The following is a 57,671-nucleotide window of genomic DNA, read 5'->3' as shown; positions in this document are numbered from 1 at the left end:
TCAACCAAACGCGTTAAAAACTGATCGTAAAGACTGCTATGAATAAACAAGCGAGAACCTGCGATACACGCTTGGCCTGCCGAGCTAAAAATACCGTAAGCCACACCTTTAGCAGCCAGTTCGACATCTGCATCCGGTAAAACGATGGTGGGTGACTTACCACCCAACTCAAGTGAAGTGGTAATGAGTTTGTCAGCGGCAATGTGTGCCAAATGACGACCTGTAGTTGTGCCACCTGTAAAAGAAATTTTACGAACCAATGGGTGCTGAGCAATTGCATCACCAATTACAGAACCACGCCCCACTAACACACTGAGTAAACCTTTTGGCAAGCCAGCTTCTTCAAAAATTTTGGCAAGCTCTAAAGCAATCAGTGAAGTTGCTTCTGCTGGTTTTAACACCACGGCATTTCCTGCTGCCAAAGCTGGAGCAAGCTTTTGAACTTCACTCGCAATTGGAGAGTTCCAAGGGGTAATGGCTGCCACAACGCCCACGGGTTCATGCACACTCATGGTCATGAAGTCTGGGGCACGCTGAGTGGTGAGCTCATCATTCATCGTTTCACATGCCGCCGCAACATAGCGTGCAGTTGCCGCCGCGCTCATCACCAAGCCACGGGTTTCAGTTAAAGGCTTACCGTTATCGCGGGTTTGTAATTTTGCTAATTCGTCTACACGCGCTTCAATAATTTCTGCAACTTTGTAGAGAATACGTGCACGTTCATGCGGCAAGCTGTTTCTCCAGCTCGGTTGACGCCAAGCCTGATCTGCTTTTTCAATTGCCTCATTTACATCATCAAGCGTTGCTGTTGAAAGCTCAGCGTTTACCGACTGATCTGCCGGAAACAGGCTTTGAATGACTGCACCACGGCCTAAACGCCATTCACCTGCAATATAAATTTCCTTTGCCATGATCAAATCCTTCTTAAATCTGTATTGCTTCTACACTATTGCGACAAGCACGAATCACGCTAAGCGCAGCCAAAGTTGATGTTTTCGGGTTACTTGGCAATGGCACACCCACCAGTTCAATAGTCATTTGTCCAAAGCCACCTTCTGCCACAATGGTGTGTTTGTTTTTGTTGATGGTTGGATCAACAGTTAACTCAACCATGGTTTCATCCATTCCAAGCCCTGCAAGCGCAATGGTTGCTGCAACGTTGGCATTGGCCGGAAATTTCATGGCAGCTTCACGGGCAGTTCCTGTAAAAAAGACCGTAGGTTCTGAAACATGGTCTAAATCGACCAATTGCTCTGCATAACTGCCCTTCCAGCTTTTTGGACTTTTACAGCCTTTGTAAGTGACCTTTTGCAAACCACCTTCTTTGGCCGCAGAAATACCGTCAATGCCTGCGATAGCCCCTGCCAGTAAATGCAGATGGGCATCATTTTTTTCGGCAGTTTGTTTAAGCTGAACCAAAAACTCGCTATCAGCCAATGTACCCACCGAAATCAGACCAATGGTCCAGCCTTTCGCTAAAACTTTTTGAGCATGCTCTTTCACTGCTGCTTGACCTGCCACTTCAATGACATAGTCTGGCGTACCATCGCATTGCTCAATATCTGAAATCACCTGAATCTCGGAGGAGACTTGTGACTGCACTTTTTCAATACTGCGAGATGGCACGACAATCCATTTGAGTTGCAGATCTTGAGGCAAGTGGGCATACACTTCTGCTGCCATTGCGCCAAAACCAATCATCATCAACTTTTTCATGACAGCACCTGATATTTATAAATGTTTGTTAAAACCACCTGAGACATCTATTGCCGAACCTGTGGTGTAAGATGCCAATGGTGATGCCAAGAAAACTAAAGCACGTGCAGGCTCTTCTGGACGGCCTAAGCGCTGCATAGGAATGCCACGATTTTTTGCGATATTGCCTGTCCACTCTTCCCATGACAGATTTAAATCTGAACGGGTTTCATAACGGCGTTTCCACTGCGCAGATTCGACCATTCCAAGTAAAATCGAGTTCACACGAACGCCATATTGAGTAAACTCATGCGCCAACGAATGGGTTAAATTCAACAGTGCAGCGCGTGCAGATGAAGTCGCAATCATGTGCGGTTCTGGTTGCAATGCCAGTAACGAGTTCACATTGGTAATTGAGGCATTTGCCGACTGTTTTAAGTCTTCAAGAAAAGCCCGTACCGGATGTAAGACACTAAAATATTTCAGCTCGATTTCTTTCATCCAGTCTTCATCTTGCGTATTTTCAAAATTTGAAACACGGCCTTGTCCAGCATTGTTAATGAGCATGTCCACATTGCCCAAATTGAGTTTGACCTCTTTGGCAAATTGCTGAACTTCTTCTTTTTTCAAAACATTACATGCTTTGGTAAAAATATTGGCATGTGGAAATTTTTCTAAAATATAGTGCTTAGACGCATTTAAACGTTCTTCATCGCGACCACACCAAGCAACTTTTGCACCCTCTGCAACCAGTATTTCAACAGCAGCCAGCCCAATCCCAGATGAGCCACCGGTAACAACTGCAACTTTTCCTTCAACTTGGAAGCTCATAATCCTTAATCTCTCTTACGATTGTTCCTGAATCGTCAACATAATTTGGTTAAATGCTTGCGGTTGGTCGACATAACTTAAATGTCCGGCATCTTCTATGACGAAGCGCTGTTCCAACTGCAATTCCTGAGCAAGCTCTTGTATACCTAACGCAGGAGTGATTTGATCTTGTTGCCCTGCAATCACTGTGCATGGGACTTTTAAATCGGTTAAGTAATTACGTATTTCGTCATATGCCAGTAAGTACGATGCATGTGTGAAACCTTGTAAGGTCAACTGCTGCATTACTTCTGAAACTAAAGCTAAGGCTTGTGGCTCTTGTTTATAAATCAAATGAGGTCCACGGCTTTCGGCCATTCCTTTAGCACCGAGTTCTTTCAACATTTTTGGTCTTTTTTCAAAAACCTGAATTTGTGTTTGCTCATCGTGGCGTTGGTAGCCTTGAGCTAAGTTAGCAACAACCAAGTGTTCCACTCGCTCTGGGTAAAGTGCAGCAAATGCACTCGCCTGTAAGGCACCTAATGAGTGTCCGACCACAATTGCTTTTTCAATTTTTAAAACATCGAACAATGCTGCCAAACGCTTTGCGTAGTCGGTAGCATTGGGCTGATCAGTTAAAAGTTCATCTGATTTGCCATAGCCCGGTGCGTCCCAGGCAATGACATGAAAATGATGAGACAGCACTTCAAGTTGGTTTACCCATGAAGCAGAACCTGAACTAATGCCGTGCAACAGCACAAGGTACTCGCCCTGACCGGCTTCCCGATAGGCTTGCTGCTGGCCTTGAACAGTAACGGTTTTCACCGGAAATTCTGCTAACTTTTCAATGAGTGTCATCATTTTCAATTCTTTCCTTTCATTCACTTCATCAAACAATTAACGTTTGATTTGAGACAATGGATGCTCTGGTGGATAGTTCGGAATGGTTGGTTTACCTGTTCCCAACATCACACACATCAAGGCATCTTCTTGTCCTGGGTTAAACAAACCACGGTAAATACCCGGTGGAATTGAAATCAGGTCACGCTCTTTTAAACGGGTCTCAAATTTTTCGCCGTTGTGCTCAATGAACAAATCAATTTCGCCGCGGAGCATAAAGAACACCTCTTCAACATCGTGGTGAATATGCAAAGGACCTTCACACTGTGGTGGCAGAACCATGGTTGAAAACGTGAAGTTTTCTGCTGGTACAGTGTTACCGTCATTTGCAACACCTGTTGCACCCGTACCCATATAACGCATTTGTGCACGGCGATATTTCGGGTCGTAATCTGCTTGGAACTTCAAAGCATCGAAGTCATATTTACGTGTCTCAAAGCGAGCAATACGTGTGTTTAACCAATCTTCTAAAGAAGCACCCTCTGGTTGTGCCCACGATTCGAATTGTTGTGTAGTCATTTTTTAAACTCCTATACAGTGAATTAATAACGTTTTAAAAGAGGAACCAAGAACAACGACCCAATGACAGCGACAGCAGCCAAGAAGGTAATTCCTAAATTAAAACTGTGTGTTTGCATCACGATGTAACCGATAAGAACAGGCGCAATTGCACTTGCAAAATTACCTAAACCGTTAAATATTCCACCCGCAGTCGCCCCTACATTTGAGGTCGTTACTCTTGCAAGCAGAGCAAATACAGCTGCGACCCCAAAACCCCATGCCATAGCACTTAAAGACATGGCAGCAATAATCAATAGAGGCTCAGTCATAATGACCATCACATACATGAAGATGCCCGCGAGTAATAAACCGCTAAATACTTGAATTGCGCGGCGGCCTAACTTGTCAGATAAAAACGCACCGATAATTTCGCCAATTAACATGGCAATGAACGGAAAGCTTGAATACATCCCAAACTCTTTGAGATTGAATCCTTTGTCTTGCATTAAGTAAGAAGGAACCCAGCTGTTTAAGCCCCACAAATAAGTCATCAACGCAATGTTAAAGAGACAAACCAACCAGAATGCGCTGTTGCTGAGCAGCAATTTAGTATTAGTAATGTGACCTTTGAAATTAGTGCGTTTACTCTCGCCCTCAATTTCGACAGTTTTCTTGAGCTGTAAGTTACGCAGACCAAAAACAATGCTAAAAATCGCAATCAGGGTTAGCGCAGCCATCACAAAAAAAGTGGTGTGCCAGTCGTGGTGAGCTAAAACATTTGCCGTGATTGGGAACCCAAGGAATGCACCTATCGGTGTTCCAAGTAAGAACATAGTAGAAGCACGTGCCTGCTGACGGTCCGTATAAGTCTGCTTAACAATGGTATATGCCAAGGCAAATAACGGGCCTTCTGCTAAACCAAGCAGTACACGTAAAATCAACATGCCTGAATAACTGGTGGTGAACCCCATACAGAACATGAGTACGCCCCACGACGTTACGCTCCAGAACAGCATTTTCTTTGGGTTAAAGATGTCACCCAAAAAGCTGAGAAAGACTGATGAAAAACCATAAGCAAGTAAAAAACTTGTCATGAGCCATCCGAGCTTGGCCTTATCTTCAGCAATTCCCATTGCACTTTGAAAATGAGGATCTGAAAATAAAACCGCAATACTAATCTTGTCGAAAAACGCCAGTACCACACATACCATAAGGACAAAAGCAGGTACCCAATGCTTCAATCCACTTTTTTCTTCATTACTCATGTGTCATTCCTTCGATTTGGTAATGAGAACCAGATTTAATGTTTACGGTTTTAACTTCATGACATTAAATTCAGCATCTGCTAATAGTTTTGGATCTAAAACGGTGTTGGCTTGCATCCAACGTTTTGCCAGTTTGACCAGTTTAGAATCATTAATGGCAATCATGTTGAGCAAACGATTTTCATGGTCCAGATATAAATAGCTCACCTGATCTTCACCGCCTTGGCGAATGACTACTTCCTTCGTTTTTTCAGGTTGATACGTACCTAAAATCTGGATATTAAAGTGATATTGATCTGACCAAAGCCATGGAATATCGCTATATTCAGTTTCAATGCCGAGCATCGACTTTGCTGCTGCAATTGCCTGATTTTGTGCATTTGCCCAAGACTGAATGCAATAACCCAAACCAGGATGAATCGCGACATCACCTGCGGCATAAATGTTTTGATCTGAAGTTTGCCCAAAACAATTCACTACAATGCCATCTTTCACATCGAGACCAGCATGTACACCTAACTCTTTGGCAATCTCGGCGCCTGCACCTACCACGACACAGTCAAATAACTGACTATTTTGAGGATGGTTCACCACTTCAACTTTCTGATTAGGTGCTTCAACCAAATGAAGGCTCTTGCTGTCTAAATGAATTTTTGTGCCTTGGGTTTCATGCATATTTTTTAAAAATGCAGACACTTCCGGACTCACACTTCTTGCACATAAGCGGTCGCCATATTCAAATATATGAACATCTTTACCTTGCTTACGCGCAGTTGCAGCAATTTCTAAACCAATCCAGCCACCGCCAATCACAGCGACATTTTTTGCATTCTTTAAAATTTCAGCCAAACGTTCACAATCATGCACATTGCGTAAAGTCACAACATTTGGAATGAACTGCCATGTATTAACGGGTACACGGGCACGGCTTCCTGTTGCTATCAGCAATTTGTCATACGGCAAGATCTGGCCGCTTTCTAAATGAACCTGTTTTTGCTCACGATCGACTTTTGTTGCAATTTCCGGTTTATGCCATTGAACGTTAAACTCTTGAACCTGCTCAGGAGAGAACAGATTCAAACTTTCATACGTTGCTTCTTTTGAAAGTACTTGCTTAGACAGTGGCGGACGCTCATAAAACACTTGATCTTCATTTGAAACCACGTGAATTTCGCCCACATACCCATTTTGACGCAAGGTACTTACTGCCCAACCCGCTGCCTGTCCGGCACCTACAATTACGATCTTTTCCATAGCCATCTTCCTTGTAAAGCAATATCTGTTAAACAGGCTTCACCTGACGGCGGGTTGTGTCATCAAGACCACCCTCAATCGCCCATTCAGTGAAAAGCTCTAGACGATGTTCTTCTACACGTGGTTGCCATTCTTCTGTCAAATAATCATCGTTGGTGTAATATTCAAATGCACCACCTAATGGTGAGTTGACGTACCAGAAATAAGCAGAAGAAATTGGATGACGTCCTGGTCCAATAAAGGTTGACCACTCCGAACGATTCATATTTAAACCGCCCCCAATCACTTCATGGATATCACGAACGACAAATGCAACGTGATTTAAGCCAGCAGGTTTATTTGGAACACTGAGCAAGAATAAATCATGGTGATAACCTTCACCGCGGCAACGTAAGAATGCACCGCGATTTTTGTAAGCATCAGATAAATGGAAACCTACTTTCTCGATATAGAAGTTTTCAGTTGTTGCCAAATCCGGTGTGAAGAACACCACATGTCCAATCGCAACAGGTTGACCTTTTTCATAGACAGGACTTGCTGCATTCACACGTTGAATGTTGCCGTATTGGTTAATACCTTCCGTTTTAAGTTCAGGTACTTCTTTAACAAAACTTTGTTCAAAACGAATGGTCATGCCATTTGGGTCAATACACTCAATTGTATTTTCAGTACGTTTAAAACCTTCTACATCGGCCAAACGAGCTGCCAAGTCTTCAAGGTCTTGAGCACTATCAACGCCCCAAGTCACTTCACGTAAAGTTGAACCTTGTTCAATAGCAGTCGGCAAACGCTCATCATCACAATTAAATAGATAAATCTTGCTACCATTTTGAGTTTGGTAAAGATCAGTGCCTTCAATATCCGAAGTACTTTGGCTTAAACCAAAATCTGCCAAAAACTTGTTTGAAGCGGCTCTATCTTCAACTCCAAACTTTAAAATCTCGATCCCTGTAATCATTTGACTACTCCTTAGTTAAAGACAAAACCGCCATTGACCGGAATATTTTGACCTGTCACAAAAGAGGACAAATCCGACAGTAGATACAATGCTGTTCCATTTAAATCTTGTGGAAGTTGCTGACGTTGAATCGCTCTTCCGTTGACATATAAATCGTGACGTTCTTGAGGCACATACTCGGTTGCTTCAACCAGAGTAAGGCCCGGTGACAATGTATTGACACAGATATTAGATTGTCCCAACTCTCTTGCCATTGAACGCGTCATGGCAACAATTGCACCTTTACTTGCAACATAAGCCATCAGGTTTGGTGCACCCCAAAGTGCTGTATCGGAAGCAACATTAATGATCTTGCCGGCAGCCGATTGCTTTAAATGGGGAACGCATGCCTTACTGATGAGCCATGTGCCTTTCACATTAATATTCATGACCCGATCCCAAAGTTCAGGATCGTAATCAATCATATTTTTTCCACCGACATTGGTCGCCAGTGCCGCGCAATTCACAAGGCCATCTAGTCCCTGTAATACTTCAACGCTTTTTGCAACCGCATTTTCAATAGAGTCTGCATTGGCAAGGTCAACGGTGACAGCATGAACGTTTAACCCTTGTTGCTGTAACGCTTGGGCTTCTTGTTGCACCAAGTCAGATAAAATATCTGCCATCACAACTTCAGCGCCAGCTTCGGCAATCGCTTGAGCGAAATCTCGGCCTAAACCACGCGCAGCACCAGTCACTAAAACTTTTTTGCCTTGCAACAACGCTACATTAGCCATGAGCTTCTTCCTGCATCTCGATACGGTTTGATGCATTTAGCGCAGCAATTTTCTTTAATTGCTTTTCAGCCTCTTTTTTCATTAAACGGCGTAAACGTGCAAGACCCACATCGTGTTGATAGAGGAACTCTTTTTCACGCGCATTTGGCGCAAGGTTTTCTAAAATAATGCGGTCTTGTTCCAATACATCCCAATGCAACTGTTCTAAATGATTGCGATATAAGAAGCGCCATACATTACGTTGCCAACCACTTACCTTACGGCAGCGCCAGAAAAATACACGAGTATTATTGGCATCAATCGGCGTTGCATAACCTACAATCCAAAATTCACCACCTGGGCCAAATTGTTTACGGTAAGGAATTGAAAGACGTAACCAGCTTGCACCAGTTGAACCATATTCAACCCAGTCGAAGTTCACACCTGTTTGACCTTCTTTTTCAAAAACAAAGCCATTATCGGTAGTACGGTGCTTCATCTCTGCAGTACGTTCACCATCTGCCATCGAGTGCGATGTCGCATGTAAATAGGTCCCGTGCATTGGGTCCATCACATTATCAATCGCGTATTGATGGTTTACTTTCCAGTCTGCTTGGCAAAGGAACGCACTCCACTCTTCACTTGCAAGTTGCTCTGGGAACTCAAGCGGTGCTGGTTGTTCATTTGCATCGATGCCAAACCAGATAAAGATTGCACCATGCTGCTCAATTACAGGATAGTTCTTTAAACATTTAGTGCCGGTCATTGGACATTCATGAACCGCTGGCACATCAGCAACTACACCATCAGCACGAACTTCAACACCGTGATACCAGCAAGCAACTCGGTCACCTAAGTTCCAACCAAGGGAAAGACGAGCACCGCGGTGTGGACAGCGATCCTCAAGTGCATGAACCTGACCTTCGGCATCACGCCAAACCACAATATTTTCGCCTAAACGGGTAATTCCAACTGGATTAGCAGCGACTTCCCAACTTGCTAAAACCGGATGCCATTGGTCACGTAAACCAAGTTCTAAATATTCTTCAGCGCTTTGTGAAGTTGATACGATTGCGTTCATTTTATTCTTCCTTGAATCAATAACCTAAACGTTGCATTTCTTCTGTAAAGCTTGCAGAAGTCCATTCATCACCAGATTCACAACGGAAGCCCTGTTGATTAAGTGCAGAAACAACGTCATCTAACTCTGTTGCGCCCGCAGAAAATGCCTGAATCAAGTTTTTTACAAAATCCTGTTCATAGAGAGTTGGTTCTTTATAACGTGTCTGCCAAACCAACAATTCAGATTGACCAGGAATTTGAATATTGTTGATACCTGCTTCGGTTGCCGGCGTTGCATGAATCCAGCTTGCCAACTTTTCATTAAATGTCTTCATTGTTCTGCTTCCTTGTACATGTGAGGACTAGAGTTGAATTTGAATATCCTGTCCTTCAACACGAACTGGGTACGTACACAGGTTTCTACACCCTGGCCCACTTTTTAGCTCACCTGTCTGAATGTCAAAAATTGCTTCGTGCAATGGACATTCAACAGTCTGATCTTCGATAAATCCTTCGGTTAATAAGGCATACGCATGAGGGCAAACATTTTCGATAGCAAAGTAATTTTCATCGACAAAAAATACGCCTATTTTTTTCCCTTCAATTTCGATGGCTTTCGGCTCATCTTCGCTAACGTCACCCTGCTGACAAACTGAGATCCAACTCATACCTTGCGTCCTCATTTTGTTTTATATACAAAACATAATTTGATTTTCAAAACACAAGCTAAGCATAATCCCCTTGATCATTTTTTGTCAAAGTAAAAATAAATATAAAATTCATTGGTTTATTAATTTCTAAATATTTTGTTACGTTTAAGAAAGAAACAAAGTTTTAAATATAAAAATTGTTTTATGCATTTTTAACAATTACAATAGTTATAAAATAAAGCAGCATGCCCCAAATTGAATCATGTTTTATTTATAGGAAAATGACACGAATGAGCATAGCAATTGATGAAGATTCGCAAGAATCGGAAACAACAAAAAATGATGATCGATATTTAGTACCCGGACTTGTACGGGGTTTAGCTATCTTGCAAGCATTTAACCAACAAGCGCAAGAAATGACCATTACAGAAATTGCTGAAATTTTAGAAGTGAACCGTTCTAGTGCATTTCGTCTGATCTATACACTCGAATCTTGTGGCTATTTAAGAAAAGCATCTCAAAAAACTTACGCTCTCGATTCAAAAGTTATGGAACTTGGTTTTAACAGTTTATCTAAACTTTCATTACTTGATTTATCGACACCTTTAATGAAAGAACTACGTGACCAGACCAAACTCGCAGTACATCTTTCAATTTTAGAAGGCACTCATATTGTCTTTGTAAATAATATCCAGTCGATGGGAACCTTCACGAGCAACATTAGTTTAGGAACTCGCTGGCCTGCCCATGCAACCGTCATTGGTCAAATGCTTTTATCTGATTTACCTGAAACGGAAGTACGTCAGCGTTACCGCAATTTTAGCGATTGGGACAGTTTCTCTGAACTGACGCCCACTAATTTAAAAGCTTTATTGCAAAGACTCTCTTACGTAAAAACTCAAAAAACCATGGTGAGCTGGGGTCATTACAACCATGATATGGCAGCCTGTGCGGCGCCTATTTTTAAACAGTCAAATGGTAAAATGGTGGCTGTTATCTCTGTAAGTTGTCCAATTACGACTTATGATGAAAGAACATTTAAAGAAGATATCGCAAGCCTAGTCGTTGAAACAGCAAACAAAATTTCCAAATTTATTTATTAAAAAAAGCGACGTTAAGTCGCTTTTTTTAGATTTTATTTCATAAATTAAAAATTACTTTTTAAAACGTTCTCATTCATATCTTTAAAGATAATTGTCGAATCATTTTCTTTAATATCAAATTTTAAATACTGCTGTTTAAACTGGATTACCGCATAAAACTCTTCTGCACCATCATCTAAACCTGTCGCAGAAATCTGGCTGCCTTGCGGAAATTTCTTAAGCCATGCAGCGTTATAAAAATCTGATACAGAATTAAATTCACAATACTGTTTTGGCTCTGCCATTATTTTTGCAGCAATTTGATCAAATTGTTGTTGTTTATAGACCTCTAAGCTCAACAGCATGATCACACTCCAAATTAAAGCTGGTTTGAGGCTAAAAGCTGTTTCTTTTTAACCTTTTCCCATTGATACCAACCATAAGCTGCCATCAAAACAAATGCTGCATACAAAGCGGCTGTTAAAAATAAATCTTTATAGATGAACATACCGACATAAATAATATCGACAAATACCCAAAGTATCCAAGTCGCAATATGTTTTCGGCTGGTCCAATACGTTGCAAGCAAACTAAATGCGGCAAGTTGTGAGTCGAGCATAGGAACTGCTGCATCAGTAAAGTTTTTAAGAATTAAGCCAAAAAGCAAGCCACCTACCGCGGCAATGATCATTTGAAAAATTGCAACTTTAGGAGCTATTGGCTCTATACGAATGTCATGATCTTGCTGCTTTCCTTTGAGCCAGTAGTAAAAGCCATAAAAATTTACGACCATAAAAAAGAACTGCAAAATCGTTTCGCCATATAGCTTAAATTCGTAAAACAAATAGGCATATAAAACAAAGGCAAAGAAATTAAACAGCCAACACCACATATTACGGATTACCGTTAATCCGACTCCAATCAGGCTAATCAAGACCGCAAAGATTTCTAGAGGTGACATAAAAACAGCTGCTTATTGAGATCAATTTGACGAAGTATTATGAGAAAAATATAAAGCGAAGCAAACTGCTAATTTAAATAAATGATGCAAATTGGCATTGTCTGAGGTTTTATTCTTTTCTAATGTCATCGATTTATTTCAATGCACAGATAAAAGAAATACCGATCGAGTCGCGAACAAATTATATTTGCTAGTTTTTAAACGATTGTTTAAAACATGATTAAAGACAAATAAAGAGCGTGACAATATGTCAAATCAAGAAGGAAAAGTCAGCCGTGAAACTCGTAGACATATTTTTTTAATTGGTCTAGATCGGGCAGCAAAACGTAATGCTTTTGATAGTCACATGATCAAAGACTTATCACTAGCGCTCACCGAATATGAAAATAATGATGCGCTTCGCTGTGCGGTTATCTTTGCTCATGGGGATCATTTTACAGCTGGTTTAGACCTAGTTGAGTTACAACCTAAACTCGCTACAGGTGTTTTTGATTTTAGTGAAAATGAAATTAACCCTTGGGGCACAATCGGCCAAAAGCTCAGTAAACCTTTGATAGTAGCGGTACAAGGTTATTGTTACACCGCTGGTATAGAACTATTTCTTAACGCAGATATTACGATTGCGAGTGAAAATACACAATTTGCTCAAATGGAAGTTCAACGTGGCATCTTACCTTTTGGCGGAGCTACTGCACGTTTTACTCAAGCCGCAGGCTGGGCCAAAGCCATGCGTTATTTACTCACTGGTGACTCTTTCGATGCAAAAGCAGCATTTGACATGAACCTGATTACCGAAATATGCCCAGAAGGCTCTCAGCTCAACCGTGCAATAGAACTTGCTGAACATGTTTCGCAAGCTGCTCCTCTTGCTGTAAAAGCGACTCTCGCCTCTGCTCGCGAAGCTATTAACGAAGGTTATGAGGTTGCCTTTAAGCAATTGCAAAACCATCTTCAACCTTTGCTCACCACAGAAGATGTTCAAGAAGGTGTATTTGCCATGTTGCAAAAAAGACCGCCTGTTTTCAAAGGTAAATAATACCCGCACAAGCACTGCACTCTACAGTTTAAAACTTATGGATATACTGAAATTAGCGTAAAAAAAAGCCCACATGATGCGGGCTTTTTTTCATTAATATGCTTTATTCAACTCTAACGATTTTACCTAATTCATCATGATGAACGACTGTAATTTTCTGACTACGTCCCTGCTCAATTTCATGTTCAGGTAAATCAAAATAGCGCGCATAATCATCTGTCTGTTTTGCTTTAAGCGCATTACCGCCAACACGATGCTCAGGCAGCACATGACTCCACAACAATAAGCAAATTGCACAAGCAATTAACGCAGTAATGCCATGTTCAATACCTAAACCAAAGGCACTAAACAAACGGTGAACTAAATGTGTTTTTTGGAGTTCAGCCAATACCCAGATCAGTACAAATGGACGCCACAGCAACAACCAAACCGCCCACATCATGGCTGTGCTTGTTGTAGAAGCATAGCGTTTATGCCATGGTAATTGACGGCGTAAATCAATAATCAACGAATTTGTCTTCATTTCTCTCTTTACCTAACGAAGTGCTGTGGTTTTCCCCAGACATCAATACAGCACGATCTTTAAAATCTCATGACTCTTGCATTTCATCCACGAATGCCCCGATCCGGGCTCACCCAACGCGCACGTTTCTCATCTCCACGTTTTAAAACTTTTGGAAATGCCACAATAGTTGCCGAGATGGTGATTAGCCAAAAGACCAATGGATACCAGATCATCCAGAAATAGTTTTTTCCTAGATGTGGTTCATAACGACTATCCATCCATTTGCTTAAAGCAAACTGAATGAGACAAGTTGCCCCCAATAAAATACCGCTACCATACGGTAAAAATGGAGAGCTCACAACGGCTAAAGCAGGGACAGGTAAAATAAAATGTACCAACCATAATAAAGCCATCGCGAGCATTAAATATGACCAAACTAAGGTTAAGCAAAGCTCAAACATTAATGGCCATAAAAAATTTAGTTTTGGCTTAGTGAACACATCAATATTTTTAATTAATACCTGTGCCCCACCCATAGCCCAACGTAAACGTTGTTTCCACAAACCGTTTAAAGTTTCAGGCATTAAAATCCAGACCAAGGCATTCGGTTCAAAACGAATGTCCCAACCTGCGCGCTGCAATTTCCAAGTAATATCGATATCTTCAGTCAACATATTGGGTGACCAATAATCGACCTGGTGAACAGCGCTCTTACGAAAAGCGGTAATTACACCCGATACGGTAAATAAGCGTCCAAAGGTACGTTGTGCACGTTTAATCATGCCGACAATCGAAGAAAACTCACCGACCTGAATACGCCCTAGCAAAGTTGAGCGAGTACGGATACGCGGGTTACCCGTCACAGCTGCAACTGTTGGATTTTCCTGAAAATGACGAATCATCCACTTTGCTGCATGTGGATCAAGTAAAGCATCGCCATCAATACCAATTAAAAACTCGGCATCGGTCATTAAGCTTCCGGCTTGCAACCCCATCGCTTTACCTTGGTTTTGAGCCAAATGAACAACACGGAGTTTTTCATGTTGTGCTGCTAAACGGTCGAGTACCTCGCCTGTATTGTCCGAGCTACCATCATTAATCGCAATCACTTCAAAATGAGGATAGTCCAGTTTTAACGCATGGCTAATGGTTTCTTCTGCATTATCCCCTTCATTAAAACAAGGAATTAACACAGCGACTTTTGGATAACTCTCTAACGGAGCAGGTTGATCGTAAGACGGAGCCTGACGTTCTTTCCAATAGAAAATGATCGCGCCAATCATCCATAAATACGACATGAATAATGGATAATAGAAAACGAATTTTAAGGCATGCGACCATATTGCAGCAAAGATTGTCATGTTTTAGCCTCAACTACGGCACAAGACGAGATGATTTTTCAGCAAATGCTTTATGCATAGTGTCCACATCCGGATGATCTTTAATTGGATCATCTGGGTAATATCCGACATGCATTACACCTTGCTGATAAAGAGAATGAATTGTTGCGGCCATTTCAGTTGAAGGTACCTTTTCGTTTTTACGCCAGTCGGTTGCCTGTAACTCAAAAACAGTTTTCTTAATACCATTTGGATATTGTTTCACGCGATCAACCATATCTTTATAGAACTGATCAGCATTATCGACCTGTTCCATATAAGGCATTGCCATAATAGCCGTAAAGTCATAGCGTTTTAACGACTCTTCAAGCGATTGTGAATACCAGTTTTCTGCATATGGTTTTAAAGCAACTTGCGCATATAAGTTACGTGCGGTGAGCAAGAACGGTTCATATTGTCGCACGTCATCAACGAGTTGCATTGCAAAATCATCTAGATATTTTGTCTTATATGCCGTCCATTTTTGCAAATCTTGATCGTTATCGCGAATTTTTGCCAAATCTGTAGGTAAACCTTGTTTCGCATAAGCTTTTAAGGCATCTGGGCTTGCATCTTCATAGTCAGATAAGGTGACGTCGTCATGGAATAAAATTCCGTTAAATGAAGATGACTTAGCCAAATCTTGATAAATCTCACGAATAGTTTGGCGTGCCTCTGCTGAGAATGGACTTAAACGGATATACCCCATATTAAGGTGCTCACCTGTTTTTGCCTGTTCTGTCACAACCAAATCCTTAGAAACAGGATCAGTTTTTGGTAATTCCCATGCCAATAAAGGCATCCACGCATAAATACGACTAACAGGCGTACGCGTTTGAATTTGCCATGCAACACGGTTAAACAAGTCAGCACGCATTGGAATATGTCGGTTCGGGAAATACACCATATCAGCAGAGCCATTCGCATCTGGATCTGAAAATGCTTGTAAATAGACAGTATTTACACCCATCGCATTAATTCGGTCTAACAAGTGACCTAAATTACGTTCTTGCTGTTTCGGGTCTGGATCATAAATATAGTCCAGATCGACATGCATAATTTTTTGCGGGCGGTTGTTATCCGTTAAATTCAATTCACGATTTTTAATTTCTTGAGCCAAATCATCAGTCGTCATATCGCCTTCTACCAAAATACGGCTCATATTTTGGAGAGATTGTTTTGCGTGGTCTGCCCCATCATCAAGTGTAATGGTAATTGGCATACCCAGCTTTTTAGCAATTTGAACAGTTTGCATATTATAGCGACCATAAGGCCATACCATAATACGTGGTGAACGTAAGCCGTGTGCTTTAAGTAGTTCGTTATTTTTCTTTAAGTCGTTATAAATACGTGCCTGATATTGTGCATCGTTCTCGTAAGTTTGAGTTTTTACATCATAAAAACGAGTAGTTGCAGCAGGTTCAGAGTTGCCTTGTGGGTTGCCTGTAATACCACGGTGCAAATGATAGCTATGGTTTGCAATTTCTACAAAGCCACTATCCTGCATTTCTTTCAGCTCAGGCCAGCTTAAGATTTTATCGCGTGGAATTTCTTCCCCTGAAAAGTCGACTTTCTTCCCTGCTTTTGGCTCTAACCATGAACCTACTACTGCAAGTACTACAGGGATTTTTTTAGCTTTAATAACAGGATAAGCATTTTGATAAAAAGATTGATAACCATCGTCTACAGTTAATAGAACAGGTTTTGTAGGTAATTGAAATTTACCTTGATGAGCACGGATCAACTGATCAACCGTAATAAAATGGAATCCATTTTTTTGCAGCCATTCAACATGCTGTGTAAATTGTTGAGTCGTCACTGCATATTGAGGAATTAACGCATTTTTAGTATCGGTAATTTCATGATAACCAATCACCGTAAGTGTTGACGCGTCCAGTTTAGGTGGTTTGGCTAATGCCATGCCTGACAAGCCTGCCAAAGCTAAGCCAAGTGATATGTTCAACAAAGGAGATGCAAAGCGGATAATCATGAAATAGCGTCTCAATAACAATATAGATTATTTATGCGAAGTTTGATTTTTAAGACGCAAACTTTTTGGAATTTGGTCTCAATGTCAGCCTGCCCATAAATGAACAGTTTCTCAGTCAGCATTTATAATCAAATAATCTGAAAATAATCTTAAATATTAAAAAAGCTAAAATATAAATTAATAATGTATTTATATTTAAAGCTCATATAAACAAGAAAGCCCCCTAAAGGGCTTTAAATTTTCACTAGTCACGAGTTTTGACATCGAATAATTCAATTTCAAAAATTAAATTAGAATTAGCAGGAATAATCTTACCCATTTTACGCTCACCATAAGCTAAATGAGCAGGTACGATTAATTTACGCTTACCGCCAACTTTCATTCCCATAATGCCTTGGTCCCAACCTTTAATTACACGGCCTGTTCCAATCACACATTCAAAATAATTACCGCGATCAATTGAAGAATCAAATTTTGTGCCGTCTTCTAACCAACCTGTATAGTGAGTTGTAATCAAAGCACCTTTAACCGCTTCTTTGCCTTCACCTACTTTTAAATCGATAATTTCTAATTCATTTGACATGGTTTACCCCTTAATCTGAATCTTTAAAATCGCAATTGGTACTTAGTGTACCAACTGAATCTGTAGAATTTGTTGCGCTTTTCTATGTTACTGTAACTGTGTCCACACAACACTTGCCTGGCCCTTTTCACCTAAAAGCGTCCACTCGTTGTCCATGACATTTAATTGAAGCTGCATCGTACGTTCACAAAGTTGTTCAAGCTCTGCTGTACTTTGAGGAGCAATTTGCCACACCTGAACGTTACTTAACGTTTTAATTTTACTGTTTCGTTTCCACCAGTCTTCGACTTGTGTGCCATACACAACAAGCGCAACTGTTTTACAGCGCGCACTGGCTTTTTTGACTTTATCTTCAGACGGTAAGCCAACTTCAATCCATGTTTCTAACTGACCCGTTAAATCTTTTTGCCATAATGCTGGCTCGTCAGTTTCAAAAAGGTCTTTAGTAAACTCAAGCTCATCACTTGCGAAACGGGCAAAAGCCATCAAACGAACCATTAAGCGTTCTAAAGTTTCCGAAGGATGCAAGGCAAGCGTCAGTTGATAATCACCATAAATATGGTCATCCATATTGGCAATATTCAAGTCTGCCTTATAAATTGTTGCTTTAAGCGCCATGATTAATATGTCCAAAAATTTGGCGCTAAGGATACTCGATTTTGGGTAAAAAATTATAAAAAAACTGAACAATGCAAAGCCTCGTCACGTGAAATTTGCATATTCTTCCAAAACGCTCAGCTTATTTTATAGTTGGCCGACTTTTTGCTTGAAAGAGAAATATTCTCCTCTTGCTAAAATTGATGACTTATGTGGCTAAAGCTCAAGCGTAGTTTATTTTTACAGGTTCTTTGTGCTCTGTTTCTTGGGGTTGCAGTTGGAATCGGCTTTCATGATTTCTCCCTATCTTTAAAGCCATTAGGTGATGGTTTTATTTCTTTAATTAAGATGCTTATTGCACCAATTGTGTTTTGTGTGGTTGTACTGGGAATCTATGGTGCAAACGACATTAAAAAAATGGGCAAAGTCGGTGCAAAAACTATTCTCTATTTTGAAGTGGTCACCAGTATTGCCTTAATTTTAGGCATTATTGTGGCCTATGTATTTAAACCGGGCGTCGGTATGAATATCGATATTAGCCATTTAGATGCAAAAGATTTAAGTACCTATACCGAACGTGCCCACGAGATGCATACAGGTTCGGAATTTCTACTCAATATTATTCCGAAAACCTTCACTGCTGCTTTTGCAAACGGCGATATTTTACAGGTTTTATTGATCGCTATTTTATTTGGTGTTTCCCTACTTTTAATTCCAAAACATTTAGCAGAGGTGGTACGTCAAGCGCTTGAAGCTTTTTCAGAAGTCTTCTTTAAAATTATGGGCCTTATTATTCGTTTAGCTCCAATTGGTGTATTCGGTTCAGTGGCCTATACCACTGCTAAATTTGGTTTAGATTCACTCTTACAATTGGGTTATTTGGTTTTACTGTTTTATGCAACCTGCATTTTATTTGTCGTTATTGTTTTAGGTTCGATTTTAAAACTTGCCGGTCTCAACATTTTCAAATTTGTGGGCTATTTTAAAGATGAACTCGCTATTGTTTTAGGTACCGCTTCTTCTGACTCTGTTCTTCCTCAAATTATGAAAAAACTCAAAAATTTGGGAATTAAGGATTCAACTGTCGGTTTGGTTATTCCAACTGGTTATTCATTTAATTTAGATGGCTTTTCAATTTACTTAACTTTAGGCGTGATCTTTATTGCACAGGCCTGCAATATTGATTTATCTATGCATGACTTACTGGCTATTTTGCTGGTTTCGCTCATTACATCTAAAGGTGCACACGGTATTCCCGGCTCGGCTTTAGTTATTCTTGCAGCCACGCTTTCAGTGATACCAAGTCTCCCTGCAATTGGCTTAGTGCTTCTACTTTCAGTGGACTGGTTTATTGGAATTATTCGTGCCTGTACCAACTTAATTGGTAACTGTGTCGCGACCGTAGTGATTGCTCATTGGGAAAAAGATATTGACCATGCGCAAGCTAAAGCTGTGTTAGATAGCAAACCTTAATCCCACTCTTCAGAGAACATTGAATTACTTTTGGTTTAATGTTCTCTATTCTTCAAGCTGACAGGCAAGTAATGCTGTTTCAAAAGCCAACCAATCATGGTGATGTTCGCTAATGATTTCAATACGATTATCAATGCCCTCTTCACCTGACTTATAATTAAACTGATCAGGATTAAAGTTAAAAACCTTCCATCCTTGATCTGTATTAAAAATTCCCTTAATTCGAAGCCAGTCTTGCTGTGCACATAATAAATCTAGCAAAGCATAAAACTCGAATTTCCAGCGTTTAGGCAACTTCCAACCAGCCACAATATAACCTTGTGCCGACTCGACATAATGATAAGGTAATTGCTGAATTTCCTTTGTGACTTCGGTTTCAGTCATTTGCTTTTGAAATTTAAGTAAAGGTTGTATAGATCGCTCGGTTAAACGAGCAGCCACATCAATTTTATTTAAGGCTAACTGACCATGTTCAGTTTTAATCCACTCTTGGTGATAAGGCTGGTATTCGTCTTTTAATAACTCAAGCGCCTGATCATCTTCAAAAGTCATCACATCGGTATGTGACACCACCACAATTTGGGCAGCTTTTAACTGATCTTCATAAAGGTTTTGTTTAACCCAGTTTGTATCATGCAAACGACTACCATCTACCACCGTAATCAACGCTCGCATGGCTAAACTACTTTGCCAATGAGGCTCAGTCAGTTGGTCAAATAATTGAGAAGGATGCCCAAGTCCAGTCGGCTCAATAAAGAGTCGATCTGGCTTTTGTTCACTTAACAGTCGAGCTAAAGCAATATGCATAGGCAATTGACTGCTACAACATAAACAACCGCCTAATAGTTCTTTGACTGCATATCCTTCATCTTGGGGTAAGAGTTGTTGGTCTACTCCAATTTGCCCAAATTCATTCATTAATACAGCCCAAACCTCATCTTTAGGCTTTTGACTTAATAAATGCTGTAATAATGTGGTTTTTCCTGCCCCTAAAAAACCGGAAATAATATGGGTGGGAACAGTTTTTAGGGCTATCAGTTTCACAAGCGGCTCAAATCAACAAGGTTCAAAAAACTAAGAAAGATATATCACTGTTTAAGTAGCATGAAAATGATTTTTCACTTTGAAGATATACTTTTCAATTATCAGGCCAAAATAATTAATATGTGACATACATCTCATTTAAAATCTATATTAACTCTGGATAATTATAATTCAAACGGAATATTCTATTTAGGCGCATTCACAATTCATGCCAGAGTGTTAGGTTTACGTAACACAGTTGATCTTTTTTCATTCGATAAGAAATATTTTTTCACATTTTAAGGTGTATTTAAGCCCTTTTATTTTACAGATTGCTCACATAAATGACCCGTATATTTCATATTGTTAAGATAGCCGTAATAGATTGTTAAGTTAATTGATGTAATACCAAGCTCGGCTTAGCATGTGTCCTAGCTTAGTCATTCAGCCATACAGGTTTCAGGTAGGTATGAATGATTAGGTTTAATTTATTTTTAAATGAAATTTAAGGATGCCATAAAATGAAATTAGCTAAAACTTTACTCGCTACTACACTTGCTTTAACTGCTGCTTCAACTTTCGCTGCTTCTAAGCACGACCAAGCACATAACACTGCTGGTGAAGAAAAAGTTGTTGTTTCAACTCAAGAACAAGCAAACACTGCAAATGCTGCATCTGATGCTGTAGGTTCTGCTTCTGAAGCTGCTCCTGCAACTCGTTAATTCTCTCAGCATTCTCCTCCAAGCTCAGAGATAATTTTACTGAAATGAAAAATGGACGCTGAATTTTGGTAAAGAAGAAAAAGGATCGAACCATGCTGCGGTTCGATCCTTTTTTAATTCGATCTATTTTTTAAGAAGTTTTCTTATACATGCTACAAGATGGATTGTGGTTTTCTTGAAGACGTAAAACCTTACGATGCTCAGCAGCTTCAAAGCGGCAACGCTTCCATTCTGTATTGAGATTTAATTGAGGTACTTCACATGGCTTGCCCTGTTCATCAACAGCAACCATCGTGAAATAACAGCTATTGGTATGGCGCACTGTCCGCTTCTGGATATTTTGCGCTTCAACACGGATTCCGACTTCCATTGAAGTACGACCTACATGGTTCACACTTGCCAAGAAGGTCACCAGCTCACCTACATAAATAGGTTCTTTAAAATTTACTTTATCTACAGATAAAGTCACCACGTAGCCACCCGAATAACGACTTGCGCAAGCATAAGCGACTTGGTCTAGTAGTTTTAGAATCGTACCACCATGAACATTACCTGAAAAATTTGCCATATCAGGCGTCATCAAAACTGACATCGTCAATTCAGACTGATCATCAGTTGCTGTGGTCATTTCATCTAATGTAGGCATAGCTCAACTCTGTCTTAAAACAAGCTCAGTCAACATTATGGTTGATAATTCACAAAAAAAACATGCTTAAATCCACAACATAGCATCGTATTTTTTAATATCTTTGATTGTTTTTTAAAATTTAATTTTTTAAGACACTATTTTTAAAGTTATTTTTTTAAAGCTGTTTTATTTATCTTAGAATTTTTTAGAAGATGCTATGCCATTTTATTCCATGTTCAATGGCATAGCCGGTTCTTATGAGTGACTTGCTAAACTTTATTAATGACGCCTGTCACACCATTAATGATCATATCAATGGCGATCGTACCAATTAATAAAGCAGATAAACGCCCGACAATATCAAAATAGCGGTCAATATGTTTGGCATGTTTATAGCGTAAATGATCATGTGAAAATTTCATCAAAATCAAAATACTGCAAGTTAAAAACAAGGTGAAAGCAATCACTAGGGCTGCTTCACCGATTGACATTTCAATCCCTGTGACTACCGCAGCGCTAATAGTCCCTGGGCCGATCATAAACGGCATGGCAATGGTGCCAGCCAGATGTTCTGGAGCACCACGCATTTCTCCAATGGTGTCGGCACCCTGAAACACATAGCGGTAGCCAATCACCAAAAAGATTAGGCCTCCAAAAATCTGAAAGGCTTCAAAACGTACATTCAGATATTTACTAAAAATTGTTTCGCCGCCCCATGCAAATAGCATGAACACGACAAAAGCAATCAAACTTCCCTGAATCAGTGCTTTGTTAAACACCTTAGCTTCTGAATGGCGGATCAGGCCAATCATATAAATGCTCATTAAAAATGGATTGAGCAATGAGAAAAATAAAGCAAAAGAATGTAGATAAGGAGAAGCCATGCATTTTCCTCTTAAGCTTGTGGATCTGGGAACAATGGACGATTCCCGGGGCTAATACGATTAATATGTAAGAACGTCATATGTCTTTCATATTTATCTAAAATATCGTTAATGACCTGTTCTTTACTGTAACCGACCAGATCGTTATCTTGCGAGCCATCATAAAGATAGGTTTCAAGTCTGAAATAGAACTGTTTGCCACGTTTTACACGCTGACTGAAGTTCGGCGCGCTATAGCGTACAGGCCAGATCTGATAAACAAAGTTTTGCTCTTCTTCCAAATGAATAGTGAGATCTAGATGGAAAAGCGTATCTTCATCTTCAAGCGGGGTTTGCTGCACGTCCACATTCATACCCTGCTTAATCAACTCATCAGCAACAGCCTGAACAGCTGGCAAACACACCGTATCTAGCATGCGCTGTGTTTCAGTGGTTCCCGGATGATGCATGACTCGAGTTAAACGCTGTTTCCAGTTCAGAATATCAACGTTCCCTACCACTGGCGCTGCATTCATACTGAGACTAGCATGCCTGTAATCTTCAAGTCTGAGCGACTTATAAAGCCCTGCCATCACAAGGAACATCACAAAACTAAACGGCAAACCCATAATAATAGTTGCATTTTGCAAGGCAGTAATGCCGTTGGTCATGAGCATGGCTAGCGTGAGTAAACCAATCGCCACTGCCCAAAACACGCTTAACCAACGTGGAGCATCATTATCAATATTAGTGAGTTTAGTCGTGAAGTTACCTAAAACTAGCGCTCCCGAATCGGCAGAAGTCACGTAGAATAAAAGCCCTGTTACAGTGGCAATTGAAGCAATAAAGGTAAAACCTGGATATTGCGCTAACAGGTCATAAAAACCATGAGCCGGATTTGCTAACACAGTCGCTGCTAAAGTTTGATTGCCTTCAAAAATAACGCTGTGCAGTGCACTATTACCAAAAATAGATAACCAAGTGAGTGTAAATAGAAGTGGAATAATTAAGGTACCGCATACAAACTCACGAATGGTACGTCCTCTTGAGATACGTGCCAAAAAGAGTCCTACAAATGGAGACCAAGCAATCCACCACGCCCAGAAGAAGAAAGTCCAACTACTCATCCATTCTTTAGGCTGTTCAAAAGCAAAACTTTGTAATGCTAAAGCAGGGAAACGAGTTAAATAGTCACCAATATTTTGGACAAGGGCATTGAGTAAAAACTCGGTATTTCCCAAGAATAAAATAAACAGCAATAACCCGACCGAAACATAAATATTGATTTCAGATAAAATCCGCAGGCCTTTATTGACCCCGGATGTCACTGAAATAATACTAATACCCACTGCAACAGCAATCAGGATAAATTGCATCCAGATATTTTCTGGTAACCCCAATAACACATGTAAGCCATAATTTAGCTGTACTACTCCAATCCCGCAGGTCGTCGCAATACCAAAAATTGTCCCGATCACGGCAGCTGTATCAACACTATGCCCAATTGCCCCATTAATTCTTTGTCCAAAGATTGGATAAAGTGCAGAACGAATGGTAAGCGGCAAATTATAACGATAGCTAAAATATCCCAATGACATACCAATCAAGGCATACATACACCAGCCAGTTAAACCATAGTGAAACAATGTCCAAACCATACTTTGGCGTGCTGCTTCATAGGTTTGCCCTGCTCCGACCGGAGGTTGCATGTAATGAGATAGTGGTTCAGCGACCGAGAAGAACATGAGGTCGATACCAATACCCGCCGAGAACAGCATGGCAGACCAACTGAGTAAACTAAACTCAGGCTTTGAATGCTTAGGTCCTAATTTGATACTGCCATATCTTGAGCAGGCAATAAAAATCACAAAGGCCATATATAGTGTTGCGGCAAGCAGATAATACCAACCAAAGGTTGAAGTCACCCACTGAAGCACGGCATTCATGACTCGATTTGCAAAATCGTTGAACAAAAACGTGACGAGAGAAAAAATTAAAATAAGTACAGCTGAAAAATAAAAAACCACACGGTTGAGCGGGTCTTTTTTAGATTTAGATAATGTTAAATCATCAACTGCTCTTGGATTATCTGTTGCCATACAATCCTCAAGGAATAAAATAAAAACAAAATATTTAATTTCGTCTTTTCACTCTTATTTAAAACAATGAAAAGACGACTTTAAACGCAAAAAATAATATATAGATGTGATCGATTGAGGTTATAAAACCTCGGTCACTTTATTCTGTCCACAGTTCGATGGGACTGAAATGTCTTTTGAAACAGCTAACTGTTTTTTCACTAATTGAGGGTCAAAATCATCTTGCTTTAACGCTTTGGCTAAACCAAACATATAGAGCAAAATAATGACTGAAAATGGTAAACCACATAACACCACAGCACTTTGCATGGAGTTAAAACTACCGGCTAAAAGCAAGCCAATACTTACAATGGTAATTACCACAGACCAAAAGACGCGTAACCAGATCGGTGAATCACTATCATTGGTGCCCCCTTTTGAGGACAAATTAGCGATCATTAGTGTACCAGAGCCAACTGGTGTCAAAAATAAAACGAAACAAATTACAACAACAATACCGGCAACGTAAGGATTAAACGGCAGATATTCGAGTAATTTAAATAAAGATAATGCTGGATCAGTTAAGACCATATCACCTAATACTTTCTGTTTTTGCTGCAAGATTAAATAAATTGCAGTGTTTCCAAAAACCGAAATCCAAGCCAGTGTAAAGCCGAGTGGAATCAGGCATACACCTAATACTACTTCACGAATGGTACGTCCTTTTGAAATGCGGGCAATAAACATACCGACAAAAGGCGCCCAAGCAATCCACCAAGCCCAATAAAATACAGTCCACGAACCCAACCAGCCACTGGCTTTTTGATTGTATAAATACATATCAAAACTTTTACCAATAAAATTATTGAGGTAATCGCCTGTATTTTGCACAAGACCATTTAATAAATGGTTGGTCGGACCTGTTAAAAATACAAATAAAAGTAAGGCATACAGCAGACGTAAATTAATACGCGACAACCATGCCAAGCCTTTTTCAATACCCACCACTGTCGTAATCGTCGCAACGAACATCATGATGAGCACGGCAGTAATTAAGGTCGCAGAGTTATCTGGAATTTGCGGCAGTAAATAACAAATGCCCGATACGAGTACTAATGCTCCAATTCCCAAGTTGGTGACTAAGGAAATAACTGTCGCTAAAATTCCAAAGCCATCGACAAAATCACCCACCAAGCCATGCACTCGCTCTCCAAAAATTGGGTAAAGCGCTGAACGCAGTGCTAATGGCAAGTTTTGTCTGAAAGCAAAATAACCTAAAGTAACTCCGAGCAATGCATAGAGCACCCAGCCATGAATCCCCCAATGCAAAAAGCTATAAGTCATCGCATTACGGGCTGCCTGAATCGTTCCTGCCTCACCTTCTGGCGGTCTTAAAAAATGGTCAACAGGTTCGGCCACACCATAATAAAGTAGCGCAATACCAATCCCTGCCGAAAACAGCATTGAAGTCCAAGCTAAATAACTAAACTCTGGTTTGTCGTCATCTTTTCCTAAAGGAATCTGCCCTACTTTTGAAAAAGCGAGCCAACCAACAAAACCCAGACACAGCACAATAACCAGCATGTAATACCACCCAAAAAAGTGATTTACTTGCTCTTGTACATAGGTCAGCCAAAACTGACTTTTTTCTGGAAACAGCACAAAAAGTAGGCCAAAAATACCGATACTGATTGCTGAACTCCAAAATACGAAACGATTTAACCGAATATGGTCTGAAGAATATCCATCACTTTTCAACACCATCTTATTGCTCCTTGCAATCGGTGTATTTTTCTCAAAATAACGTGATAAGTAATGTACTTATGCGCATCATCCTATCCTTAAGAACCTTTGATTTCACCTCTTTATTTTTAGAAGCTTGTTCAAAAATTCATTGATTTTTACATATCATACTTGTTATTGATTGAACGTTCAATCAATAACAAGTATGATAAAAAAGTGCTATGATGCTCTGCAAGTTAACATGTTGAATTTTAAGCACCACTAAAAGTGCTGATGTGGACAACCATGACAAAACGCAGAGTAAAACCAGAACATGTGCGACGTGAAGAAATCATGAACGCTGCACTCGACGTAATTTATGAAGTGGGGTTATCTAATACCACCATTGCACAAATTGCAAAAAAAGCCGAGCTGTCGACCGGCATTGTTAGCCATTATTTTGGCGACAAACAAGGGTTGATAAATACCTGCATGCAAGAAATGTTAAATGTTCTGCGTCGTAAAACCGAACAGTACAGAGCAGAAGCAGATTCGCATCCAGAGAGCCAGATTAAGGCCATTATCGACTCTAACTTTGACATTAGTCAGGTCAATGAAAAAGCAATGCGGGTCTGGTTGGACTTTTGGTCAGCAAGTATGCATGTACCAGACTTAAGCCGCTTACAAAAGATTAATGATCAACGCCTGTACTCCAACTTGAAATTTTATTTTCTTAAGTTAATGGATGAACAACAGGCCAGTGTTGCCGCTAGAGGTTTGGCAGCATTGATTGATGGATTATGGTTACGAGGCAGTTTAAGCCGTCATAACGAATTTGACAGCAATCTTGCTCGTTCCATTGCTTACGATTATGTACAAACGCAATTGCAATTTGCGAACAAGCCTTTGCAGGAGAGACAAAATGAGTGATGTACAAGTTCATCAATTGTATATCCATGGACGCTACGTTAAAGCAACCAGTGGTAAAACATTTAATAGTATTAACCCTGCCAACGGCGAGACAATCGCGACTCTTCAGCAAGCTTCTGAACAAGATATTGAAGCTGCTGTACAAAGTGCCCAACAAGGACAAAAAATCTGGGCTGCCATGACTGCCATGGAACGTTCACGTATTTTACGTCGTGCTGTCGACATTCTTCGTGAACGTAATGATGAGCTTGCCCGTCTTGAAACACTCGACACAGGTAAAGCTTTTAGCGAAACATCTACAGTCGATATTGTGACTGGCGCAGATGTACTCGAATACTACGCAGGACTTGCAACAGCTATTCAAGGCGAACAAGTTCCTCTTCGCGAATCAAGTTTCTTTTATACACGCCGTGAACCTTTAGGTGTAGTTGCTGGTATTGGTGCTTGGAACTATCCAATTCAAATTGCTTTATGGAAATCTGCCCCTGCCCTTGCTGCCGGCAATGCCATGATTTTCAAACCAAGTGAAACCACTCCACTCACTGCATTTAAACTTGCAGAAATCTATACAGAAGCAGGCGTTCCAGACGGCGTATTTAACGTGGTGCAAGGTGCTGGTCGTGAAATTGGTCAATGGCTCACTGAACATCCCGTGATTGAAAAAATCTCATTCACTGGTGGTGTGGAAACTGGCAAAAAAGTCATGGCAAGTGCTGCTGGTTCTACGCTTAAAGAAGTGACCATGGAACTTGGTGGTAAATCTCCACTCATTATTTGTGAAGATGCCGACCTCAACCGTGCCGCAGATATTGCCGTTATGGCAAACTTCTTTAGCTCAGGTCAGGTATGTACCAACGGTACACGCGTATTTGTTCCAAAATCACTTTTAGCCGAATTTGAAAAAGCCGTTGTAGAGCGTGTAAAACGTATTCGCATTGGCGACCCAATGGCTGAAGACACCAACTTCGGTCCGCTCACTAGCTTCCCTCATATGGAAAAAGTGTTGTCTTTCATTGAATCAGGCAAACAACAAGGCGCTAAAGTGTTAATTGGTGGTGGTCGTGCTACAGAAGGCGAACTTGCCAAAGGCGCTTATGTACTACCGACTGTATTTAGCGACTGTACTGACCAGATGGCTATTGTTCAAGAAGAAATTTTTGGACCTGTCATGAGCATTTTAAGCTATGAAACCGAAGAAGAAGTCATCCGTCGTGCCAACGATACCACCTTTGGTTTAGCTGCCGGCGTGGTTACTCAAGACATCAGCCGTGCTCATCGCATTATTCACCAAATTGAAGCAGGTATTTGCTGGATTAACACGTGGGGTGAATCGCCTGCCGAGATGCCAGTCGGTGGCTATAAACAATCTGGTGTAGGCCGCGAAAATGGCTTAACTACGCTTGGGCACTATACTCGTATCAAATCTATTCAAGTTGAACTTGGCGATTATCAAAGCATTTTTTAATGCCTCAATTGCTCTAAACACTTCAACCTAAATCACATATGCCGAGCAGTCTTTATAGATTGCTCAGGCAAACTGTTAGTAAAAAAAGGATAGTTATGAATATTAAAGAATATGATTACATTATTATTGGCGCAGGATCTGCCGGAAATGTACTCGCTGCGCGTCTTACTGAAGACAAAGATACCACCGTTTTATTATTAGAAGCGGGTGGACCAGATTATCGCTTGGATTTCCGTACACAAATGCCGGCAGCTTTGGCCTACCCTCTTCAAGGCCGCCGCTATAACTGGGCCTACTTAACCGATCCTGAGCCACACATGAATAACCGCCGTATGGAATGTGGTCGTGGTAAAGGTTTAGGTGGCTCATCTTTAATTAATGGCATGTGCTATATCCGCGGTAACGCAATGGATTTAGAGCAATGGTCAACTCATAAAGGCCTTGAAAACTGGTCTTATGCCGACTGTTTGCCATACTACAAAAAAGCCGAAACCCGTGACATTGGTGAAAATGACTACCATGGCGGCAATGGCCCTGTATCAGTGGCTACACCAAAAAATGGCAACAATGTGTTGTTCCATGTCATGGTTGAAGCTGGTGTACAAGCCGGTTACCCGCGTACTGATGACTTAAATGGTTACCAGCAAGAAGGCTTTGGTCCGATGGACCGCACGGTTACGCCTAAAGGTCGGCGTTCAAGTACCGCACGTGGTTATTTGGATATGGCAAAAGGTCGTCCAAATCTCACCATTTTAACTCACGCCACAACCAATAAAATCTTGTTTAATCAAAAGCAGGCGATTGGTGTTGAATACATTATTGGTGCTGACCAAAACAACTTGCAACGTGCATTGGTTAAACGCGAAGTCTTACTATGCGCAGGCGCAATTGCGTCACCACAAATTTTACAGCGCTCAGGTGTGGGTCAAAGTACCCTCTTAAAATCAATGGACATTGATGTGGTTCATGATTTGCCGGGTGTAGGTGAAAACCTGCAAGACCACTTGGAAATGTACTTACAGTATAAATGTAAGCAACCCGTTTCTTTATACCCTGCTTTAAAATGGTATAACCAACCTGCGATTGGTGCCGAGTGGCTATTTAATGGTACAGGCATTGGTGCAAGCAACCAGTTTGAAGCAGGCGGATTTATCCGTAGTTCGGATGAGTTCACATGGCCAAACATTCAGTATCATTTCTTGCCGGTTGCTATTAATTACAACGGTAGTAATGCAGTGAAAGAACATGGCTTCCAAGCTCATGTCGGTTCAATGCGTTCGCCTTCACGCGGTCGTATCAAACTTAAATCGAAAGATCCATTTGAGCATCCAAGTATCTTGTTTAACTACATGTCGACTGAGCAAGACTGGCGCGAGTTTCGCGATGCAATTCGTATTACTCGTGAAATCATGCAGCAACCTGCGCTTGATCCATATCGTGGTGAAGAAATTAGTCCGGGCAAACATTTGCAAACCGATGCAGAGCTTGATGACTTTGTTCGTAACCATGCAGAAACAGCTTACCATCCATCTTGTAGCTGCAAGATGGGTGAAGATGAAATGGCTGTTGTAGATGGTCAAGGCCGTGTACACGGTATGCGTGGTTTACGTGTAGTTGATGCCTCAATCATGCCGCTCATTATTACTGGTAACTTAAATGCAACTACCATTATGATTGCCGAGAAAATTGCAGACCAAATTCGTGGACGTGAAGCGTTACCACGTTCAACTGCACCATTCTATGTAGCATCATAAAATCTGAAAGGGTATATTTCTTATGCAGAGATATGCCCTTAATTTGATCTTTATAGAACCAATATTAATAAGAACGATGTATGACAGAAAATAAGCACTTACGAACAGCTTATTTACATAAATAGGATAAGAAATAAAAATTAATCAATTTTTATAGGAAAATATTCTTCAAATGATTTAACTTTAATCAAAATAAAATTATTAATTTAATTTCAAATATTTAAATAAAAATAATTAGCTTAAATTATCTTTTCAAAGCTCAATTTGATTAAATATAAATCATATTTATGATTTTGATGAACCCCATTTATTATAAAAATTGTCTTGTCAATGCAAAATTAGTCTAAAATATAGAGTGTTTGCGATAATCCCAAGTAATTTTTATTTTTTTCGAAGTTCTCTAATTTTGAGAATTTACTTTCGCATTTATATCCGTTTTGTCTGGATACGCTGTCTAGGTTTCCTCACACCTTAAGTGACTCAAATAACTTATTTTAAGGTCCCCCTTACATGAAAAAGTTTTTGAAATACCTTCTGGTATTAATCATTCTTATTCTAATTGCAGGTATTGCATTCTTGTTTAGACCAACAACGTCAAAACAAGTTGAAACTGCAAAAGATGAGCCAGTTGTTGATGCTGTTCTTGTTGGCGGCGGCATCATGAGTGCCACTCTCGGTACTTATTTCACTGAGCTTGAACCAAACTGGCAAATTCGTATGTTTGAGCGTCTTGACCAAGTTGCTCAAGAAAGTTCAAACGGCTTTAACAATGCCGGAACAGGCCACTCTGGCTTTATGGAAATGAACTATACCGAAGAGAAAAACGGTAAGATGGAAATTGCCAAAGCTGAAAAAGTTGCTTCTCAATTTGAAGTTGCTAAACAGTTCTGGTCATATCAGGTAAAACAAGGCGTTTTAGCTGAACCAAAATCATTCATTAATCCAGTTCCACATATTGCTTTCGTTTGGGGCGATAACGTTCAATTCTTAGAAAAACGTTATGCTGCCATGATCCAAAGCCCGTTGTTCAAAGGTATGAAATTTACTGAAGACCCAGCTGTGATTAAACAATGGGCACCTTTAGTGATGAATGACCGAGACCCTAGTCAAAAAGTTGCAGCAACCCGTATGGATGTTGGCTCTGACGTGAACTATGGTTCAATCACTAAACAATTAGTGGGTCATTTAAATCAAAATCCTAATTTCAAATTACAGACATCAACTGAAGTGACTGGCATCAGCCAAAATGATGACAAAACTTGGACTGTGTCTTTCAAAAATTTGAAAACTGGTAAAGTAGATCACGTTAAAACACGTTTTGTATTTATCGGTGCAGGTGGTGCAGCAGTTAAATTATTGCAACTTACTGGTTTACCTGAAGCTAAACAATATGCTGGCTTCCCTGTTGGTGGTGAGTTCTTAATTACTGACAACCCAAAAATTACTGCTGAACACACAGCAAAAGTGTATGGCCGTGCTGAACTTGGTGCGCCTCCAATGTCTGTACCGCATATTGATACACGTTATATCGACGGTAAAAAATATGTATTGTTTGGCCCATTTGCAACGTATTCAAACAAGTTCCTGAAAAATGGTTCTCAGCTTGATTTACTTGCATCAACCAACAAAAACAACGTTTTACCAATGACTACTGTTGGCTTGGAAAACCTTGATCTTGTTAAATACTTGGTTAGCCAAGTCATGATGTCAGATGAAGACCGTCTCAATGAACTTCGTAAGTACTACCCAGATGCGAAAGCTGAAGACTGGCGTTTAAGCCAAGGTGGTCAACGTGTTCAGATCATCAAGAAAGAACCGGGTAAACCTGCAACACTTCAATTCGGTACAGAAATCTTTGCGTCTAAAGATGGTGCTGTAACTGCATTGTTAGGTGCGTCGCCTGGTGCTTCGACTTCTCCATACATCATGCTTAACTTGCTTGAAAAAGCTTTCCCTGAGCAAACTGAAGGTAAGTGGAACCAGAAGCTTCATGAAATTGTAGTGTCTTATAAACAAGACTTAAGCAAAGATCCTGTGTTACTCGACAAAGTTCGTCAATACACAAGTTCTACGCTTGGCTTGAACTACACATCTCCGTTCAAAGCTGCAAACGATGAAACTGCTGCTGCCCCAATTGCAAAAGCAAACTAAGTTTGACGATGTATAAGTAAAATTCCAAAAGGATGAATTTCGATTCGTCCTTTTGTTTTTTAAGACCTCAGTTGAGATATTTAGATTCACTATGAAGCCTTTAAACCCATCACCTCGCCTCTTGTCATTTGGTTTTAAGCTCGTGCTTGTTTTACTGCTGGCTTATCTTTTGGTTAGCGGTTTTTATATGTGGATGATTGGCGGCACAGCAATTTACATCAGCTCAGCGGTGTTACTTGTCATAACTGCCTTCTCTTTTAAGCTCGGTAAATATCAAAAGCTATGTTCTGTTTTAAATCTGCTGATGGGTGCAGTAGCGTTATATTTCAGTACTGCTCATTTATTTTTCTCCCCTGTTCAATTCTTTATATTTTTACCTGCCTTATTTTTTGTACTGTTAGCTTTTGCTCGCCTAGAAAAAGTTCGTCGCTTATCTAAAGTTTTAATATTCATCAGTTTATTAATTTGGTCAGGCATACACATTATGCAGCTTGAACAGCTTAAAGCGTATTATCAAACTCAGCACACTGGTGAAAGTTGGCAACAATATGGCGCGTTATAAGATTATTTTTTAGTCTATATTTTCAAATAAATACGTAATCTTTTTCACATGAAGTTCATCAGTAAAACTGAACATCGTCTACAGAAATCCTTTTAAGAAAAAATATTCATAACAATCTAATTTATTTAGAAATATATCGAGCATATTCGCGATTGAATACGATCCATCTACACGCTAGATTAGCTGAATTATTTTTCTCCCTTTATGTTGTAATTTATGAAAATTTTAGATGGCGGTTTAGGCCGTGAATTAGCCCGTCGTGGCGCTCCGTTTCGTCAACCAGAGTGGTCTGCGCTTGCACTCATTGAAGCACCAGAAACAGTAAAAGAAGTACATCTCGATTTTATTAACGCTGGTTCAGAAGTTATTACGACTAACAACTATGCTGTTGTGCCATTTCACATTGGACAAGAACGCTTTGAAACTGACGGTGTGCGTTTAATTAAAGTTGCAATTGAACAAGCAAAAAATGCAGTTAAAGAAAGTGGCAAAAATGTCAAAATCGCAGGCTGCTTACCACCATTATTTGGTTCTTATCGTGCTGACCTGTTCCAACCTGAACAAGCTAAAAACCTTGCTGAGCCGATCATTAACACATTGGCACCAGAAGTAGATTTCTGGCTCGCTGAAACCCAATCGTGCTTAAAAGAAGTCGAAACAGTCCATGCGTTATTACCACAAGATGGTAAAGACTATTGGGTGTCATTTACGCTGCAAGATGAAATTAAACAAGAACAAGCATTACTTCGTTCAGGCGAAAATATGCAACAAGTGGCTGATTTCATCAAACAATCAAATGCCAAAGCAGTATTGTTTAACTGCTGCCAACCTGAAGTGATCTTGCAAGCAATTAATGAAATTAAAGGACTCATTCCAGAGTCGGTGCAGATTGGTGCTTACGCCAATGCTTTCCCACCGCAAGATGAAAGCGCTACTGCCAACGATGGTCTCGATGAAATTCGTAAAGACTTAGATCCTCCAGCTTATCTAGGTTTTGCTAAACAATGGCAGCAAGCAGGTGCAAGTTTAGTGGGTGGTTGCTGTGGTATCGGGCCAGAACACATTGCTGAACTTTCTCAATTTTTTAAAGAATAAATGCCATGTCTGCTGCCAAAATCGGATTATTGTCTCTTACAGCGCTGGTCTTTAGTTCTATGGTGGGGTCAGGCGTCTTTAGCCTCCCCCAAAATATGGCTCAAGTTGCCAATGGTTCTGCCCTTCTAGTTGCATGGCTCATTACTGGGGTCGGCATTATTTTCTTGGCCCTCTCATTGTTGCATTTAACGCGTCAACGACCGGACCTTGACGGCGGTATTTATAACTATGCACGCGAAGGCTTTGGAGACCTGATCGGGTTTTGCTCGGCGTGGGGCTATTGGTTGTGTACTACCATTGGTATTGTGGGTTATGTAGTGATTGCCTTTTCAGGCGTTGGTATGTTTACCGACAGCAAAGACCATATTATTTTTGGTGAAGGTAATACGCTCTACTCACTGATTGGCTCAAGCATTTTTGTATGGTTGGTGCACTGGTTAGTGAGTCGAGGCATTAAAGAAGCTGCGATTGTGAATTTACTGGCAACCATTGCCAAAATTATTCCAATGGTGGTTTTCATCTTCTTTACCTTCATTGCCTTTAAGTTTGATTTATTCAAACTCAACTTACATGACTTTTCTTTGCAAGTTCCACTTTGGCAGCAAGTGAAAGACCTGATGCTCATTACCCTTTGGGTATTTACCGGTATTGAAGGTGCTGTAGTTTTATCATCGCGTGCAAAAAAACGTCATGATATTGGTAAAGCAACTATTTTAGGTGTTTTGCTGGCATTAAGTTTTTACGTGATGGTGACAGTATTGGCTTATGGTGTGGCGAGTCGTGAAGCGCTTGCAGGCATGCATAACCCATCTATGGCGACCATTTTGCAGCAACTGATCGGCTTGCCGGGTACCATTATTATTACTATCGGGCTGATTATTTCGGTTGCATCGTCATATTTAAGTTGGACTTTATTTGCCACTGAAATTCCATTTCTGGCTGCAAAAAATGGTGCTTTCCCGAAATTATTTTTAAAAAATAATCAAAATAATGTGCCGATTTCATCACTTTGGCTGACGACGCTTGTTGTACAAGGCTCACTCATTGCCGTGTATTTTTTCAATAAAAATTACACTCAGCTTTTATTGATTTCATCGGTGATGATTTTGCTACCTTATTTTCTGGTGTCGGCTTTTTACCTTAAAGAATCCATTCGCCATAAACGCATGCCGCATATTGCGATTGCAAGTGTCGCTTCAATCTATGCGCTTTGGTTACTCTATGCCGCAGGACTAGACTTACTGCTGTTGTCTGGTGTGTTGTATTTGGTCGGCTTGGTTATTTTTTCAATCAGCTATTTTGAGCATAAAAAATCGCTCAAACAAAATCAGCTAAATTAATTATTTCAACCACTGTTGACCTAGTTCAGCAGTGGTTTTCTAAAAACAAAAATTTCTATTTTGAAGGCTGCGACTGCTTTAAATGCAATCGTAAAATACGGCGTAACTCTAAAATTGCCTCAGGGCTAGTTTGAATCGAATGCCCACCCTTAATAATTAGTTCTGACTGTTCACCACCTAAGTGTGAACTTTGATAAGGCACAATTCCATCACTACTTTTTAACTTATCTGTTGTCCCGTTAATATTGCCCATAATCGAGTGATAGACCACTTGTGGCGACGGTTGAATAGCTTGAGTCAACTGCATAAAGTTAGAAGAGCGACTTAAATTACTCGCCCCATTTTCAATTAAGCCTTTTCTGAGTTTTGTATTTTTCTCATCTCTCATTTCAACTGCAATAAAAAAATCAGCGGGCAAACGAATAATACGGCGGGCAATTTGGGTAAACCATCGGTCAGCGTAGTCAGTACCATGGTGCGGTGCCGAAACAAAAACAACTCGATTAAAATATGGCAAAGCCTTGAACTGAAAACGCTCACGAATAACAGGATTTTCTTTTAAACGCTTTAACTGCGCTTCATTCATTTTTTGTATGGCTTGCTCTGAAACATCAGCATCACTGACCAATAAACGGCTAATCACTCCACCCATGCTATGCCCGACCAGCACTGCATCGTGTGCAGCATAACTGTCTTTGGCAATGTTTTGAAAAGCCTGATTCAGCAAAGAATAAATCTGAAAACGACTTTCAAAAATCGGCATATTGGTTGAATAAAACACTTGCCAAACCTGATAGTTTTTCCTTAATTCGGCATCGCCCATAATGTCATTGGTTAGGCTCACCCACGCCTCGGGACTACTTGCCAAACCATGAACAAACACAATAATTTTCTTATTCGGGTTAAAAGGTTCCAGCATATATAAATGCGGCATGATTAAATTGGCTTCTTTATTAATTAAAGACCAATAACCTGCTGCACCTAAATTATATTTCGATAACCACAGCCCATAAGGTGCCGAATAGTTTGCAGTCAGTGGATAGTCCACTCCTTCAATTTTTACACGGTCTTGTCGATATGGATCGAACATCGCAATTTCTAACTCTGCCCCAGCAATGACCTGATCGGCTGTGGCTTTTTGTTTTGGGTATGCAATAGCAGTGGCTGGAAAGAAGCGTGGTAAATGAATATTAGGGTTGGCTTGGTGAGCATAAAAATTATCTGGGTCTAAAATGAAGCCGTGATTCACATCATTTTCTTTACGCCCAACAATAAACTCTGCACCTAAACCATCCTTACGGTTAACAGTATTAAAACCAGAAAAGTTCATGTTATAGCTTGAGCGAAAAGTATCGACTTCAATTTTTTGTACATCTAACGCGTGGTCAAAATTGACGTGGTACTCATGACCATCCGCTTTAAGCAACGGTGGAAAGCGATGCGTATTTAAATGATTAAAATACGTGGTCATAAGCTTTGACAAGGCGACGTTATAAAAAATACGTACCTGATTTTGGCGATGGTCAAACACCCGATCGAAAGGCGACTCTTCAGAGTCAAATAAATAGACATAACTATAGCGCAAGCTTTTATCGAACAGCGCTAACTCTTGCTCAACGCAACTGTTACTTTTATTAATGACATTACACTGGCTACTACGCCCGACATCTAAAGCTTTTGCCAAGTAAATTTCACTCAGCGCAGCATAGCGTTCTTCTCGGCTGCTATTTTCGGACAGGCTCTGAACCTTATTTAAACAATCATCAAAATTTTGTAGGCAAGTTTTTTCATCTTCTTTGACCAAATACAGTAAGTTTTGGGTTTGATGACTTAAGGTACCGTCGGTCAGAATACTTTCATTCTTACTTTTTAAAGCATTGCTTAAATTACTTTCTTTTAAATGAATGACCTGACAGCCACTGAGCAAAGCCATTATTGTTATGATTGAATAATGGTAAGACTTTGTCATTCTGCCTTCCTTAATCGAATGTATTCCCCATCTGGTCATTATGCCTGTAAAGCAGTGAACGAACAATTTCGACTCCGCTTCCGTCTTCCTTTATTTCAAAAAAAAGCCTGAACTCATTTTAATTCAGGCTAATTTGTTATTTTGGCAAATCAAGCTTGGTTGAACTTTTGCTGTGAAGCTAAATAAGAGAAATACAAAATTGGTAAGATAAACGGCGCTACACTCCAGAAATCAAAATAGACATAAAGTATCGCCCCTAAGAAAGCACCAATCACAAAACCAATTACAATACTGGCACTTTTTAGAAAACTTGCCCGATTGGCTGCATTATTGTTTTTAAGTAAGTTGGCAATATCAATCCCGAGCTGAGTCGTGTTACCTGTCATCATGGTGCTTGGGCTAATATTTTTAATAAGGGTTTTGCTTGAAGTATTACGAATAGCCAAAGCAATTAAGCCTAGCCCACCCGTTACTGCAACTGTTAATGCATCCGGATCTTTAAATGGCTCAAAGTAAAGCCCAGCAGCCATAAAAGCAAAGAGAAAAATAGCTTCAAATAAAAATAAATAAGACAGCGTTTTGTGTTTGGTCTGACTACGGTCAATTAAAAGTTTGGTAATCACCACCGTCACAATAAACAATGGAATAGCCGCAAGTTTAATCCATAAACCGGCACCACCCTTCACCAACGCAGCCCCGGCCAATACCAAGTTGCCCGTCACATGAGCAGTAAAAAAACCAAATAACGCAATAAAGCCAATGGTATCAATTGCCCCGCCCACCATAGTCAATAAAACAGGATCTCGACATATTGCCCACGTACTTTGTGTTTCTTGTTGAATTGAAGTCTCTGGCATTACCTTTCCTATCAAATATTGGTTTTTAATTAGAAAATTTTTGTCAGAAATTTAATATAAATTCCATTCATTAATAACAACAGATCTTAATGTAAAAACCTAGCTGTTCATTTTAAGACAGAGTGTATTTAAAAAAGATACAATGCAATTGGACTTTTTATTTTTAAAGATAAGGGATTTTAAATGCATCACTAAGATGCATTTAAAAAGTTCTCTGTTAGTTGAGCTTGTTCATAAGCATCAATAAACTGCTTTTGCGGTATTTCTTGTTTAGGGACACTACAAGTTACTTTCTGTTCAGCAGCTTTTTTATCCCACCCTTCACCACTGGCGCTACGACGTGACTCATAAACTTTTCTCTGACGGAAATAACTAAATGGTTCTACATTACTTAAAAAGCCATATTTAGAGTCATGAACATAATTTAAATAGAATTTTTTAATATCATCACTGACATTTGTATTCCAACTCTCAAATTGCCAATCTTCTACACCAATCATATATTCATAGGCAGTTGAAACCGGTGAAAAAACTCTAAAAATATTAAAACCATCTTTTTTCGAAGCGGTTGCTTCTTTTAGTTTCATTAATCTTTGCATTTCAGTTGCCATATCGGATGGGCCAACTGGTATAAGTTCACGATATTTATTTTCCTGACGTACACGCTGACTAACAGAAAGTTCATTTCCAGCACGTGCAATCGTACCGTAGGCACCGTAGTAAATTTTCATACAACCTTTAATCTGATCTTGAATACTTCCTTGGCTTGGTATAGCGGCTTTTACTGCATCATAATATTTTTGAGAATCTGGTTGAATTTCAAACTGCTCAAAAATTTCGGAATGTTTTAATTTCAACTCATCATAGCTATACATTTTGACACCTGCTTGTAAGGCATCCTCTAGCATATGTTTTAACGGAATTCGGGCAAAATTGTCATTTACTCCTTGGCTACCTGGTTCATAACCACCACCAACGTCAGAATGTACTCCGGGATATACCACTTCTTTCCAATTACTGTTAGCTAACTTATTGTCTTTATGAATAACATCAACAGGGAAAGCAAAGCGCAGTTCATTACCAGCGATATAATGTGAACAGTTTTGAACCCGCTCATCTACAACCAAATCACGTTCTAAAAAAGGTAAGCTATTACTTAAATTTGTGGCAGGCAAGCCAAATGAAGCAACCGTATCAAAAATTCCTAAAAACTTAAATTCAATCGGATACTTACCTTGACCATACGTCAGCCCATCACAGTCTGATTGACATTGCCACATAAACTGATTTGTAAATGCACGGGCAAGTGCAGCGCCCCGTGAAAAACCGAACACAGAAATATTAATTTTCTTAATTAATCGATGTTCTTTTAAACTTTTATCGACTTCAGCAAAGCTGTACTCCTTTTTTTCAATTACATATTTTTTAATGTCTTTTTCAACCTTTTGTGCATTAAAAATCAGGATTTGTTTTAAAGCATCATTTAACTGGTCTTCACCATAATCTAAACGTCTTGCACCTCCCAACCCAGCACCAGCACCTAAACCAAGGTTATCTTGTACCCACGAAATAGCCCTTTGAAAGATATTTAACTCAGCATTAAATCTTGTTCCAACACCAGAAATATAGATAGCGTAATTTGGCGATATTTGCTTGTTTTTATCAGCCATTTCCTTTTCTCTTAATCCTTGAGCATTTCTCCACAATCGAGCAGGATTTGACCACCTTTTGGTATCTTCATCCTCTTTTTTATTATTACCAGTACCATCAAAAAATACCGAAATATTAACTACATCGCTACAATCTTGTTTGCATGATGGCTCATCGTTTGAAATATCACTATTTAATACCTGTACTCTTTTTAAATTTATATCCATGACATAATCTCTTTAGTTTTTATGATTTTTTTCCCAAATGTCAGTCCGCCAATCGAGACCTTTTTTTATGGGATTAGGCCAGTCATTTGAAGTTGATATTTCTACGGTATCATCAGGATATATATGTACTGCTAAATATTTTTTTCCTTTTAATTGTTCTTTTGTAAGAATAACTTGATTCTTTGCTACATGCTTTTTTTTACTATTTGTCTCTCCCCATGTAACTATCTGTGGTCCTATCTTTACGCTAGCAGTATTTGTTCCACCTCCAAATCCACCACCTATTTCAGAACCATTCAACTTCACCATATAACTTGTATAACTTGGATCGTAATTAAAGGATGTAGCCGCTATATTATAAGTCGCATTTGGACCAATACCTGCACAACCTGCTGCACTCAACATTAAACTAACCGGGAACAGTAATATTTTCTTTAAACTCATTTCATTAAACCTCACTCTATAATCCAGTTATTAAATTTATAAAAACTTATGATTTTTATAAATTTAATAACTTATAATTTAATACCAACTATTGGATAAAAAAACCACCTACTTCAGCCTTAGCTATATATCAGTTGATTAATAAAAAAATAGTATTTATATAGTTCAACTAATATATTCTTCCAAAACTTATTTAGCTTTTTTTAAGTCATGCATCCACTTTATCCCTTTTTCTGTTGGTATAGGCCAATTATTTGAAGTCGTTATTTCTACAGTATCATCAGGATAAAGATGTACTGCTAAATATTTTTTTCCTTTTAACTGTTCTTTCGTAAGAATAACTTGATTCTTTGCCACATGCTTTTTTTTACTATTTGTTTCTCCCCATGTAATGACTTGTGAACCAATCTTAACTGGAGAAGTATTCATGCCTCCACCAAATCCTCCTCCAATTTCCTCACCATTTATCTCAGTCATATAAGCATGGTAAGAAGTAAAATATTGAAAGGATGTTGTACCCATATTATAAGTCGCATTTGGACCAAGGCTAACACAGCCTACAAGACTGAATATCAAACCAAATATTAGTAATAATCTATTCGACCATTGTGTTTTATTCATCATAAAATTTATTAACTCGCATTTGCTACAAGTTGGACCATCACTTCATCCATAGATATTTTTTTATCTTTTAAGCGTTCTAGTTTTTGATTTAACCCTTTATCTGTTAAAAAGTTTTCTTTATAAATCAATTTTAAACAAATAAAATTTAAAATATCTCGTGTACCAAATAAGTTATACGCTCTAGCCTCAGGAATGGATTTAATAACAAATTGATATAATTCATTATCTGTCATATGACTAATAAGGAATTCATTATTGAGTTTTAAATAATAAATAAGATTATCAGGAAAAGTTGCCTCAACCATCATTTCTTCTTGTTCAACAGTAAAAGTTAAAGGAACTTGCACATAAGGTAATTGTTCAACCCGTTCATTTATCCCCCAAATTACTTGAAGCTTGCCTAACCTATCCCAATACCACCAACTTTGAATAGGAGTAAGTAAGTCTTTAATCTGCTGAGTATTGAATACAGGCCCATCGACATACAAAGTTTTATTTTCTTTATGGCCAACCAAGGTAGCTAAGATTACAGGGTCCCAAAATGCCAAAAACATTTCGAGTCCACCTTCAAATTTCACTTCTAAAAATTTTCTTAAATGCTCAAACAAATAATTGAAGGACAAAGGGCTTACTATAATTGTCATGCGAGCCGTGCCTGCAATATTTTGTTGTATCCATTGCCATTCTTGTGATGAAAAATCTTGAGGGAGTTGAAGTAAATGGGGAGATACCGCTTTTGCCTCCTCACCACTAGCTTCTAACAAAAGGCATTTTTGACGTAGATGCTCAAATTTCTTCAAGAAACTATCATCTTGTGCAGCATCTGCAAGTGCAAAAACGTTTAATCCAACTTCTGCAAAAGAGTGTGGCTCAAATGTTTTAAAAAATGTCTGAAGCGGTAGTTTAGCAGTCATTTATCGACCATCCCCTTTGTTTATAAATGCACCCCTCTGCGCTGCTCGTCTCGCCAAACATTCCCAGCATACATTATTTGGAAAAATCGGTAAGGTTGGGGTTTCACTTGCTCCTGTTGTAAAGAGATGTTGACCAGCTTTAGCCGTAAATTTTTGCGGGGTAATTATTGTTACCCCTGATGCATCAATTCTTAATGCACTCTCTTTAGCCCTTAATACAATTTCATTAGGACTATTGATTTCAACTTTGCCTTCTGATGAAGTAATTTTGACATCTAATCTTGCAGAAGCGTCGAGTACATTGTCTTGGGCCTGAATATCAAACTTGCCTTTAGCAGCATAAATTTTTAAGTCTTCTTGACCTGCAAATAAACTTACTTTTTTCTTCGCATTTAAAATTAGATTTTCATCTGTACTTGTATTAATAGATTTTCCGCTACCAAGCGTAATGCTTTCGGATGCCTGAATATGGATATCTTTGCCTGAAGTTAGGCCAATACTTTCAGGAGCAGCTAAAAGCATGAGTGCATCTTTCATGGCTTTTAAATCTTTCCATTGAGATTCTATTTTTTTGATATAGAACTCAACATTTTGAAGCATATCTGCTGCCTCTGCTTGCTGTTTACCTGCATATTCAGATAAAGCTTTCATACGCTCCAAGCCCTCGGAAAGATTTTCAATCGCTTCCTTTGCTTCGAGTTGTGTTTTTTGAGCACCCGGTTGAATGAAAGTTGAAACATATAGTCCTTTACTACGAATCGCGCCAGATAAATCAGACCTTAATTCAAATCCCTGACCTCTTCCATCACTTTCAGCCTGCTCTTTAGGGTGACTTAAGTTACCTAAATTTAATTGACTTGCCCCATGACTACTATGAAGCTGAGTACTAATTTGCCCAGTCGTATCATCAAACCGAAGTTGGTTAAAACCAGACCCACTTACTTCTTTAGTACGAATACCACTTAACTTTTTAGTATCCGGTAGCTGGCCTTTAATATCAAATTTGGTAGGTGACCGTTGCCCTTCATGGACTCGCCCTGTAACAAATGGACGATCAATATTTCCATCAAAAAAGTCAATTACAACGATTTCACCCACTCGTGGCAAAAAGCGTGCACCGTATCCTTCCCCTGCCCATGGCGTTAATACATCTACCCAAGCCGAGTCAGTATCATTGTCATTGCTTCCTGCACCTCCATCATGTTGATGGTCATCGGTACGGGTGAATAAAAAACGAACCTTGATACGCCCCCATTCATCTACATGAATTTCTTCTCCATCTAAACCCACTACTTTGGCCCGTTGCACATGGGCCGAGGGACGATGTATTAATGGGTCAAACTCTGGAACAATATCGATATAGCGGCGTACAACCATGAGTTCATTGGCTTGACGTTCTTGCGCTCGATCATGGCTGACTTGCCAATGGCTCAAACTTAATAGTTGTTCAACTTGATCACGTATATCTTTTGGTAAATTGTTCTGGTTATAAAACCGCTTACTTAAAATCAAAAATTCTTTATCAGAACTTTCATGATTTCTTTCAAGTTCAGGATGTTCATTTAACTTGAACCAATAACCAACTTGAGCATCTCGTACGCTGCTTCGAGCAATAAAATACTTTGCCTGCAAAGCTTGATATTGATTTAATTGTTTATTTAGTTTTTCAATCTGACTATTGCTTGAAGTGGTTGCCTGATCTTCTCCGTTTAAGTCCGTAATCCAAGCAGGTGCAATTGTCCATGCCTGTTCAAGACTTAAACTTTCATTATCACGTTGTGAACTATGCTGATGTGCGCTTAAAACACTACCACTTGCATCTTCTTGACTTAAGTTATCTGCTTGCCAACGTTGAAGATGGATTGCCGTGGGCTGCAGCTGTCTTTGTGCAATAAAACTGGTAATACTGTCATTTTGTTCAGTTGCATCGCTTCTATGATAGCGAATAGCTCGACGCTCTAAGACTTTATATTCATTATTATGATCAATAAGGCGTAGTTTTTGAGGCTCAATCGTCTGGCTATTACTCAAGACCATAGACTCTGATTCATCAATTAACCAGTTGATACCCTCTTCCCGCATGAGACGGGTTAAATACGCATAATCACTTTCATTCGACTGCATAGAAAAAGGTCGAATATCATAATTCTTAGTTAAGCCACTGCTATCTAGTTGTAAACTTGTGGCAAATAAAGAACTTTTGTTTTGCCATTCTTTAAAAATAATCTCAATAATTTCTACTGCACTTTTATTCATAAACACCCGACTATTACGTCGTTTGTGCCATAAACTTGTCGCATCTTGCATAGTCAGTTTATATAAACAAAGTGCGCCATCACTTTGCCCTTGACTCGCCCCTGTGATAATTCCTGTAGTTCTAAATAATTTACCTGAATCTGTTACTTGTTCTACGGCAACTTGGGATCCAATAAATTGTTTTAAAGAAATATAAGGGTTTATTGATAAGCAAATAAGCTCAGCAGAAAGCCCTTCATTTATAGAATGAAAGCCATCAATACGTTGTAAAAAAACCTGATTATTTATTTCAGAATTAGTAAAATAAATATGTAGAGCCCGTTTTTGTGAAGCAAAACCAATCTTGTCTAAGAAATCAAAAATATTATTCAACATTGTTATTTTAACCACGAATTGACTTAATTATGTTAACAAACAGATACAATAAGCTCAAACAAAGAAACATGTTAAATTTCAATAAATTTAATTAAAATCAAACAATTAAATATAATAATATTTTTGTATTAAAAAGTTATCTTAAAATAAGCTTTTGCTTAATTGAATAAATGTAATTTCATAATATTTATCGATTTTAATTAAAAATAAAATAATCTTAAATTTTTATTTAAAAATATTTATTAAATTCTGAAACTTATCTCCAAAAATTATTTAGTCATTTTATCACCAAATCAATTTGACCTCTAAAACTGTTCTAACTATGATGAAGCCGCAAGTTTCGCCAATATTTTGCACAAACGGCTGTTGTGCTGAGTGATTGATAAAGAAAACAACAATGACGAGAAGGAATATGTCTCTTTATAATTTTTCAGTTTTTTTGGGTGGATTATTATTTGTATCAATTGCCTCTGCTGGCTATAAAAGTAATGCACACCGAGACTTTTATTTAAAATGCGTAGCCGCTGGACATAGTCGCGCGACCTGTCTGTGTATTTATCACCGTTTAGAACGCCAATATTCCCCAAAACTCATGCATAAGCTTGGAAAGTTAAGTCTACAAAGCCCAGAAGTGCCGCGTGATTTTGTAAAAACGATGCTTCGAACGATGCAACAGTGCCAGTCATAAAGTTACAAGTTTTTTTAAAGCAAATCGGCAAGATTTCTAATTTCTTCCATCACCGCCTTACACGCAGGCGTTAAATAGCCGTGCTTAGAAATAGACAAAGATATATAGCGCTTGAGCGCGGGATTAATAATTTTTGCGGCTTGAATTGAGGTGTATTGGCTGGCTTTTTTTAACGCTTGCGGCCCCAGCATGGTGTACATGCGAGACTCGGAAACCAAATGGGTTTGTAAACTAATCGAGTCAGCTTCAAACACAATATTTAGCTCTACCCCATTTTCATAGGCCATGTGGTCTAAAAAGTTTCGCCAGTTACTTGGCCTGCAAAAGGTGACCAGTGGTAACTGGCTTACCTCTTTAAAGTCGACTTCATTGGCCTGAGTGAGTACATCTCCTTCACAGCCGACCAAATAAGTATCGGCTTGGGAAAGGTAAACATCGCCTTGTTTAGGCGTCGGGTTAAAGCGATAAAGTATGGCTAAATCGACACTACCATCTTCAAGCCATTTTTCTAAATGCACCCCTTGCCCTTCACGCACCGACAGTTTAATTAAGGGATATTTCTCTTGAAGCACTTTATACAGAGTCGATAACAATGGATGAGCAGTAGACGGTAAACTGGCAATGCGAACCGTACCAATTGGGGTATCGGTCGAGTGCAAAATTTCATTATTGAGTTGGTCGGTCACGTTCAGCCATGAACGAATTTTAGGAAGTAAATGCTGACCTAAATCGGTCAACTCAACGCCGCGTCCAGTTCGGTTAAATAAACGACCGCCACATTGTGCTTCAAGCTCGTTCATTTGCCGACTGATTTGCGGTTGGTTGGTGTTATGCAGCATGGCGACTTTGCTTAAGCTACCGAGTTCCACCGCGTCTAAAAATATTTTCCATAATTCATAATTCATCGATTCTTCCTAAATCGTAAATAGGCAGCATTTTTAGCTATACATTTTCAGTATAACTGAAATTCAAGAATTGGTAATTCCTACATAGCTCACCTATTTCTATACTCCAATCATGTTCTCTACAACACGATTTAAGTCAGATTAAGAACCAGAGAATATTTAATTACACTGTATAGGAAGTACGATTATGAGTTTAGATTTACGTGGATTAACCCCAGCACCTGTGACTCCTTTTACCCGTGACGGACAAGTAGACCATAATGCAATTCAACGTTTAGGTTCATGGTTAGGCAGTATTGATGGTGTGAAAGGCTTGGTTGTTCTTGGGCATGCAGGTGAAGGAACATTCTTGTCGCAAAAAGAACAAATGCAGGTCATCGAAAGCTTTGTTAAATCGGTAGATGACAAAATTCCGGTAATCGCTGGTATTACACTCGAAGGTACTTCGGTTGCAGCAGAAGAAGCAAAACGCGCAGTGAGCGCTGGTGCTTCGGCAGGTTTGATTTACCCTTCACATGGCTGGTTGCGTTTTGGCTATCAAAAAGGCGCACCACAAGACCGCTATAAAGCGATTTATGAAGAAAGTGGTTTGCCATCTATTTTATTCCAATATCCAGATGCAACTAAAGCCACTTACGACCTAGAAACTCTACTCGATATTTCTGCACAGCCAGGTGTATTTGCCATGAAAAATGGTGTGCGTAACATGCGCCGCTGGGATGTCGAAATCCCGATTATTCGCCGTGAACGTCCAGACTTACAGGTGTTGACATGCCACGATGAATATTTGCTTCACACCATGTTTGATGTAGACGGCGCTTTGGTTGGCTACGGCAATATTGCCCCTGAACTGCTAATTGAAATGATTAAAGCAGGTAAGGCCAAAGATTACGCCAAAGCTCGTGCTATTCACGACCAATTATTACCAGTGACTCGTAATGTCTATCACCGCGGTTCACACATGGAAGGCACGGTCGCGCTTAAACATGCATTGGTTGCTCGCGGAATTTTGGATCATGCCACTGTGCGTTCGCCTCTGCTTCCACTGGCAGATGGTGCTGAGCAAGAAATTCATGATGCAATGCGTCAAGCCGGAATTGGCAAGGTCGATTTAACCCAAGCCGTTGCTTAAATTCTATTCGGGCTAGCATGTACGCTAGCCTTTTTTTCCTGTACGCTGCCTGAGGCCAAACATCGGGCATGTCTCTTAAAAACAATAATAAAAAGCATGCAAACTGTGGTGAACAGGTAGTGCGAAATAGAACAACAAAACTACGAGGAATGTAGTAATAAGGAGATAGAAGATGACAAATCTAGCGGATGTAGAACAAATTAGTCATCATCAAAAAAATGCGGAAATTATTGCAAGACTTGAACGACTACCTGTCACTGGTCGATTGCAATTTATGCGAATTACCATTGGTATCGCGACCTTTTTTGACGCTTATACTGTTCTTGCGATTGCCTTTGCTTTACCCCAACTCATTACCGAATGGCACCTGACGCCTGCCTACGTCGGTGCGATCATTGCCGCGGGTTATGTCGGGCAACTGGTCGGTGCGATTTTCTTTGGTTCTCTTGCCGAAAAAGTCGGTCGTTTAAAAGTACTGTCTTTTACTATTTTACTGTTTGTGGCAATGGACATTTCTTGTCTGTTTGCGTGGAGCGGAATGTCGCTGTTAATTTTCCGTTTCTTACAAGGTGTTGGAACAGGTGGCGAAGTGCCCGTTGCGAGTGCCTATATTAACGAGTTTATTGGTGCAGAAAAGCGCGGTAAGTTTTTCTTGCTCTATGAAGTTTTATTCCCACTCGGTCTTATGTTTGCAGGCATGGCGGCATTTTTTCTGATGCCAATTTACGGCTGGAAAGTCATGTTTATTGTGGGCCTAATTCCATCTTTACTGGTGATTCCTTTACGGTTTTTCTTGCCTGAGTCACCACGCTGGTTGGCTTCAAAAGGTCGTTTTAAAGAAGCCGATCAAGTCGTCAAAAGCTTTGAAGATGGTGCCATCAAAAGCGGTAAAACTTTGGCTGAACCTGTGGTTAAAGAAATTAACCCGCAAGGCATGGCAAAAACTGACTGGCGCGAGCTGTTCCGTGGCATTTACCGCAAACGTACCTTTACCCTGTGGGGCATGTGGTTTTGCGTTTATATGGTGAACAATGCCATGGTGACTTGGCTGCCATCTCTTTACAAACAACACTTTGGTCTGTCACTTCAAACCAGTTTAGGTTATGGCTGGATTACTTCGGGCGTGGGTGTAATCGCCTCTATTATCTGTGCGTTAATGATTGATAAAGTTGGCCGCCGCCCTTGGTACAGTACAGCGTTTTTCTTGGCGATTATTCCACTCATGAGCCTCTCGGTTTTAGGCGCAAAATCGGCAATGGAAGTTGTAATTTTCGCAACGATTAGCTATGCCATTTTGCAGACCATATCATTCTCTTTATACCTTTACGCTGCCGAACTTTACCCTACTCGCCTACGTGCGATGGGCATTGGTTTTAGTACCGCTTGGTTACGGGCTGGCTCTGCAATTGGACCTGTTATGGTCGGCCTCGTGGTTGGTGGCTATGGCATTCAATATGTGTTTAGTGTGCTGGCCGTCGTGGCACTCATTGGTGGCCTAGTGACCTTCTTGTTTGCCATTGAAACCAAAGGCCAAGTGCTCGAAAAACTCTCTCCTTAATTCATCCATTTCATAAAAAGCTTGCCTAACCCCAGCGTTAGGCAAAGGGCTTATTCATGCTTAAAAAAGGAATTTAAAATGAATAAATATTTGCTATGGGGCTGTATTGGTTTATGCAGCGTGAGCAATGCTTATGCAGAGCTTCCTCAAGAATTTGGCAAGTTAGAATTAAAACTTAACACCCGTTACTGGAACGATGAAGGCACTGCCCACCCTACGCTTGCCAATCCTTCGCCTTCGTCAAGTGAATATGAACAAAGTGCGTTAGGGCTTGAGTTAAATTATCAATCACCGTACATGTGGGACTGGCTTGGAGTAGATGGCTCACTCTATGCAGTCACCAAGTTATTTGACTCTGGCAAGCCGAGTGCTCAGCTTTTAGAAGTCGAAAATAACGGCAAACTCGACCAAAACTTTGCGACTTTAGGGCAGCTCTACATCAAAGCTAAACTGGGCGATAAAGGCGAAATTAAATTAGGCCGTCAGTTGCAAGACTCACTCTTACTTAAAAGCACCAATAACCGCGCGGTGCCCGACACTTTTTCGGGTGCGAGTGGGCAGTTTCAACTGAATGATCAGCTACAGACTTACATCGCTTACTATGACCGCTGGAAACCGCGCAGCATGGACTCTTTTGAAAAACTGGTGACTGAAAATGATGAGCGAATTGATTATGTCGGTTTGCTTGGTGCCAAGTATCAATACAAAAACTGGAGCGTAAATGCCGAATATTTAAATAGCAAAGATTATTTAAAAAAGTACGGGGCGATTGCTCAATATAAATTGCCCTTGCATGGCTTGGTGTGGACATTCAACACAGGTGCTTTTTTCTCGCGTGATGATGGCAAGCTGTTTAAATGCGGTGCCGAAAGCGAGCTGGACTGTGTAAAAGGCCAAGACATTAACAACCGTGGCAATGGTTATTTTGTCGATGTAAATGTGACCAAGAATAACCTTGAAGGTGGCATTGCCGTTTCAAAGTTTGATGGTTTTTGGATAGAAGATAACTTTGCTGTGCACTCCGCCCGCAACTCGGTTTTGACGCAAGATCACGGCACTAACCCGTTTCCGACCTCTGCGACCATTGGCCCAGACTTTACCAATAACGATGAAACCGCCGTTGCCCTTCGCTTGAAATATAACTGGAAAGACTATGTGAAAGGTTTAAAAACCGAGGCGAAGTATATTTATGGCTTTGGCACGCATCAAAGTAACATCAGCAGTGATATTGAAGGTAAAGAGCGTTACTTTGACTTTACGGTGAGTTATGCCTTGCCGTGGGTGAAAAACTTAGATGTGCGTTATTCATTTTTGCATTATGAGTCAAAGTTTGAAAATGCAAACCTAGGTGAAAAAATAAATGGCATGTCTCGGAAAGATTGGGACCAGCACCGTGTATTTATTAATTATCGTTATACATTTTAAGCACAGGCTAAACGTTTAGGTTGCAAAATCATGATTATTACTATGTAACAGCACGGGTCGTAATCATGATTTTTTAACTAAAAATTTACGCTACCGCACTTTGATTAAATGCTTCAACAACGCCAAATATCTTGTCAGCATCCCTATCAGCAAAAACACCATCAATACCTTCATAGTGAATCTGATTGAACGGAGGTTCATAAAGTTGGGAAGCTTCCAAAGTTCCGCGCATAGTTAAATGGTCAATAATCATCTCTACGAAACGGATTTGTTTTTCGTTATATGTAGTGCCATGTAAATAATTTGAAAATGCCTCTTGTACTGCCTGCCGATCTAAACCCACTAGAGAACGGATAAAGAAAGTTAAAGACTTTTCTGTACCAAAACACTTTTCAAATTTTTCTTTACTCTCGACTTCTTGTGCTTCAAAGACAAAACGCTCTAACTCAATTAAGTCAGTCGGGGTTAATGCTAGGCCACGTTTTAATTTTGCGATAGTAATATGGTTTTCATTCGCCTTAATGAAATTTTCAACGCGCTTACGATATTGAGCAAGATTGACACCACTAGAGACGACAGGAATATCAATTTCTACGGCATTACCAATTTCATCATCTAGCATGGAATAAACAATGGTAGAGGTGGATTTTTCAATCAGTTTTACCAAGCCACGAATACGTTTACGCATCGATTCAAGCATTGGAAGTGTAATATCCTTCCAATATTCAGCAGATTGAATTTCTTGAATTAAAGTGATTTGTGCAGCAACAACAGGAATATTTTCTTTAGTCTCTAGCTTAGATGCAACTTCAATCACTTTATTAGCATACGTTTGAATTGCTTTATTGTTCTTTGCTAATACTGCAAGTTCAAGGTTATAGCACAACATATCAAATAACTTTGCTTCTAAGGTTTCAGCCTCAAGCTCATTTGGTAATTTTGAAATATGCTCGCGTAATATGCCCATAGATAGGTCATCTAAATTATTCCAAGCATTATCATTTTTGAAATGTTCAACATATTCGAGTTCAGACCGCACAATGAAATTCTCATTGTTCATCGATCTCACTTCTGTCTGTAAGCTTTGACGAATATCTTGCTGTACTGCTTTTAGTTCTTCAGTATCAAAATCTTTGGTATTCAATAAACTCAAAATATTTAATCGAGCTTTAAATAATCGTTGTCCCAATGGTTCAGTCGTAGAAACTGGAGCACCTTCAGGGTTTTCATTAAAATATTCAAAGTTTGAGCAATAATCGAAAATATAAAATTCTTTTTTATCTTGTTCTGGTGCAAATAGCTCTTTACACAGTCGTGTACCTCGCCCAATCATTTGCATAAATTTGACTTTAGAACGTACCGCTTTAAAGAACACCAGATTAACCACTTCAGGTACATCAATGCCAGTATCAAGCATATCCACAGATATAGCTATTTGTGGGTCTGGTAGGTCTTTTTTACTAAAACCATCGATTAAACTTTGCGCGTACTTAGTCGCGTGAGTAATTACACGTGCAAATTTACCATCATATTGCGGATAGTTTTTGTCGAAGCGCTCGGCAATGAAATTAGCATGATTTTGATTTACGGCGAAAATAATTGTTTTTCCTAACCGATCACCACCTTCTACCTTAATGCCATTTTCCATTAAGTGTTGAAGCATCTTATCGACTGTACCCGTATTAAAGAGTTCTTTATTAAGTTTGGATGCAGAAACTTCTTCCGGTGCATCTCCCCCTTCCCAGTCCAATTCAATCCAATGCTGTTTTTCTTCTTCTGAAAGTTCATCATATTTCACGCCTTCACGCATGAATTTAAGAGGAACTGAATAGGCTTTTGGTGGTACTAGATAACCATCAGCAATAGCTTGATCGAGATCGTAGTAATCGGTTGGGACACCACTTTCTAAACCAAACAATGCATAAGTATCACGATCCACTTCATCTCGCGGTGTTGCAGTTAAACCAACTAATAAACTGTCAAAGTAGTTAAAAATCTCACCAAATTTTTGATAAACACTACGGTGTGCTTCATCAACAATAATCAGGTCAAACATACCTGTACCGTATTTACGGGTTCCATCTGCATTCATTTCATCAATCAGGCCCATCATTGTGTGATAGGTAGAAAGATAAACTCGTCCGTTTTGGTTCTTACTATCGACTAAGTTTACTGGTGCAGCATCAGGTAAATTGGCTTTAAAAGCATTGGTCGCTTGATTGACTAATGATGTTCTGTCAGCAAGGAATAATACTTTTTGCACTACATTAGCTTTCATCAATACATCAACTAGGGCAATCGATGTACGAGTTTTCCCTGTACCTGTTGCCATGATGAGCAAACCAGCACGTTCTTTACGTTGGAATGCTGCTAGCATGGCTTTAATAGCGCGAGTCTGATAGTAGCGTTCTACAATTTCTGTATTTATAGGGAAGCTGCTTAAGTCAGGATTATTCTTACGTCGCTCAATAAGCCGTTTAAGCTCTGCCTGAGTATAAAATCCATGGACTAATCGTGGCGGGCCACCCTGCACATCGTTCCAAATTCGAGTTTTGTAGCCATTGGTGTAGAAAATTACAGGCCGTTGCCCTGTTTGTTGTTCTAAACAGTCCGCATAAAGCTTTGCTTGTTGCTGTCCAATATCAGGATTGGCAGATGTACGTTTTGCTTCAACAAGCGCTAAGGGTAAGCCGTCAGCATCATAAAGCACATAATCAACTGAGCCTTTACCTGATGAGTTTGGCATACCGGTAACTGGTACTTCTTCGCGTACGGTGTTGCCAATTTCCCAACCTGCCTCTTCAAGAAGTAAGTCAATTTTAAGTTTACGGGTTTCGTCTTCTTTATAGTCGGTGTTGTCTAGAATCTGACTATTCGCAATTTTGGCTTGTTCAACTTCAGCTCGTTTTTGAGCAAGGTCGGCATCAATGTTAGCAAGTAATTTTTCGCGTTCTTCTAAACTTGCAGATTGTTCAAAGAGTTTTTGTTCACGTTCACGTAGCGCCTTGTGTCTTTCAGCAAACTCCTTTTCTTTCGCTTCCGCTTCTTTTTGTAATTGCTCTTTATTAGCTGTAATTTGCTGAGCGCTGTCAGCATTTGGAATTAGTTTTGGGTTAAATAAAATCGGCTGTGAACGATCTTTTGAAGGTGAACCATAATTACGTTCAAACCAGACATAAATTAAAAATAAATGACTGATGTGTTTTACAGTTTCTTCGGTAGTTAGTTGTTTAAACTTTTTCCCATGCACAGCACTGTTGCCGACCATGCGGATATTGTCCATTTTGTCCCAAATATAGGGTGGGACAAGGTCTTTAAACTTAACGTCATTTAGTAAATTATAAATAGAAGCATCGTAAGGCTGGTTTAATTTTTTATCATATTGATATAACCAAAACACCAAGTTTTCTAAAGAGTTTCGGGCAAACATCAAAGAAGCTTGAGGTGAAATATACACGAGCTTTTCAGCTTCTTTGGCAGTAATAGCCAAACTGCTAAAGTCAGGTTCTAGAAACGAGAAGTTACTCATGTATATACCCTCAAATCTTAAATTAATTATTTATAAATTTCCGCTAAATGCTTGGTTTTGTAATGATTTAAATAGAGTATCCAATATACTTAACTGATTAATAAGTAATCGCTTTTTCTCTCTAATAGTTAATACCTTATTCTTAAATTGAATTTGTTCATTCTCTGGGGGAATAGGCAAAACTATTGATTGAAACTCTTTTGCATTAATATTTGCCATTCCAACAATACTTTTACACATGCTTTGCAATTTCTCTTTTCCCCATGGTGAATTTAAGAAAGCAGAGATGTATTCTGGTGCATAGTTTGCTTTAGTTCTAGCCCTTACTAAATAGCCTGCATACGCCATTGGTTCAGGCCCCACATAAACGGCTGTTTTTCCAACTAATTCTTTACTGTTAGTTCGATTAAATAAAATATCACCTTCTTTTACAAGATATTTTTCATCTGCTTGGACTTTAGTTATATATTTTAGATCAGTTAAATCCATTTCACCTGAATAAGTTAGGTTATTCATTCGAAGAATTGGAATTTCTCCTTCTAAGGTCGCTTTGTCGGATGAACCATATTTTACAGATTCAAGCATATCTCCAATACATCCAACATCCCATCCTTTAGGATTACTTATAGGATCCCCAAACATATCAATAAAAGTAGCCTGTAAAAGCTGATCTAGCTTTTCAATCGCCTGCTGACGTTTTTGGCGTAGCTCATCCGCTTGATCTAAAATAGAGGCAATTCGGCGTTGTTCTGCAAGAGAAGGATATTTTATTTCTAACTCTGAAAAACGAGATTTATTTACAATAGGTAATGTTGTAGAGGAAGAAGCTTTTTCTAGTTGCGGTTTTAATGTTTGAGCAAAGTAAAAACCATATTTGGGAAAAATTTTACTTTCATCGAATATTAATCCATTGATTTGTTGATTAAAACAAACCTCTTTATTAACAATTGCTAATTTACCTAAACTCCCAATACAAGAAACAAGTACAGTATTTTTGGGTACTATATAAACTTGATCAGCACCTTGTTTCGTTAAATAAATCTTTGTTTTACCTAAAACACTTTCATTTAAATCAGCAGGTGATACAAATGGTATATCACCTCCATAATATTCAGTTTTAGAAGTCTGAGGAGTTTTGCCTGTTACAACTTTCGCAACATCTTTAAATTTTGCTGTTACCCACTCACTCACTTCAACAACTCCTTAAGCTCATTCATTCCTTTAAGAATGTCTTTCTCAAGCAACTCTAGATCTGCCAGAATCTTACTTGGTGCTTCATATTCAACTTGCTCGTACACCACTTCTTTATAACGGTTAATCGACAAATCATAACCATTGGCAGCAATATCAGCTTTATCCACTAAGAAGCTTTGCTCTGTCGCTTTACGACCTGTTTCCGATGCTAAGTTATGGAAACGAGCAATAATGTCAGGAATATTGTTATTTTCATGCTTAGAAGCATCTAGTTCATTACGCTTATCATCAAGTGAATAACCATCTGCCTGCATATCATAAAACCAAACTTTATCTGTACCACCAGACTCAGTTTTAGTGAAAATCATAATGGCAGTGGAAACACCCGCATACGGTTTAAACACACCGGACGGCATCGAAATAATCGCTTCGAGCTTTTGCTCTTCTACAATTTTTTGGCGCAAATCTTTATGCGCTTTAGATGAACCAAATAACACACCATCAGGCACAATCACCGCAGCGCGCCCACCTGTTTTAAGCAAGCGTAAGAACAAAGCTAAAAACAGCAATTCAGTCTTTTTGGTTTTAACAATCGCCTGAATATTCTTGGCACAGCTTTCGTAGTCCAAACTACCCGCAAATGGAGGGTTAGCAAGAATTAGGCTGTACTTACTTTCAATATGTGAGTGTGCTTCGCTTAATGAGTCACGGTTTTCAATACTTGGGTTTTCGACCCCGTGTAGCATCATGTTCATTGAACCAATTCGAAGCATGGTACTGTCAAAATCGTAACCGAAGAATGTTTCTTCACTAAAGCGTTTTGCTGCTTCAGAATTAGCAAAAATCTCGGTACTGTAATGTTGGCTAAGGTATTCACTTGCTGCCACAAGAAAACCGGCCGTACCACAAGCTGGGTCACAAATAGTATCGGTTGGCTTGGGCTGCATGAGCTCCACGATCATCTTAATAATATGACGAGGTGTCCGGAATTGCCCATTCTGACCTGCTGAAGCGATCTTACCGAGCATATACTCGTAAACATCACCTTTAGTGTCTTTATCATCCATTGGCACATCTGCCAAAAGGTCAATCACTTTAGTTAATAATGCAGGATTAGGAATAGTAAAACGGGCATCTTTCATATGATGACTATAAGTAGTGTCATCATCACGGCCTAAGTTTTTAATAAAAGGAAAGACTTCCTCTGCAACCGTTTTATATAACTTAGCTGGATCACCTAAATGAATGAGTTTAGACCAACGTAAGTGATCTTGTTCTGGTTTAAAAATTGGTTGTTCAACAGCAATTTTGAGACGATTCGCCTTTTTTTCTTTTGTAGTTTGAATTTCATCAAGACGGCGAATAAACAGTAAATATGTCATTTGCTCCATGACTTCTAAAGGGTTAGAAATTCCACCACTCCAGAAAGCATTCCAAATTTGGTCAATTTTACTTTTAATCTCGCCCGTAATCACAATGTTGAACCTCAAATTTCTTCGATGCGTATTGTGTTAGAAATATCTTTGAAATGCTATAGCCATACATGTTCAGCGGCAATACATGTCGTCCCTCTCAATCTTTTGCTTATTTTTAAAGCTATATTTAGATAGATTGAATTAGAGGAGAAATTAAGCAAACGACTACAGACGCCTTCAAAGCTTCGATCAAGATTTTTTAAACTTTTATTTCTGATTTGAATTTTTGAAAATGCAAACCTAGGCGAGAAAATAAATGGCATGTCTCGAAAAGATTGGGACCAGCATCGTGTATTTATTAATTACCGTTATATATTTTAAGAACAGGCTAAACGTTTAGTTTAGCTTTATTATTTCTATTAATTTATAGCTTTAGAGATATTAACTTTTGAATTTAATTAAAATATAAATTTATATTTAAAATTTTTATAATATTTTATTTAAATTGAATTGACCTGTTAAAAACTTATGATTATTATGGTCCCGCTGGCCTACATTGCCAGTCGGTTTTGACAGACCGCTATACATACAGCGCATCAGATTTGCTCCTTCTGAGGGGGAGATCTGTGTGTAAAAACCACCGTCCCCTTCACGTTGCGGTAGGGTGATCTGACCCCATAAAGTTGGACAGTTAGTTAAGCAGTTTTTAAAAACTGGTTT

Annotated in this window: 51 protein-coding genes and 1 pseudogene (1 of these 52 running past the window's edge); 16 read left to right on the top strand and 36 right to left on the bottom strand. The window is 39.4% G+C overall.

Annotated elements, in window-relative coordinates; genetic code table 11:
• The 12 genes in view from ACTJJG_RS08470 to ACTJJG_RS08415 are tightly spaced (at most 42 nt apart) and all read right to left on the bottom strand, a layout consistent with a single transcriptional unit that may run on beyond the window.
• Positions 1–911, bottom strand: the 5' portion of a protein-coding gene (locus ACTJJG_RS08470; protein ID WP_069119727.1) for an aldehyde dehydrogenase. The gene continues 556 nt to the left of window position 1, outside the view; 911 of the gene's 1,467 nt are visible here — the first part of the coding sequence; its start codon is at positions 909–911; its stop codon lies beyond the left edge, outside the window.
• Between the two features lie 13 nt (positions 912–924).
• Positions 925–1,716 carry an aspartate dehydrogenase gene (locus ACTJJG_RS08465; protein WP_000735782.1) on the bottom strand — a complete coding sequence of 264 codons (792 nt, stop codon included), beginning with the start codon at positions 1,714–1,716 and terminating at the stop codon, positions 925–927.
• Between the two features lie 15 nt (positions 1,717–1,731).
• On the bottom strand, positions 1,732–2,526 hold the full coding sequence (locus ACTJJG_RS08460) for an SDR family oxidoreductase (protein WP_372552567.1): 795 nt from the start codon (positions 2,524–2,526) through the stop codon (positions 1,732–1,734).
• Positions 2,527–2,541: 15 nt separating this feature from the next.
• On the bottom strand, positions 2,542–3,366 hold the full coding sequence (locus ACTJJG_RS08455; RefSeq protein WP_016141931.1) for an alpha/beta fold hydrolase: 825 nt from the start codon (positions 3,364–3,366) through the stop codon (positions 2,542–2,544).
• Between the two features lie 36 nt (positions 3,367–3,402).
• On the bottom strand, positions 3,403–3,924 hold the full coding sequence (locus ACTJJG_RS08450; RefSeq protein WP_002117566.1) for a cupin domain-containing protein: 522 nt from the start codon (positions 3,922–3,924) through the stop codon (positions 3,403–3,405).
• 23 nt (positions 3,925–3,947) lie between these two features.
• On the bottom strand, positions 3,948–5,171 hold the full coding sequence (locus tag ACTJJG_RS08445; protein WP_017399048.1) for an MFS transporter: 1,224 nt from the start codon (positions 5,169–5,171) through the stop codon (positions 3,948–3,950).
• Positions 5,172–5,213: 42 nt separating this feature from the next.
• Entirely contained in the window at positions 5,214–6,425 is a 1,212-nt protein-coding gene (locus tag ACTJJG_RS08440; RefSeq protein ID WP_017387113.1) for an NAD(P)/FAD-dependent oxidoreductase, read from the bottom strand.
• Between the two features lie 28 nt (positions 6,426–6,453).
• Complete coding sequence (locus tag ACTJJG_RS08435; protein WP_032056870.1) at positions 6,454–7,383, bottom strand: VOC family protein; 930 nt, start codon at positions 7,381–7,383, stop codon at positions 6,454–6,456.
• Between the two features lie 11 nt (positions 7,384–7,394).
• Entirely contained in the window at positions 7,395–8,159 is a 765-nt protein-coding gene (locus tag ACTJJG_RS08430; RefSeq protein WP_005070723.1) for an SDR family oxidoreductase, read from the bottom strand.
• Positions 8,152–9,219, bottom strand: coding sequence for an aromatic ring-hydroxylating oxygenase subunit alpha (locus ACTJJG_RS08425; protein WP_005070727.1), 1,068 nt, complete (start codon positions 9,217–9,219; stop codon positions 8,152–8,154). The genes ACTJJG_RS08430 and ACTJJG_RS08425 overlap by 8 nt, the downstream gene beginning before the upstream one ends.
• A gap of 16 nt (positions 9,220–9,235) precedes the next feature.
• Positions 9,236–9,535, bottom strand: coding sequence for a recombinase-like helix-turn-helix domain-containing protein (locus tag ACTJJG_RS08420; RefSeq protein ID WP_005070730.1), 300 nt, complete (start codon positions 9,533–9,535; stop codon positions 9,236–9,238).
• A 27-nt stretch (positions 9,536–9,562) separates the two neighbouring features.
• The gene (locus ACTJJG_RS08415; RefSeq protein WP_002117586.1) at positions 9,563–9,868 is read right to left on the bottom strand and encodes a non-heme iron oxygenase ferredoxin subunit; all 306 of its coding nucleotides are present in this window, start codon (positions 9,866–9,868) and stop codon (positions 9,563–9,565) included.
• Between the two features lie 272 nt (positions 9,869–10,140).
• On the opposite strand from ACTJJG_RS08415, the gene ACTJJG_RS08410 reads away from it, so the two are divergent.
• Positions 10,141–10,953 (top strand): IclR family transcriptional regulator, encoded by an 813-nt coding sequence (locus ACTJJG_RS08410; RefSeq protein ID WP_017399043.1) that lies wholly within the window; start codon positions 10,141–10,143, stop codon positions 10,951–10,953.
• Between the two features lie 44 nt (positions 10,954–10,997).
• On the opposite strand, the gene ACTJJG_RS08405 is transcribed toward ACTJJG_RS08410, so the two are convergent.
• Positions 10,998–11,297, bottom strand: a complete 300-nt coding sequence (locus ACTJJG_RS08405) for a hypothetical protein (protein ID WP_032056871.1) — start codon at positions 11,295–11,297, stop codon at positions 10,998–11,000.
• Between the two features lie 14 nt (positions 11,298–11,311).
• Positions 11,312–11,893, bottom strand: coding sequence for a nicotinamide riboside transporter PnuC (pnuC, locus tag ACTJJG_RS08400; RefSeq protein WP_005075405.1), 582 nt, complete (start codon positions 11,891–11,893; stop codon positions 11,312–11,314).
• A gap of 247 nt (positions 11,894–12,140) precedes the next feature.
• Here pnuC and ACTJJG_RS08395 point away from each other — a divergent pair, with 247 nt between their 5' ends.
• Complete coding sequence (locus ACTJJG_RS08395) at positions 12,141–12,929, top strand: crotonase/enoyl-CoA hydratase family protein (RefSeq protein WP_032056872.1); 789 nt, start codon at positions 12,141–12,143, stop codon at positions 12,927–12,929.
• 103 nt (positions 12,930–13,032) lie between these two features.
• Here ACTJJG_RS08395 and pgaD read toward each other — a convergent pair whose 3' ends face one another.
• From pgaD to ACTJJG_RS08370, 5 genes are all read right to left on the bottom strand, one after another.
• Positions 13,033–13,452: a poly-beta-1,6-N-acetyl-D-glucosamine biosynthesis protein PgaD gene (gene pgaD, locus ACTJJG_RS08390; protein ID WP_002117522.1), complete on the bottom strand. Its 420-nt coding sequence runs from the start codon at positions 13,450–13,452 to the stop codon at positions 13,033–13,035.
• Positions 13,453–13,535: 83 nt separating this feature from the next.
• Entirely contained in the window at positions 13,536–14,795 is a 1,260-nt protein-coding gene (gene pgaC / locus ACTJJG_RS08385; RefSeq protein ID WP_372552566.1) for a poly-beta-1,6-N-acetyl-D-glucosamine synthase, read from the bottom strand.
• Between the two features lie 13 nt (positions 14,796–14,808).
• Positions 14,809–16,803 (bottom strand): poly-beta-1,6-N-acetyl-D-glucosamine N-deacetylase PgaB, encoded by a 1,995-nt coding sequence (gene pgaB, locus ACTJJG_RS08380; protein WP_032056874.1) that lies wholly within the window; start codon positions 16,801–16,803, stop codon positions 14,809–14,811.
• Positions 16,804–17,047: 244 nt separating this feature from the next.
• Complete coding sequence (locus tag ACTJJG_RS08375) at positions 17,048–17,386, bottom strand: FKBP-type peptidyl-prolyl cis-trans isomerase (protein WP_002117532.1); 339 nt, start codon at positions 17,384–17,386, stop codon at positions 17,048–17,050.
• An 87-nt stretch (positions 17,387–17,473) separates the two neighbouring features.
• Positions 17,474–18,004: a YaeQ family protein gene (locus tag ACTJJG_RS08370; protein ID WP_005075397.1), complete on the bottom strand. Its 531-nt coding sequence runs from the start codon at positions 18,002–18,004 to the stop codon at positions 17,474–17,476.
• Positions 18,005–18,193: 189 nt separating this feature from the next.
• Between ACTJJG_RS08370 and dctA the strand changes: the two genes are divergently transcribed.
• The gene (gene dctA, locus ACTJJG_RS08365) at positions 18,194–19,456 is read left to right on the top strand and encodes a C4-dicarboxylate transporter DctA (protein WP_032056875.1); all 1,263 of its coding nucleotides are present in this window, start codon (positions 18,194–18,196) and stop codon (positions 19,454–19,456) included.
• 45 nt (positions 19,457–19,501) lie between these two features.
• Here dctA and ACTJJG_RS08360 read toward each other — a convergent pair whose 3' ends face one another.
• On the bottom strand, positions 19,502–20,500 hold the full coding sequence (locus ACTJJG_RS08360) for a CobW family GTP-binding protein (protein ID WP_032056876.1): 999 nt from the start codon (positions 20,498–20,500) through the stop codon (positions 19,502–19,504).
• Between the two features lie 500 nt (positions 20,501–21,000).
• Here ACTJJG_RS08360 and ACTJJG_RS08355 point away from each other — a divergent pair, with 500 nt between their 5' ends.
• Positions 21,001–21,201 (top strand): hypothetical protein, encoded by a 201-nt coding sequence (locus ACTJJG_RS08355; RefSeq protein WP_000761577.1) that lies wholly within the window; start codon positions 21,001–21,003, stop codon positions 21,199–21,201.
• 130 nt (positions 21,202–21,331) lie between these two features.
• Here ACTJJG_RS08355 and ACTJJG_RS08350 read toward each other — a convergent pair whose 3' ends face one another.
• The 4 genes from ACTJJG_RS08350 to ACTJJG_RS08335 all read right to left on the bottom strand — a co-directional run bounded on the left by ACTJJG_RS08350 (position 21,332) and on the right by ACTJJG_RS08335 (position 26,534).
• Positions 21,332–21,847, bottom strand: coding sequence for an acyl-CoA thioesterase (locus ACTJJG_RS08350; protein ID WP_005070756.1), 516 nt, complete (start codon positions 21,845–21,847; stop codon positions 21,332–21,334).
• A gap of 251 nt (positions 21,848–22,098) precedes the next feature.
• Positions 22,099–22,713, bottom strand: coding sequence for a MarC family protein (locus ACTJJG_RS08345; protein WP_002117499.1), 615 nt, complete (start codon positions 22,711–22,713; stop codon positions 22,099–22,101).
• Between the two features lie 11 nt (positions 22,714–22,724).
• Positions 22,725–24,791, bottom strand: a complete 2,067-nt coding sequence (locus tag ACTJJG_RS08340) for a choline transporter (RefSeq protein ID WP_032070519.1) — start codon at positions 24,789–24,791, stop codon at positions 22,725–22,727.
• Between the two features lie 120 nt (positions 24,792–24,911).
• Complete coding sequence (locus ACTJJG_RS08335; protein WP_032056878.1) at positions 24,912–26,534, bottom strand: BCCT family transporter; 1,623 nt, start codon at positions 26,532–26,534, stop codon at positions 24,912–24,914.
• A 264-nt stretch (positions 26,535–26,798) separates the two neighbouring features.
• Here ACTJJG_RS08335 and betI point away from each other — a divergent pair, with 264 nt between their 5' ends.
• The 7 genes from betI (at position 26,799) to ACTJJG_RS08300 (ending at position 35,789) form a co-directional block, all read left to right on the top strand.
• The gene (gene betI, locus ACTJJG_RS08330) at positions 26,799–27,422 is read left to right on the top strand and encodes a transcriptional regulator BetI (protein WP_005070763.1); all 624 of its coding nucleotides are present in this window, start codon (positions 26,799–26,801) and stop codon (positions 27,420–27,422) included.
• Positions 27,415–28,887 carry a betaine-aldehyde dehydrogenase gene (betB, locus tag ACTJJG_RS08325; protein WP_069119706.1) on the top strand — a complete coding sequence of 491 codons (1,473 nt, stop codon included), beginning with the start codon at positions 27,415–27,417 and terminating at the stop codon, positions 28,885–28,887. Before betI ends, betB begins: the two co-directional genes overlap by 8 nt.
• Before the next feature lie 95 nt (positions 28,888–28,982).
• Positions 28,983–30,641 (top strand): choline dehydrogenase, encoded by a 1,659-nt coding sequence (betA, locus tag ACTJJG_RS08320; RefSeq protein ID WP_069119704.1) that lies wholly within the window; start codon positions 28,983–28,985, stop codon positions 30,639–30,641.
• Between the two features lie 510 nt (positions 30,642–31,151).
• On the top strand, positions 31,152–32,792 hold the full coding sequence (gene mqo / locus ACTJJG_RS08315; RefSeq protein ID WP_069119702.1) for a malate dehydrogenase (quinone): 1,641 nt from the start codon (positions 31,152–31,154) through the stop codon (positions 32,790–32,792).
• Positions 32,793–32,883: 91 nt separating this feature from the next.
• Positions 32,884–33,354, top strand: coding sequence for a hypothetical protein (locus ACTJJG_RS08310; protein ID WP_069119700.1), 471 nt, complete (start codon positions 32,884–32,886; stop codon positions 33,352–33,354).
• A 216-nt stretch (positions 33,355–33,570) separates the two neighbouring features.
• Positions 33,571–34,449, top strand: a complete 879-nt coding sequence (locus ACTJJG_RS08305) for a homocysteine S-methyltransferase family protein (protein WP_069119698.1) — start codon at positions 33,571–33,573, stop codon at positions 34,447–34,449.
• 5 nt (positions 34,450–34,454) lie between these two features.
• Positions 34,455–35,789 carry a basic amino acid/polyamine antiporter gene (locus ACTJJG_RS08300; RefSeq protein WP_032004190.1) on the top strand — a complete coding sequence of 445 codons (1,335 nt, stop codon included), beginning with the start codon at positions 34,455–34,457 and terminating at the stop codon, positions 35,787–35,789.
• A gap of 55 nt (positions 35,790–35,844) precedes the next feature.
• Here the strand turns inward: ACTJJG_RS08300 and ACTJJG_RS08295 are convergent, their stop codons facing one another.
• The 7 genes from ACTJJG_RS08295 to ACTJJG_RS08265 form a co-directional block, all read right to left on the bottom strand.
• Positions 35,845–37,758, bottom strand: coding sequence for an alpha/beta fold hydrolase (locus ACTJJG_RS08295; RefSeq protein WP_069119694.1), 1,914 nt, complete (start codon positions 37,756–37,758; stop codon positions 35,845–35,847).
• A 149-nt stretch (positions 37,759–37,907) separates the two neighbouring features.
• Positions 37,908–38,615: a YoaK family protein gene (locus tag ACTJJG_RS08290; protein WP_069119693.1), complete on the bottom strand. Its 708-nt coding sequence runs from the start codon at positions 38,613–38,615 to the stop codon at positions 37,908–37,910.
• Positions 38,616–38,806: 191 nt separating this feature from the next.
• On the bottom strand, positions 38,807–40,492 hold the full coding sequence (locus ACTJJG_RS08285; protein ID WP_372552565.1) for a T6SS phospholipase effector Tle1-like catalytic domain-containing protein: 1,686 nt from the start codon (positions 40,490–40,492) through the stop codon (positions 38,807–38,809).
• A gap of 12 nt (positions 40,493–40,504) precedes the next feature.
• Positions 40,505–40,936, bottom strand: a complete 432-nt coding sequence (locus ACTJJG_RS08280) for a hypothetical protein (RefSeq protein ID WP_000053700.1) — start codon at positions 40,934–40,936, stop codon at positions 40,505–40,507.
• A 189-nt stretch (positions 40,937–41,125) separates the two neighbouring features.
• Positions 41,126–41,560 carry a hypothetical protein gene (locus tag ACTJJG_RS08275; protein WP_000981409.1) on the bottom strand — a complete coding sequence of 145 codons (435 nt, stop codon included), beginning with the start codon at positions 41,558–41,560 and terminating at the stop codon, positions 41,126–41,128.
• Positions 41,561–41,568: 8 nt separating this feature from the next.
• Entirely contained in the window at positions 41,569–42,474 is a 906-nt protein-coding gene (locus tag ACTJJG_RS08270) for a DUF4123 domain-containing protein (RefSeq protein WP_032057735.1), read from the bottom strand.
• Positions 42,475–45,105, bottom strand: a complete 2,631-nt coding sequence (locus tag ACTJJG_RS08265; RefSeq protein ID WP_032057736.1) for a type VI secretion system Vgr family protein — start codon at positions 45,103–45,105, stop codon at positions 42,475–42,477. It lies immediately after the preceding gene.
• Between the two features lie 412 nt (positions 45,106–45,517).
• Between ACTJJG_RS08265 and ACTJJG_RS08260 the strand changes: the two genes are divergently transcribed.
• A complete protein-coding gene (locus ACTJJG_RS08260; protein WP_000061136.1) occupies positions 45,518–45,793 on the top strand; it encodes a hypothetical protein in 276 nt (91 codons plus the stop codon).
• A 14-nt stretch (positions 45,794–45,807) separates the two neighbouring features.
• Here the strand turns inward: ACTJJG_RS08260 and ACTJJG_RS08255 are convergent, their stop codons facing one another.
• Positions 45,808–46,698, bottom strand: a complete 891-nt coding sequence (locus ACTJJG_RS08255) for a LysR family transcriptional regulator (RefSeq protein WP_069119691.1) — start codon at positions 46,696–46,698, stop codon at positions 45,808–45,810.
• A gap of 187 nt (positions 46,699–46,885) precedes the next feature.
• Between ACTJJG_RS08255 and ACTJJG_RS08250 the strand changes: the two genes are divergently transcribed.
• The 3 genes from ACTJJG_RS08250 to ACTJJG_RS08240 all read left to right on the top strand — a co-directional run bounded on the left by ACTJJG_RS08250 (position 46,886) and on the right by ACTJJG_RS08240 (position 50,813).
• Positions 46,886–47,830 carry a dihydrodipicolinate synthase family protein gene (locus tag ACTJJG_RS08250; protein ID WP_000050879.1) on the top strand — a complete coding sequence of 315 codons (945 nt, stop codon included), beginning with the start codon at positions 46,886–46,888 and terminating at the stop codon, positions 47,828–47,830.
• Positions 47,831–48,002: 172 nt separating this feature from the next.
• A complete protein-coding gene (locus tag ACTJJG_RS08245; protein ID WP_069119690.1) occupies positions 48,003–49,388 on the top strand; it encodes an MFS transporter in 1,386 nt (461 codons plus the stop codon).
• A gap of 78 nt (positions 49,389–49,466) precedes the next feature.
• The gene (locus ACTJJG_RS08240; protein WP_069119688.1) at positions 49,467–50,813 is read left to right on the top strand and encodes an OprD family outer membrane porin; all 1,347 of its coding nucleotides are present in this window, start codon (positions 49,467–49,469) and stop codon (positions 50,811–50,813) included.
• 85 nt (positions 50,814–50,898) lie between these two features.
• Here ACTJJG_RS08240 and ACTJJG_RS08235 read toward each other — a convergent pair whose 3' ends face one another.
• The 3 genes from ACTJJG_RS08235 to ACTJJG_RS08225 are packed head-to-tail and all read right to left on the bottom strand — an operon-like array spanning position 50,899 to position 57,011.
• A complete protein-coding gene (locus ACTJJG_RS08235; RefSeq protein ID WP_069119686.1) occupies positions 50,899–54,342 on the bottom strand; it encodes a DEAD/DEAH box helicase family protein in 3,444 nt (1,147 codons plus the stop codon).
• Positions 54,343–54,372: 30 nt separating this feature from the next.
• Positions 54,373–55,533 carry a restriction endonuclease subunit S gene (locus ACTJJG_RS08230; RefSeq protein WP_069119684.1) on the bottom strand — a complete coding sequence of 387 codons (1,161 nt, stop codon included), beginning with the start codon at positions 55,531–55,533 and terminating at the stop codon, positions 54,373–54,375.
• Complete coding sequence (locus ACTJJG_RS08225; RefSeq protein ID WP_069119682.1) at positions 55,530–57,011, bottom strand: type I restriction-modification system subunit M; 1,482 nt, start codon at positions 57,009–57,011, stop codon at positions 55,530–55,532. The genes ACTJJG_RS08230 and ACTJJG_RS08225 overlap by 4 nt, the downstream gene beginning before the upstream one ends.
• A 225-nt stretch (positions 57,012–57,236) precedes the next feature.
• Here ACTJJG_RS08225 and ACTJJG_RS08220 point away from each other — a divergent pair.
• Positions 57,237–57,332 (top strand): annotated as a pseudogene (locus tag ACTJJG_RS08220) (hypothetical protein); the annotation flags it as partial.
• Between the two features lie 105 nt (positions 57,333–57,437).
• Here the strand turns inward: ACTJJG_RS08220 and ACTJJG_RS08215 are convergent.
• The coding region (locus ACTJJG_RS08215; protein WP_440608921.1) for a hypothetical protein at positions 57,438–57,671 on the bottom strand (234 nt) is incomplete at its 5' end.

The sequence above is a fragment of the Acinetobacter sp. 22512 genome, from assembly GCF_052044755.1.
Lineage (GTDB): Bacteria > Pseudomonadota > Gammaproteobacteria > Pseudomonadales > Moraxellaceae > Acinetobacter > Acinetobacter pittii.
The sequence above is the reverse complement of the archived record's forward strand: the minus strand, read 5'-3'. Positions and strand labels throughout refer to the sequence as shown.

Excerpts from the sequence above, each read along its gene's own strand:
- ACTJJG_RS08465 (WP_000735782.1), bottom strand. The coding sequence starts at position 1,716 with ATGAAAAAGTTGATGATGATTGGTTTTGGCGCAATGGCAGCAGAAGTG.
- mqo (WP_069119702.1), top strand. The coding sequence starts at position 31,152 with ATGAAAAAGTTTTTGAAATACCTTCTGGTATTAATCATTCTTATTCTA.
- ACTJJG_RS08280 (WP_000053700.1), bottom strand. The coding sequence starts at position 40,936 with ATGAGTTTAAAGAAAATATTACTGTTCCCGGTTAGTTTAATGTTGAGT.
- ACTJJG_RS08275 (WP_000981409.1), bottom strand. The coding sequence starts at position 41,560 with ATGATGAATAAAACACAATGGTCGAATAGATTATTACTAATATTTGGT.
- ACTJJG_RS08245 (WP_069119690.1), top strand. The coding sequence starts at position 48,003 with ATGACAAATCTAGCGGATGTAGAACAAATTAGTCATCATCAAAAAAAT.
- betI (WP_005070763.1), top strand. The coding sequence starts at position 26,799 with ATGACAAAACGCAGAGTAAAACCAGAACATGTGCGACGTGAAGAAATC.
- ACTJJG_RS08430 (WP_005070723.1), bottom strand. The coding sequence starts at position 8,159 with ATGGCTAATGTAGCGTTGTTGCAAGGCAAAAAAGTTTTAGTGACTGGT.
- ACTJJG_RS08300 (WP_032004190.1), top strand. The coding sequence starts at position 34,455 with ATGTCTGCTGCCAAAATCGGATTATTGTCTCTTACAGCGCTGGTCTTT.
- ACTJJG_RS08370 (WP_005075397.1), bottom strand. The coding sequence starts at position 18,004 with ATGGCGCTTAAAGCAACAATTTATAAGGCAGACTTGAATATTGCCAAT.
- ACTJJG_RS08235 (WP_069119686.1), bottom strand. The coding sequence starts at position 54,342 with ATGAGTAACTTCTCGTTTCTAGAACCTGACTTTAGCAGTTTGGCTATT.
- ACTJJG_RS08310 (WP_069119700.1), top strand. The coding sequence starts at position 32,884 with ATGAAGCCTTTAAACCCATCACCTCGCCTCTTGTCATTTGGTTTTAAG.
- ACTJJG_RS08345 (WP_002117499.1), bottom strand. The coding sequence starts at position 22,713 with ATGGCTTCTCCTTATCTACATTCTTTTGCTTTATTTTTCTCATTGCTC.
- ACTJJG_RS08455 (WP_016141931.1), bottom strand. The coding sequence starts at position 3,366 with ATGATGACACTCATTGAAAAGTTAGCAGAATTTCCGGTGAAAACCGTT.
- ACTJJG_RS08335 (WP_032056878.1), bottom strand. The coding sequence starts at position 26,534 with ATGGTGTTGAAAAGTGATGGATATTCTTCAGACCATATTCGGTTAAAT.
- betB (WP_069119706.1), top strand. The coding sequence starts at position 27,415 with ATGAGTGATGTACAAGTTCATCAATTGTATATCCATGGACGCTACGTT.
- ACTJJG_RS08410 (WP_017399043.1), top strand. The coding sequence starts at position 10,141 with ATGAGCATAGCAATTGATGAAGATTCGCAAGAATCGGAAACAACAAAA.
- ACTJJG_RS08445 (WP_017399048.1), bottom strand. The coding sequence starts at position 5,171 with ATGAGTAATGAAGAAAAAAGTGGATTGAAGCATTGGGTACCTGCTTTT.
- betA (WP_069119704.1), top strand. The coding sequence starts at position 28,983 with ATGAATATTAAAGAATATGATTACATTATTATTGGCGCAGGATCTGCC.
- ACTJJG_RS08450 (WP_002117566.1), bottom strand. The coding sequence starts at position 3,924 with ATGACTACACAACAATTCGAATCGTGGGCACAACCAGAGGGTGCTTCT.
- ACTJJG_RS08265 (WP_032057736.1), bottom strand. The coding sequence starts at position 45,105 with ATGTTGAATAATATTTTTGATTTCTTAGACAAGATTGGTTTTGCTTCA.
- ACTJJG_RS08260 (WP_000061136.1), top strand. The coding sequence starts at position 45,518 with ATGTCTCTTTATAATTTTTCAGTTTTTTTGGGTGGATTATTATTTGTA.
- pgaB (WP_032056874.1), bottom strand. The coding sequence starts at position 16,803 with ATGATTATCCGCTTTGCATCTCCTTTGTTGAACATATCACTTGGCTTA.
- ACTJJG_RS08340 (WP_032070519.1), bottom strand. The coding sequence starts at position 24,791 with ATGGCAACAGATAATCCAAGAGCAGTTGATGATTTAACATTATCTAAA.
- ACTJJG_RS08420 (WP_005070730.1), bottom strand. The coding sequence starts at position 9,535 with ATGAAGACATTTAATGAAAAGTTGGCAAGCTGGATTCATGCAACGCCG.
- pgaC (WP_372552566.1), bottom strand. The coding sequence starts at position 14,795 with ATGACAATCTTTGCTGCAATATGGTCGCATGCCTTAAAATTCGTTTTC.
- ACTJJG_RS08425 (WP_005070727.1), bottom strand. The coding sequence starts at position 9,219 with ATGAACGCAATCGTATCAACTTCACAAAGCGCTGAAGAATATTTAGAA.
- ACTJJG_RS08440 (WP_017387113.1), bottom strand. The coding sequence starts at position 6,425 with ATGGAAAAGATCGTAATTGTAGGTGCCGGACAGGCAGCGGGTTGGGCA.
- ACTJJG_RS08460 (WP_372552567.1), bottom strand. The coding sequence starts at position 2,526 with ATGAGCTTCCAAGTTGAAGGAAAAGTTGCAGTTGTTACCGGTGGCTCA.
- ACTJJG_RS08270 (WP_032057735.1), bottom strand. The coding sequence starts at position 42,474 with ATGACTGCTAAACTACCGCTTCAGACATTTTTTAAAACATTTGAGCCA.
- dctA (WP_032056875.1), top strand. The coding sequence starts at position 18,194 with ATGTGGCTAAAGCTCAAGCGTAGTTTATTTTTACAGGTTCTTTGTGCT.
- pgaD (WP_002117522.1), bottom strand. The coding sequence starts at position 13,452 with ATGAAGACAAATTCGTTGATTATTGATTTACGCCGTCAATTACCATGG.
- ACTJJG_RS08375 (WP_002117532.1), bottom strand. The coding sequence starts at position 17,386 with ATGTCAAATGAATTAGAAATTATCGATTTAAAAGTAGGTGAAGGCAAA.
- ACTJJG_RS08240 (WP_069119688.1), top strand. The coding sequence starts at position 49,467 with ATGAATAAATATTTGCTATGGGGCTGTATTGGTTTATGCAGCGTGAGC.
- ACTJJG_RS08415 (WP_002117586.1), bottom strand. The coding sequence starts at position 9,868 with ATGAGTTGGATCTCAGTTTGTCAGCAGGGTGACGTTAGCGAAGATGAG.
- ACTJJG_RS08290 (WP_069119693.1), bottom strand. The coding sequence starts at position 38,615 with ATGCCAGAGACTTCAATTCAACAAGAAACACAAAGTACGTGGGCAATA.
- ACTJJG_RS08250 (WP_000050879.1), top strand. The coding sequence starts at position 46,886 with ATGAGTTTAGATTTACGTGGATTAACCCCAGCACCTGTGACTCCTTTT.
- ACTJJG_RS08305 (WP_069119698.1), top strand. The coding sequence starts at position 33,571 with ATGAAAATTTTAGATGGCGGTTTAGGCCGTGAATTAGCCCGTCGTGGC.
- ACTJJG_RS08435 (WP_032056870.1), bottom strand. The coding sequence starts at position 7,383 with ATGATTACAGGGATCGAGATTTTAAAGTTTGGAGTTGAAGATAGAGCC.
- ACTJJG_RS08350 (WP_005070756.1), bottom strand. The coding sequence starts at position 21,847 with ATGCCTACATTAGATGAAATGACCACAGCAACTGATGATCAGTCTGAA.
- pnuC (WP_005075405.1), bottom strand. The coding sequence starts at position 11,893 with ATGTCACCTCTAGAAATCTTTGCGGTCTTGATTAGCCTGATTGGAGTC.
- ACTJJG_RS08255 (WP_069119691.1), bottom strand. The coding sequence starts at position 46,698 with ATGAATTATGAATTATGGAAAATATTTTTAGACGCGGTGGAACTCGGT.
- ACTJJG_RS08395 (WP_032056872.1), top strand. The coding sequence starts at position 12,141 with ATGTCAAATCAAGAAGGAAAAGTCAGCCGTGAAACTCGTAGACATATT.
- ACTJJG_RS08285 (WP_372552565.1), bottom strand. The coding sequence starts at position 40,492 with ATGGATATAAATTTAAAAAGAGTACAGGTATTAAATAGTGATATTTCA.
- ACTJJG_RS08295 (WP_069119694.1), bottom strand. The coding sequence starts at position 37,758 with ATGACAAAGTCTTACCATTATTCAATCATAACAATAATGGCTTTGCTC.
- ACTJJG_RS08405 (WP_032056871.1), bottom strand. The coding sequence starts at position 11,297 with ATGCTGTTGAGCTTAGAGGTCTATAAACAACAACAATTTGATCAAATT.
- ACTJJG_RS08355 (WP_000761577.1), top strand. The coding sequence starts at position 21,001 with ATGAAATTAGCTAAAACTTTACTCGCTACTACACTTGCTTTAACTGCT.